Source organism: Streptomyces sp. NPDC037271 (assembly GCF_055603605.1).
On the sequence record NZ_JBVJVN010000002.1, the window covers coordinates 643135 to 700805 of the forward strand.

Consider the following 57671-nt stretch of genomic DNA (forward strand, 5'->3'; position numbering starts at 1 on the left):
TCGCGGTCCGCTACGTCGACCCTGCGGATCACGCCGTCGGTGAGCTGGACGGCGTCGAGCTGGACCGTCACCTCATGCGGGTCGTGGGTGAGGCCGCCCGCGCCGGCGCCGGCGTCGAGGACGGCGTCCGGGGTGTCCTGCCAGGGGTCGCGGAGGACGGAGGTGGCGGGGCCGGGCTCGGTCGTGGGGAAGGCACGGGTCGGGGCGGCCGGGGCGGCCTGGAAGGACTGAGTGGCCGGAGTCGCCGGAGTCGCCGGAGTGGCCGGAGTCACCGGAGTCGCCGGAGTGGTCGGAGTGGTCGGAGTGGCCGAGGGGAGGATGTCCGTCTTGTCGGCGTCCGGGCCGGTTCCGTTCTGGCCGGTTCCGGTCGCGGCGGTCCCGGCCGGATTCGTACCCGGCGGATTCTTACCGGCCGGGTTCGTCCCGCCCCAGGTTATCCGTCCCGGGATCACCGGTTCGCGGCCTCGGTCCCGGCCCGGGCGTTCTCCGCCCACCGGGGTTCCGCCCACCGGGGTTCCGCCCACCGGGTTGCCGTCTATTCGCTGCCGGACTATTCGGGGACCGGGAATCCCCGTCCCGGCGGCGCCGGCGTTCGTCAAGGGGTCGAGAAGCCGGGTCTCGGTGGCGTCCGGCGACGGCTGGGCTGCGGCGTCACGCGCGCTGTCCGGTCCGGCGGCGCCCGAGCTCCCGAACCACCCTGCATCGGAACCGACGGACCCCGCGGACCCGGCGGACCCTGCGGACCCGGCGGACCCGGCGGACCCCGCGGAGTCACCAGAGTCGCCGGACGGCGTGGGCCGAGGGGGCCGGGCGGACCGGGAGGACGACGCTCCGGTCGTCGGGGGCTGCCCGGTCACCGGGAAGTCCCTGGTCGCCGGAAACACCTCGGTGACGTCAGCATCCTGTTTCGCCTCTGGGAGATCACGCATTCCGGACACGGCCTCGGACCCCTCCGGTTGGGCGTTTTTTTGCCATTTCTTCACGCGCACGCACTCCCCCCACGGGACACTTCCGGGTGCGCGTACGACTCCGAGCACCTGTCGGCCGAACCGACCCCCACCAGGTCCGGGCGCCCCCTGTACCACACCGTGCTCAGGCGAAGAATGTAGCGCACGCGGAGGATACGTGGTTGCCGCGTGTCAGTTGTGAACGGACATCAAGGCGGCGTCGGCTGCCGGAATCCATCCTCCCCCCGGTCTGCGAAGCCAGCCGTTTTCGGCCGCAACCTGGGACGCCGCCCGGCGCAGCACGTCGAACGCGGGGTGCACCAGCCCCTTTCGCCAGACCAGCGAGACCGGCGACAGCGGTACGGGGTCGACGAGCGGGCGCACCACGGTCGACCCGATGGCCGGAAAGCCCACCACGGCGAGGATCGGGGTGCGCGCCTTGTCCATGATCCGCTGGAACTCCTCCTCCCCGACGGCCAGCGGAGCGGGTGCCGCCACCTCGATGCCGCGCCCCTCGAACAGGCGGTGCGCCAGGTCCGTCCACTCCGGCGTCCGCGGATTGCCGGCCCCGGCGTACACGGTCTCGCCCTCCAGCGCGGCGAGCGGCACCTCCGTCAGCCGGGCCAGCCGGTGGTCTGCGGGCAGCAGCACCGCCATGGGCTCGTAGCGGACCGGCTGGTGACCGAGGCCCGCCCGCAGCGCCGGGGCGAGGCCGGCGAACCGGCCGAACGACGCGTCGACGCGGCCCGCGAGCAGTTCGGCGGCGGCGCCCGTCAGCCCGCTCTCGTAACGCGCCATCAGCTCCTGCTCGGGCGCCAGCTCGCGGGCCCGTTCCAGGACCAGGCGGCCGGTGACGAGTCCCGGGGAGTTGAGATCGACCAGCAGCGGGCGGGCCTGCCCGAAGGCGGCCAGGAGGTCGTCCTGCGCCTGGAGGGCGCGGCGGGCGTACGGCAGCAGCCGCTCGCCGTCGGCCGTCAGGGTCACCTGCCGGGTGGTCCGGACGAACAGCTCGGCGCCCAGCTCCCGTTCCAGGCGCCGCACGTCCCTGCTGAGCGCCTGCTGGGCGACGTACAGGCGGGCGGCGGCGCGGGTGAAGTGCAGCTCGTCGGCGACGGTGACGAAGGCGCGCAGGAGGCGGGGGTCGAGGTGGGCGGGTGTGGGCATCCGGCGAATTTACAACGGGGGTGCGTGAATGAGTACGGAGAAGGTGTTGGACCCCTCGATCGCCCCCGGGCGACGGTGAGGGCATGCCGCAACCGGCCTACGAACGCCCGTCCCCGCAGTCCACCTTCCTCGCCGTCACCGCCGACACCCTCGTCACCGCCGACTTCCGCCCGCGCACCCGGCGTCGGCCGCCCGGCCCGTACCGGCGGCTCCTCGCCATACCCGGCGCCCGGGCGTTCACGGTCGGGAACCTCATGGCGCGGCTGCCCATGGGCATGTTCAGCGTGAGCGCGGTCGTGATGATCGCGGACACCCGTGGTTCGTACGCCCTCGCAGGTGCCGTCACCGCGACGGGGCTGGCGGCCACGGCGCTGGTCGCCCCGTGGACCGCCCGGCTCGTGGACCGGCACGGCCAGGCCCGGGTGGCCGTGCCCGCCACCCTGGTCGCCGCGCTGGGCTCGCTCGCCCTGCTGCTGTGCGTGCGGTACGACGCGCCCGCCTGGACGCTGTTCGCCGCGTACGCCGCCACCGCGACGACGCCCAACACCGGCGGCATGGCCCGCGCCCGCTGGGCCTACCTGCTGAAGGACGGCGAGGGCGGCAGGGGCGACGGTGACGGTGACGGTGACGGGAGCGACGCCGACGCCCTGCACACGGCGAACTCCTTCGAACAGGCCGCGGACGAGCTGTGCTTCATGCTCGGCCCGGTTCTCGCGGCCTTCCTGTGCACGGCGTTGTTCCCGGAAGCGGGCACGCTCGTCGGGGTGGTGCTGCTGGTGAGCGGCATGCTGCTCTTCACCGCCCAGCGTTCGACCGAGCCGCCGGCCCGGCCGCGCCCGACGGCGAAGGCGCCCTTCCGCGTCCCGGGCGTCCCGCCGCTGCTGGTCGTGTGCCTGGCGATGGGCGGGGTGTTCGGGGCCATGGAGGTCGTCACGATCGCGTTCGCGGACGCACAGGGACATCGTGCGGCGGTCGGTGTGGTCCTCGCGCTGCAGGCGGCCGGCTCCTGCGCGGCGGGTCTGCTGTACGGCGCGATGAAGCCGGCCGGGCCGGCCGAGCACCGCCTGCCGTGGTGTGTCGCGGCGATGACGGCACTGCTGACGCTGCCGCTGCTCGCGGCGTCCCTCACCGGCTCCCTGCCGCTGCTGGCGCTGACGCTGCTCGCCGCCGGGATGGCGACGGCCCCGACGATGGTCACCACCATGACGCTGGTCCAGCACCGCACACCGGAGGGCCGCCTGAACGAGGGCATGACCCTCGCGGTGACCGGTCTGCTCGGCGGCATCGCCTGCGGCAGTGCGGCGGGCGGCTGGACGGTGGAGCACGCCTCCCCCACGGCCGCCTACGGCGTACCGGTCACGGCGGCCGCGGTGGCCCTGCTGCTCGCCCTGGCCCTGGCCCCGGCCCGGGGCTCGGCGGGACGGCCGCGGACATGACGAAGGCCCCGCCGCTCAGCGCGGCGGGGCCTTCGCCCACATGGGAACTGTGGAGATGGCGGGAATCGAACCCGCGTCCAACGGTGCGGAACCAGGGCTTCTCCGTGTGCAGTCCGCTTCGATTTTCTCAGCCCCGGAGATCACGCGGACAAGTCTCCGACGGGCTCAGTCACTGTTTGGTTTCCCTCTTCACCCCGTGACCGGGATCAAGGTTTAGTCCCCTAGCTGATGCCAGGATCCGGGTCGGGAACAGCCCCGGGCTGACACTCCCTTTAGTAGGAGGCTCGCTCTGCTACCTGAGATCAGGCAGCGAGGGCGAAGGCCTGCTGGGAGGAATCGCGCTTGGTGTTGGCGATTATTTTTTTCGGCCTGTGGTTTACGAGATCATGGCCGCTTCCTCGACACGCTTCCCCTGCTTCGACATCCGCTGTCGAAACCGATCATCCCCATGTTGATTTTTCAATCGTCGCACCCGCCTGGGGTGCGTTCACCATCGTACGTGACCAACGCACGCCGGTGCCAGCCTATTCCCCGGGGGCAGGTCCGGAGGCGGGCCCGGAGGTCAGGGCCCGGACGTGGGGCCCCGGGGGGTCAGGCCCGCTGCTTGCGCCGGATCGCCGAGATCGTCCGCTCCGCCTCACGCCGGTCCTGCTTCTCCCTGAGCGTCTGGCGCTTGTCGTACTCCTTCTTGCCGCGCGCCAGCGCGATCTCGACCTTGGCCCGGCCGTCCTTGAAGTACAGCGCCAGGGGCACGATCGTGTGACCGGTCTCCTGTGACTTCGACTCGAGCTTGTCGATCTCCACGCGGTGCAGCAGGAGCTTCCGCTTGCGGCGGGCGCTGTGGTTGGTCCAGGTGCCCTGGCTGTACTCCGGCACGTGCACGTTGTGCAGCCACGCCTCGTGCCCGTCCAGCTGCACGAAGCCGTCGGCCAGCGATGCCCGCCCCTGGCGCAGCGACTTCACCTCGGTGCCGGACAGGACCAGGCCGGCCTCGTACGTGTCGAGGATCTGGTAGTCGTGCCGCGCCTTCTTGTTCTGCGCGATCAGCTTGCGCCCTTTTTCCTTAGCCATAGTGCAGCCCATTTTGGCACTACGGAGGGGGTCCGCGGGAAGCCGATTAACGGAGGGTGATCCTGCCACCCGGTCCTACCGCCCCACGCCGCTCAGCACGGTCCGCGCCCGGTCCAGGGCGGCCGGGTCCGCCGGGTCGATCTCCAGGTCGGGCGTGATGCCGGTGCCGTCGACGCCGCGGCCCGAGGGGGTGCGGTAGTGCCCGACGGTCAGCTCGGCCACCGAGCCGCCGGGCAGCCGGCTCGGCATCTGCACCGAGCCCTTGCCGAAGGTGCGGGAGCCCAGGACGACCGCCCGTCCGCGGTCCTGGAGGGCTCCGGTGAGGAGTTCGGCCGCGCTCATCGTGCCGCCGTCGACGAGCGCGACCAGGGGTCTGGTGGTGTCGCCGCCGGGTTCGGCGTGCAGGGCCCGCTGGTCGCCGTCCACGTCGTACGTGGCGACCAGGCCGCCGTCCAAGAAGGCGGAGGCGGCGGTGACGGCCTCGGCGACCAGGCCGCCGGAGTTGCCGCGCAGGTCGAGGACGACGCCGGTACCGGACGGCAGCCGCCGCACGGCGCCGCGCACCTGTTCGCCGGCGCCCTTGGTGAACGAGACGACCTTGACGACGGTGACGCCGTCGGCGAGCGTGCGCACGGTCACGGAGTCCGTGGACAGCCGCGCCCGGCGGACGGTCTCGGTCCACGCGCGCGTGCCGCGTTCCAGGCCGAGCCGGACGGTGCTGCCGGCGGGCTCGTCCTCGGCGTCGCCGCGCAGTATGGAGACGACCTCGGTGACGGGGCGCCCGTCGACCCGCTCCCCGTCGACGCTGCGCAGCCGGTCGCCCTCGCGGATCCCGGCGTCGGCGGCGGGCGAGCCGGAGCGCACCCGGGTCACCTCGATGCGTCCGTCGCGCTCGCGGCGCGCGGAGAGCCCGACGCCGGTGTACCGGCCGTCGAGGGCGTCCTCCAACTCCTCGTACTCGCCCGGGGAGTAGACGGCTCCCCAACGGTCCCCGCTGCGGCTGACGGCGCGTTCGGCGGCCTCCACGGGGGACTTGCCGTCGGCCATGGCGTCGGCCGCCGCCCGCGCGACGTCCTCGTGCCGGCCGTGCTGGCCGACGGGGACGGCCGGAGGGGCCGTGCCCGGCGCGGACTCCCGGTCGGCCCCGGGGAACGAGCCGGTGGCCGCGCCGGCGACGAGCACGCTCGCGAACACCAAGGTCAGGGCGGCCCCGTGGCGTGTGCGACGGGGCTGACAGAACCGGTCACGACCTGACATGCCGGTGAGTCTAGGACAACGCGTAAGGGCCGCACGGTCACTCGCCCGTGCGGCCCTCTTGGCATGTGTCACACCTTCAGATACTTGCGCAACGCGAAGAACGCGGCCAACGCGGGCATCAGCAGGCTCGTGGCCAGGATGAGCGGCAGCTTCGTCAGCAGGGCGTCCCAGCCGATGAAGTCGATCAGCGCCAGCTTGTCGGCCAGGGCGAGTCCGTGGTCGATGATGAAGTACCGCGCGGTCACCAGGAAGCCGCAGGCGACCACGCCGCCGATGAGGCCGGCGACCGCCGCCTCCATGATGAACGGCGCCTGGATGTAGAAGCCCGACGCGCCGACCAGCCGCATGATGCCGGTCTCACGCCGCCGGCTGAACGCCGAGACGCGCACCGTGTTGACGATCAGCATCAGCGCGACGACCAGCATGAGCGCCATCACCGCGCGCGCCGCCCAGTTCATGCCGTTGAGGAGTTCGAAGAGGTTGTCCAGGGTCGCACGCTGGTCCGCCACGGACTGCACGCCGTCCCGCCCGTCGAAGGCGGTCGCGATGACCTGGTACTTCTCCGGGTCCTTCAGCTTGATCCGGTACGACTCCTGCATCTGGTCCGGCGTGAGGGAGCTGGCCAGCGGCGAGTCGCCGAACTCGTCCTTGTAGTGCTTGTACGCCTCGTCCTGCGACTCGTACGTCACCTTGTCCACGACCGACAGCTCTTCGAGGTCGGCGAGGATCTGCTTCTTCTGGTCCTCGGTCACCGCGCCCTTGGCACAGGCGGGGTCGGACTTCGCGTCGCTCTTGTTGCAGAGGTAGACCGTGACGTTGACCTTGTCGTACCAGTAGCCCTTCATGGTGTTGACCTGGTCGCTCATCAGCAGCGAACCGCCGAACAGGGCCAGGGACAGCGCGACGGAGACGATGACGGCGAAGGTCATCGTCAGATTGCGGCGAAGACCGACACCGATCTCCGAGAGCACGAACTGGGCGCGCATGGCGTCTCGTTAAGCCTTTCCGTTCCTCGTCAGTGCTGGTAGCCGTAGACGCCGCGCGCCTGGTCGCGGACGAGACGGCCCTTCTCCAGCTCGATGACGCGCTTGCGCATCTGGTCCACGATGTTCTGGTCGTGGGTCGCCATGATCACGGTGGTGCCCGTCCGGTTGATGCGGTCGAGCAGCTTCATGATGCCGACGGAGGTCTGCGGGTCGAGGTTGCCGGTGGGCTCGTCGGCGATCAGCAGCTTGGGCCGGTTGACGAAGGCACGCGCGATGGCGACGCGCTGCTGCTCACCGCCGGACAGCTCGCCCGGCCTGCGGTCCTCCTTGCCGCCGAGCCCGACGAGGTCGAGCACCTGCGGCACGGACTTGCGGATCTCACCGCGGGACTTGCCGATGACCTCCTGCGCGAAGGCGACGTTCTCGCCGACCGTCTTGTTCGGCAGCAGGCGGAAGTCCTGGAACACCGTCCCCAGCTGGCGCCGCATCTGCGGCACCTTCCAGTTGGACAGGCGTGCGAGGTCCTTGCCCAGAACGTGCACCTGTCCGTGGCTGCACCGCTCCTCGCGGAGGACCAGCCGCAGGAAGGTGGACTTTCCGGAGCCGGAGGACCCCACGAGGAAGACGAACTCGCCCTTCTCGACCTCCAGGGAGACATCCCTGAGGGCTGGGTGGTTCTGTTTGGGGTAGACCTTGGAGACGTTGTCGAATCGGATCACGGATGCACCACGGGTCGCCGGGGGTAGATGTGCGTGACCATACGCGAAGCGGGGAGCGGACCGCAGTCACCGGTCGGGGTTGCGCATCAGTTGCGCGTTTTGTCCTCGCCCGGTCCGGCGGCCGGGCCCGTGTCCCGGTCCTGCCCGGGGGAGGGCGCGCGGTGCCCCACGGAACCTGGCACAGTGGAAGGGGGAACGTTCGCGCCGGTGCGGGCGTTGTCCTGACGGAGCCGGTGGCAAGGAGGGCGAGCGCATGACGTACGACCGGTTGGTGTGCGCGAACTGCGCGGCGCCCGTGAGTGAGGGCAGGTGCCCGGTGTGCCGGGCGAACCGCGAGCGGCTGCAGCAGGGGAACTTCTTCGCGGGGCTGAACCCGATGACGCTGGTCGCGCTGCTGGCGGTGCTGATCGCGGCGGTGGCCCTGCTGGCCCACCAGACCGTCTGACACCCGCACGGGGCCCGCAGGGGCTCCCGGACACGGGCTCAGACGCAGACGCAGACGGCGGAAGGGGCCCGGAGCATGGCGTGCTCCGGGCCCCTTCGCACGCGTAAGCGGTGCGTACGCGGGCGGCTACCGTCAGGCGGCAGCGCCGCCGCGGCCGTTCATCAGACGCGGCAGGAAGCGGAAGCCGATGCCGCCGGCGATCATCGTGGCGGCGCCGACCAGCAGGAACGTGGTCTGCGCGGCGCCGGTCTCGGCGAGCTCCTCACCACTGCCCTGGGCGGTGGTGTCGGAGACCTGGGCCGCCTCACCGGTGTCGGTCAGGGCCGAGGAACCCTGGTTCTGGGTGACGCTGTTGTTGCTGCCACCACCGGCGGGAGTGGTACCGGTGTCGCTGTCGTCGTCACCGTCGGTGCCGGGCCGGTCGGTGTCACCGCCGCCGGTACCCGGCTGGTCGGTGTCGCCACCGCCAGTGCCCGGCTGGTCGGTGTCACCGCCGCCGGTACCCGGCTGGTCGGTGTCGCCACCGCCAGTGCCGGGCTGGTCGGTGTCGCCACCGCCGGTACCCGGCTGGTCGGTGTCGCCACCGCCAGTGCCGGGCTGGTCGGTGTCGCCACCGCCGGTACCCGGCTGGTCGGTGTCACCGCCGCCAGTGCCGGGCTGGTCGGTGTCGCCACCGCCGGTACCCGGCTGGTCGGTGTCACCATCGCCGCCGGTGTCGCCGTCACCCGGCTCCGGGCACAGGCCGATCTCACAGATCGGGTCGTCGCTGGTGTCGGCCTGCGCGACGCCCGTCACCATCAGCGACGCACCCGCGGCGACCACGGCGCCGGCTGCAATGCGTGCGACGCGGATCCGCGTCTTCTTCATCATGTGTGTGCTACCCCCAGTAGCTGATCGTCAGAGAGGCCGCGCTCGGGGCCGTGATCGACGGAGGTAGCTGTGCGCTGATGCCCCCCGGTTCACATGCGCCCCAGGAATACGCATGCCGCGCCTCACCCTTACGAATGTTCAAAGCGGCGTCAAGGCCATTGCGTACGCGATGTCCAGGTAAGGGATGTATGCCGGACACAATGGGTGTGAGTGTGATGTAAAACCCAGACATCACCGGCGGATTCGGCTAAGACAAAAGGCAACCGCCGCCGGGAGGGCGGCAGTTGCCTTGTCGACAAAACGCTGTTTCGGCTTCGCGTTACTTTTCCTGCTGCTTGCGCCAGCGAATGCCGGCCTCCAGGAAACCGTCGATCTCGCCGTTGAACACGGACTCGGGGTTGCCCACTTCGTGCTCCGTGCGCAGGTCCTTGACCATCTGGTACGGGTGCAGCACGTACGAACGCATCTGGTTGCCCCAGGAGTTGCCGCCGTCCCCCTTGAGGGCGTCCATCTTGGCCTGCTCCTCCTGGCGGCGCCGCTCCAGGAGCTTGGCCTGGAGGACGTTCATGGCGGTGGCCTTGTTCTGGATCTGCGAGCGCTCGTTCTGGCAGGAGACCACGATGCCGGTGGGGAGGTGGGTGAGCCGCACCGCGGAGTCGGTGGTGTTGACGCCCTGGCCGCCGGGCCCGGACGAGCGGTACACGTCCACCCGCAGCTCGGACTCGTCGATCTCGATGTGGTCGGTCTGCTCGACCACGGGGAGGATCTCGACGCCCGCGAAGGAGGTCTGGCGGCGCCCCTGGTTGTCGAACGGCGAGATGCGCACCAGGCGGTGCGTGCCCTGCTCGACGGAGAGCGTGCCGTAGGCGTACGGCGCCTGCACGGCGAAGGTCGTCGACTTGATGCCGGCCTCCTCCGCGTACGACGTCTCGTAGACCTCGGTCTTGTAGCCGCGCTGCTCGGCCCAGCGCAGGTACATGCGCTGGAGCTTCTCGGCGAAGTCGGCGGCGTCCACGCCACCGGCCTCGGCGCGGATGTTGACGAGCGCCTCACGGGCGTCGTACTCGCCCGAGAGCAGCGTGCGGACCTCCATCTCGTCCAGCGCCTTCTTCACGGCCGTGAGCTCGGACTCGGCCTCGGCGCGGGTGTCCGGGTCGTCCTCCTCCTCGGCCATCTCGAAGAGCACGGCGAGATCGTCGATCCGGCCGCGCAGGGCCTCGGCCTTCCGCACCTCGGCCTGGAGGTGCGAGAGCTTGCTGGTGATCTTCTGCGCCGCCTCCGGGTCGTCCCACAGGGAGGGCGCGGCCGCCTGCTCCTCGAGCACGGCGATGTCTGCCCTCAGCCTGTCGAGGTCCAGGACGGCCTCGATCGACTCCATGGTCGAGGAGAGGGACTTCAGCTCTTCGGATACATCGACGACTGCCACGCATCCAGCGTAACGGCTCCGCCCACCGGCCTTCGCCGGGTCGGTACGGGTCGGTACGCGTCGGCAGTGGAGCGGCGTGCCCTGCGTCACGCCGGACGGCGCCGTGCGCGCGGGGAAGCCGGTGCCGTATTGACGGGGAAGCCGGTGCCGGATTCACGGGGAAGCCGGTGCCGGGTTCACGGGGAAGCCGGTGCCGGGTTCAGGGCGAGGCGGGTGCCGAGTTCCGCGTGTCCTGGGGTCCCGCGCCGCCGTCGTCACCGCTCGTGGCCAGCCACGTACCGACGCCGATCGCCGCCACCAGGGCGACCGCGCCCGCCCCGACGGCCAGCCGGCGGCGCCGCGCGGTGGCGCGGTTGCGGGCCGAGCCGGGGCGCGGGGCACCGGACGCGCGCGGGGCGCGGGCGGTGCCGCGGGCACCGCCGGCCAGCTCGTCGGGGGCCGGTACGCGCATGGAGGTGTGCGTGTCCCGGTTGGAGTCGGCCGGCTTCGGCCCCGGCACCAGCGGCACCGCTCCCCGGCGCCGTACCGGCCCCCCGGCGGGCGCGGGGGACGCCTCGGGCTCCTCGGGCGCGTCCTCCTCCTGCTCCGTGCCGGGCTCGTCCACGTCCAGCGGGCCCATGCCGGCCAGCATCGGCAGCAGCTCCCGCAGCCGGGCGCCCAGCTCGGAGGCGCGCAGCCGGGAGGCCGGCGCCTTGGCGAGGCACTGCACGAGCAACTGCCACAGTTCGTCCGGGATGCCGGGGAGGGGGACGACCGTCTCGGTCACATGGCGGCGCAGTACCGCGCCTGGGTGGCCGCCGCCGAACGGTGTGAAGCCGGCGAGCAGCTCGTACAGCACCGTGGCCAGCGCGTAGATGTCCACCGCCGCGCGCGGCGGCAGGCCCTCGACGATCTCGGGGGCCAGGTAGTCCGGCGTGCCGATGATCTTCGTGGCGCGGGTGCGCCGCGGGGTGTCGATGAGCTTGGCCACCCCGAAGTCCGTCAGCAGGGCCGGGTGCGAGCCGCCGGGGCCGAGTGGGCCCCGCATGTCGAGCAGCACGTTCTCGGGCTTGACGTCGCGGTGCACGACCCCGGCGGCGTGCGCGGCGGCCAGGCCGTCGGCGACGTCGGCGACGATGGCCACCGCGGCCTCGGGCGCCAGGCGCCGCTCCCGGTCGAGGCGGGTGCGCAGATCCGTCCCGCGGATCAGGTCCATGACCAGAGCGAGGTCGTTGCCGTCGACCACCAGGTCGCGCACGGAGACGACGTGCGGATGCTCCAGGCCGAGCAGGGCGGTGCGCTCCTGCACGAAGCGCGAGACGAGTTCCTGGTCCGACGCCAGGTCCTCGCGCAGCAGCTTGATCGCGACGGGCCCCTCGGGACCGTCGCCCAGCCACACCGTGCCGGCACTGCCCCGCCCGAGGATCTGGTGGGCGGTGTACCGGCTGCCGATCTTCCGTGCCAAGACTGCTCCTACCGACGCGTGTTGCGCTTTAAAGTACGCGTCCGGGGAGCCGACCTTCACAGGGGAGGCCGAAATCACCCGCTGGGTGTCGACAAATCTCCGGACTCGCCGTCGGGGGCCGTCCCGGAACCGGGCGGAGCGCGGTGCGCCGGCGGCTCAGTTGCCGGTCGAGGACCCGCCGCCCGAGCCGCTGTCGCCGCCCAGTTCCCCGATCCAGTCGGTCGCGGTGGTGAACCAGTCGCTGAGCTGCTCCCAGTAGCCCTTGCCCGTGCCGATCCAGTCCTGCAGCGGGCTCAGCTCCCAGATCAGCCAGCCGGCCACGAACAGGATGACGATCGTGACCAGGCATCCCTTGAGGCAGCCGAGCCCGGGGATGCGCATGGGGTTGGCGCTGCGCTGCCGCGGCGGCCGGGGCTCACGCCGGGGCGGCTGAGGCTCGGGCGCGGGCGGCGGGGCGTAGCGCTGCGGCTGGGGCCTGGGCGGCTGCTGGGGCTGCTGGGGCTGCGGAGTGGCGTACCGCTGGGGCTGTTGTTGCTGCTGCTGGTAGCCGTAGCCGGGCTGCTGGGGCGGCGGGCCCTGCGGGGCCTGGCGGGGCGGCTGCTGCGGGCGGGAGACCTGCCGCTGGGGGCGGCGGCGCAGCGGGTCCTCGTTCGGGTCGAGGTACTGGACCTGCGTCTGCTCGTTGCGGTCGCGGGCGGCGCGCAGCTGGTTCTGCCACGGGTGCGGGTCCTCGGGCCCACCGGGCTGCCCCTGTCCCGGTCCGCCCGGCTGCCCCGGCGGCACCGGGGGCATGACGGCGGTCGGGTCGGCCGCGCCGCGGTTCGGGAGTACGGCGGTGGGGTCGGCGGCGCCCGCCGGGTTGCCGGTCTGCGGCAGGACGCTGGTGGCGCCGTTCGGGTCGTGGGCGCCGGGCGGGTTCTGCGGCAGGACCTGCGTCGGGTCGGCGGCGCCGGGGGCGCCCGGGACCTGCGCGGGCGCCGGGTCGGGCGCGAGCAGCGCGCCCACGTTCTCGGCGGCGCCGATCTGCGCGCTGTTCGCGTGCACGCCGATGCCCTCGGCGACGACGCGCAGGCCGCGGGCGAGGTTCTCCGCGCTGGGGCGCTCGTCGGGGTTCTTGCGCAGGCAGCGCTCGATGACCGTCCACAGCGGGTCGGGGACGGTCGAGGGGCGGCGCGGTTCGGCGCTCAGGTGCTGGTGCAGTACCTCCAGGGCGGAGCCCCCGCCGAACGGGGGCCGGCCGGTGACCAGCTCGTACAGCAGGATGCCGGCGCCGTAGACGTCGACGGCGGAGGTCTGCGGGCGGCCCTCGGCGGACTCCGGCGCCACGTACGCGGGCGTGCCGACGAACTCGTGGGTGCGGGTGAGGCCGGGCGAGTCGGCGAGGCGGGCGATGCCGAAGTCGGTGAGCATCGGGTGCATCTCGCCGCCGTCCTGCTTCAGCAGCACGTTGGCCGGCTTCAGGTCGCGGTGGACGACGCCGTCCGCGTGGCTGGCGCCGAGGGCGTCGGCGATCTGCGCGGTGAGCAGGGCGGCGGCAACCGGGGTGAGCGGCCCGTTCTCGCGCAGGTAGCGGTGCAGGTCCGGACCGTCGACGAGGTCCATGACGAGCGCCAGCAGCTCACCCTCGACGACCAGGTCGCGGACCCGGACGATGTTGGGGTGGGTCAGCCGCAGCAGGACGGAGCGCTCCCGCAGGAAGCGCATCACGATGTCGGGGTCGCTCGCGAGCTCCTCCTTGAGGACCTTGATCGCGACGGTCTCGCCGGGCTGCCCGGCCACGGCCGCCTCGGCGCCCGCGGTCTCCCGCTGGCGGGCGCGCCAGACGGTGCCCGTGGCACCGCGACCGAGGGGCTCCTCGAGGAGGTACTTGCTGCCTACCGGCCGCACGTCATGCGCTCCCTGTTGCTCGCTGACTTTTCCGCCCCACTGTAGTGCCGCACCGCGGGCACCGGGCTGTCGTCGTCCTGTGGTTCCCATTGGTCCGCCGGTGCGCCTTACGTTCCGCTTCCTGTTCCTGCGCACGTTCCGCTTCCGGCGGGTTCGGGGGGAAGACGCGCGACCCGGTCCGTTGGTTGCCGGGCCCGGACGTGACCGATCTCAAGCGGACGCCGTTCGATCACCGTCGTGACACCTGTCAGGCATTTTTGCGGGCAGAGCCGACCAATCAAGATCATTTGACGGCGGGCGACGGGCGCGTTGTCGGTGGCAGGTGCGAGGATGCGTGCAGTACTGGCCGACGTGCTCGTGTGGCGGTGGGGGAAGTCCGCGGTGGGGGACCGCGGTGAACAACTTCTGTCCCCGGCGCGCGGGTGCCCGCGCGAAGGGACCGCTGACGGCGATGCAGATCCGGCTGACCGTCGTAGACCCGCTGGGCCCGCATGCTTCGGTGGGGGGCCGCGCCGCGAGCTGCGACGTGCTGGTCACCGCGCCGGCCGGCACGGCCCTGGCCGCGGTCGCCTCCGCGCTGGCCGCGGCGCTCCCCGGCGGTGAGGCTCCGGGCTCCGGCCAGGTGGTGCTCCACGCCGGCGCGCAGCGGCTCGACGCCCAGCGCAGCACCCTGGGCGAGCCCCCGCTGACCGACGGCGCCGTGCTCTTCCTGGGCGCCCCGGGCGAGCCCGACCCGCACGCCGAACCGGCCGACGTCCCGGCCCAGCTCCACGTCGTCGCCGGCCCCGACGCGGGCGGCGTCCACCTGCTGCACGGCGGCCAGGTCCGGCTCGGCCGCTCCGCCGACGCCGACGTCGCGCTCGACGACCCGGACGTCTCCAGGACGCACTGCGCCGTGACCGTCGCCTCCGACGGCCGCGTCTCGGTCGCCGACCTCGGCTCCACCAACGGCACCACCCTGGACGGCGCCCGCGTGGGCAGCCGTCCGGTCCGCTTCGCGCCGGGGTCGCTGCTGCGGATCGGCGAGTCGGCCCTGCGGCTCGTGCCGGTCCCCCGAGGGGCGGTGGCCCGGGTGGCGACGACACCGGACGGGGAGGGGCACGTACGGCTGTCCGGTGCGGTGGCGCCCCCGTCGCCGGGCGCCGGGAAGGCCGTCGCCGGGGACGAGGTGGCGCACGCGCGCGTGGCCGACGGCGCGGAGGACCGCGCCGGCACGGGCGGTGCCCCGGGCCGTCCCGCACGCGCGAGCGGTCTTACGGACGGCACCGGCCGCCCGGCACGGGGAGCGGACGGTGCCCGGCAGACGGAGCGGACGGAACGGACGGCCGGGGAGGCGGACGGCTCCCCGCGCGGGTCCGGCACCGGGACCGGCGGAGCCGGGCCCGCGGACCCGAACCGCCCGGCCGGGCTCACACACCACGCCCACGGCACCGGCGCGACCCGGCCCGGCCCGCACCAGGTCCCCGGACAGGGCAGCGCACCGCGCATCGAGAGCCACGGCACGGGCCCCACGGCGGGCGTCCCCCGGCCGGCCCCGGCCGGAGACGCGACGCACGGCGGCGCTTCCGGCGCGACCACCTACGGCGCGGGGACGTACGGAGCGGGCACACCGGACACCGGCGCGTATGCGGCGGACTCCCACGGACGGGACGCCCACGGACGTGGCGCCTTCGAAGCGGCCCCCTTCGGTGCCTTCGGTGAGGCCTCCGGTCCTCCCGGCGCCCCCGGCCCGGACGGCGGCACCAGGCGCAAGGGCACGCCCCTGCGCGGCACCGACGTACCCCCGGGCGTGCGCAGGCGCGGCGGCCTCGGCGCGTGGGCGCGACGGCTGGCCGGAGGCCGCGGCGGCCCGCAGGACACCGCCGGGTCCGGTACGTACGCGTACGACGAGGAGCCCGCCGGTCCGGCACCGACGGCCCCGGCCGGCACCTCCCGCGCGCCGGAGACCTGGCCGGACCCCGCCTCGTTGCTGCTGACGGCGCTCGGACCGGGGCCGCGGCTGTGGGAGCGCGGCCCGGGCCACCCGGAGGCGCTCACCGTGCGGCTCGGTACGGCCGACCGGGTGGCGCCCGGCGGCGACGTCCCGCTGCCCGCGGTCCCGGTGACCGCCGGACTGCGCGAGGTCGGGGCGCTCGGGCTGGCCGGGCCGCGCGCGCGGCTCGCCGGGCTGGCCCGCTCGGTGCTCGCCCAGCTCGCCGCCCTGCACTCCGCGGACGTCCTGGAGATCGTCCTGATCAGCGCGGACCGCTCCCGGCCGCTCGCCGAGCGGGTCGCCGAGTGGTCGTGGCTGGGCTGGCTGCCGCAGCTGCGCCCGGGACACGGCCAGGACTGCCGCCTGCTGCTCGCCTACGACCGCGAGCAGGCCACGGCCCGCGCGGGCGAACTCCTGCGCCGCCTGGAGGACCACCTGACGGACACCCGGACCGGAGCACGGCGGCCGGCCCCCGCCGGCACGATCCCGGCCCAGCCGACGGCTCCCGCGCAGGACGCGCGGCAGGACGTACGACAGGACGCACGGCAGGACCCACGACAGGCGGCCGCGGCCACGGCAGGTACCCGGCAGCCCTCCTGGGCGCGGGCCGACGACGGGACCGACCCGGCCGGCGGCTTCGCCGGGCCGTACACCGTGGTCGTCGTGGACGGGGACCCCGGCGGTTCCGACGTGCGCGAGGCGGTGGCGCGGCTGGCCCTGGAGGGCCCGCGGGCCGGCATCCACGTCCTGTGCCTCGCCGAGACGGCCGCCGCCTCCCCGACGTCCCCGGTGACGGAGACGTACGAGGCCGCCTGCGCGGTGACGTCGGTGTTCCGGGAGTGCGGTGCCGTGGCGCTGCTCAGCGGCGACGTGGCGACGGCCCTGCGCCTGCTGCGCGTCGCGCGCACCGGCGCCTCCCGGGGCGCTCCGGACGCCTCCGCCGGCCCGGTCGGACACGGCACCCTCGGCACGGTCGACGCCGTCTCCCTCGCCTGGGCCGAGCGGTTCGCGCGCGCCCTGGCCCCGCTGCGCACCGACGGCGCGGTCGGTGACCGGCACGCACGCGTGTCCGCGCCGCTGCCCCAGGCGGCCCGGCTCCTCGACGAGCTGGGCCTCGCCCGGGCCACCCCGGCCTCCCTGATGGCCCGGTGGGCCGACGCCGCCGACGACACGGAGGTCCCCGGCGGACGCGCTCAGGCCGTGCTGGGCGCCGGACCTCGCGGTCCGGTCACGGCCGACCTCGCCGCCGAGGGACCGCACCTGCTGATCGAGGGGCCGCCCGGCAGCGGCCGCACCGAGCTGCTGCGGGCGCTCGTCGCCTCGCTCGCCTCCGCCGAACGCCCCGACCGCCTCGGCATCGTCCTGATGGACGGCCGGGACAGCGTGGGCTCGGGCGGCGGCGGGCACGGGGAGGGGCTGCGCGTCTGTACGGACGTACCGCACGTCACCACCCACCTCACCGCCAACGACCCCGTTCGCATGCGGGAGTTCGCGCAGTCCCTGAGCGCCGAGCTGAAGCGGCGCGCCGAGCTGCTCGGGCGGGCGGACTTCACCGAGTGGCACACCGGGCGCGAGGTGTCGGGCCGGATGGTCGCCCAGCGCACGGCTGCGGGCGCGCCCGGCCCCGCGGCGATATCCGATGCCGGGGACGTCGAGTCACCTCCCAGCTCCACGCTGCGGCTGCGACCGGGCGCGGCCCGGCGCCGGGCGGGGGCGGCGCCGCCGCTCCCCCGCCTCATCGTGGTCGTGGACGACCTCGACGCCCTGGTCACTCCCCCGCTCGGCTCCCCCGGACGGCCCGCGGCGGGGTCGGTGATGCGGGCGCTGGAAGCGGTCGCGCGGGAAGGTGAGCGGCTGGGCGTGCACCTGGTGGCCGCCACCGCGCCCGGCGGCCGTACGGCCCAGACGGAACCCGCGCTCCGCGCCACCCTGCGCGTCACCCTCGACGCTCCGTCGCCCGGCCCGGACGAACCGATGCCGGGGCGTGGCCGGCTGGCCGGCCCGGACGGACGGGCCGTGCTGTTCCAGGGCGGCCGGGTCACGGGCCGCATCCCGCGCACGGCGACCCTGCGCCCCACGGTGGTCCCCCTGGAGTGGCACCGCATGGGCGACCCGCCCGCCCAGCGGCCCGTGCGCGAGCTGGGGAACGGGCCGACGGACCTGGCGTTGCTGGCCAGCGCGTTGGAGCGGGCGGCGCGGCAGGTCGCTGCGGCGGAGGTGCCGTCCCTGCTGTGACCGAGGCGTCCCACGATCTCGACGACGCCGCCCACGAGGCCCGGGCGCAGCGAGCCCTCGGGCACGCTCTGCCAGGCGGCGCGGGCAGGCCCGACGAGACCGCGGACGACCGCCGGCGTGCCGCGGGGCGCTCCACAGCCTCGGCGGCCGGCCCTCCGGGTGACGTCCGTGCTCCGCGGCCACGGCACGACCGCCGGACGGACTCCGCCCGACGAGTCACGACGCGGTCACGATCCCCCGCTCGACAGCGGAGGCGCTCTTGCCGCCCTCACCCCCCTGGCGTACACCAGAGCCCACGGGACAGCGCCGGACGTTCGACGAGGAACGAAGAACGGGGCAGTGATGCGCACGAGCAGCACCATGCGGAAACGCAGGGCCGTCAAGAAGGTCACGAGCAGGGCCACGGGCGGGGCCACGAGCAAGGCCGTCAAGAGGTCCACCCGGGCCGCCGCCACCCTCGCCGCGGGAGCCCTCGCGCTCTCGCTCACCGCGTGCGGCGGCGACGACGACAACGGCAGCGGCGACAAGGACGGTCAGGGCGACGGCGGCAAGCAGCCGGCCGCCACCGTCACCCTTCCCCGGCTGGACGGCGAGAGCCTGGAGGTCGCCGCCGTCTGGACCGGCGCCGAGCAGGAGAACTTCAAGAAGGTCCTCGCCGAGTTCGAGAAGCGCACCGGCGCCAAGGTGACCTTCGTGCCCGCCCAGGACCCGATCATCAACTTCCTCGGTTCGAAGATCGCGGGCGGCGCCCCGCCGGACGTGGCGATGCTCCCGCAGCCCGGCGCCATCAAGCAGGCCGTGGAGAAGAGCTGGGCCAAGCCGCTGGGCACCGAGGCCACCAAGGAGCTGGCGGAGAACTACTCGCAGGGCTGGCAGGACATCGGCAAGGTCGCCGGCAAGCAGTTCGGCGTCTACTACAAGGCCGCGAACAAGTCCCTGATCTGGTACAACGCGCAGGTCTTCGAGAACGCGGGCGCGGCCGAGCCCAAGACGTGGGACGAGCTGCTCACCGCCGCGCAGACGGTCTACGACTCCGGTGTCGCACCGTTCTCCGTCGGCGGCGCGGACGGCTGGACCCTCACCGACTGGTTCGAGAACGTCTACCTCTCGCAGGCGGGCCCGGAGAAGTACGACCAGCTGGCCAGGCACGAGATCAAGTGGACCGACCCGTCCGTGAAGGAGGCGCTGACCACTCTCGCCGAGATCTGGGGCAAGAAGGACTACGTGGCGGGCGGCGCGTCCGGCGCGTTGCAGACGGAGTTCCCGGCCTCGGTGACGCAGACCTTCACCGGCGGCGACCAGCCCAAGGCGGGCATGGTCTACGAGGGCGACTTCGTGCAGGTCAACATCGGCGAGACGGAGGCGGAGGTCGGCACGGACGCGAAGGTGTTCCCGTTCCCGGCGGTCGGCGACACCGCGCCGGTGGTCTCCGGCGGTGACGCGGCCGTGATCCTGGAGGACTCGAAGGCGTCGCAGGCGCTGGCCACCTGGCTGGCCTCCCCGGACGCGGCGGCGATCCACGCGAAGCTCGGCGGCTACCTCTCGCCGAACAAGAACCTGGACGCGTCGGCGTACCCGAACGACGTGCAGAGGAAGATCGCCGAGGCCCTGGTCGCGGCCGGTGACGACTTCCGCTTCGACATGTCGGACCAGGCCCCGCAGGCCTTCGGCGGCACGCCCGGCAAGGGCGAGTGGAAGGCGTTGCAGGACTTCCTGAAGAACCCGAAGGACATCGCGGGCACGCAGCAGCGGCTGGAGGCGGACGCGGCCGCCGCCTACGGAGGCTGACGCGATGGCGTCGGCCACGGCGGCAGGAGCCTCACGGGGCCCTGCCGCCCCCAAGTCACCCAAGTCGCGCAAGAGCGTGACCGGCACCCGCAGGACCGTGGCGGCCCTGTTCCTGCTGCCCGCCCTGGTGCTGCTCGGCGCGCTCGTGGTCTACCCGATCGGGTACTCGCTGATCCGCAGCTTCTACGACCAGTCCGGCGACTCCTTCGCCGGATTCGACAACTACCAGGCGCTGTTCACCGACGACGGCATCCGCACCGCCCTGAAGAACAACGTCATCTGGGTGGTGTTCGCCCCGACGGTCGCCACCGCGCTCGGCCTGATCTTCGCGGTGCTGACCGAACGGGTGCGCTGGGGAACGGCGTTCAAGCTGGTCGTCTTCATGCCGATGGCCATCTCGATGCTGGCCGCCGGGATCATCTTCCGGCTGGTGTACGACCAGGACCCGGACAAGGGCGTCGCGAACGCGGTGTGGGTCGGGGTGCACGACACGTTCGCCGAGTCGTCCGCGTTCCCGAAGGCGCACCCGGGCCGCGAGTCGCCGCTGGAGCCGGCCGGCGGCGGCGCGTTCATCACCAGGCAGCCGGTGAGCGCGGGCGAGCCGGTCGTCCTCCCCCTCGTCGGCGTCGCCCCGGACCTGATGCCGGACGGCGCGGAGAAGGCCGTACCCGCCGAGCCCGAGGACGGCAGGATCACCGGCACCACCTGGCAGGACTTCACCCGCGGCAAGGGCGTCGGGAAACTCAACGGCGTCGACGCCGCCGAACTGGGCTACGCCGGGATGAAGATCGAGGCGGTGAAGGACGGCAAGGTCGTCGCGGAGACGACAGCGGCCGGCGACGGCACGTTCACGCTGCCCGCGGCGGCCGACGGGGCGCAGCTCCGGCTCCCCGCCGACAACTTCAAGGAGCCGTACAACGGCCTGGACTGGCTCGGCCCGTCCCTGGTCACCCCGGCCATCATCGGGTCGTACGTGTGGATGTGGGCGGGCTTCGCGATGGTGCTGATCGCGGCCGGGCTGGCGGGAGTGCCCCGGGAACTCCTCGAAGCGGCCCGGGTCGACGGCGCGAACGAGTGGCAGGTCTTCAGACGGGTCACGGTCCCGCTGCTGGCGCCGGTCCTCGCGGTCGTCGTCGTCACCCTGATGATCAACGTGCTGAAGGTCTTCGACCTGGTCTTCATCATCGCGCCCGGTTCCTCCCAGGACGACGCGAACGTGCTCGCCCTGGAGCTGTACCGCAAGGGCTTCGCCTCGGACCAGCCCGGCATCGCCAGTGCCATCGCGGTGTTCCTGCTGCTCCTGGTCATCCCGGTGATGTGGTTCAACGTACGGCGGCTCAGGCGGGAGGTCAGGCGATGACACCGCGTCCGCCGTATGACGGCTGGGGGTCCGGGGGTCGCCCCCCGGGTGGGTGCAGTGACGTACGGCGGCTCAGGCGGGAGGTGCGGCGATGACCACGGACGCGGGCTCCCTCACGAAGACGGCGCCGGCACCGCCCGGGACGGCCCGGAAGACGAAACGGTCGCTGGGCTCACGGCTCGCCGAGGGCGTCAGCGGCGGGCTGGTCCGGGTGTTCCTGATCGTCGTGGGCCTGTTCTGGCTGGTCCCCACGATCGGCCTGCTGCTGTCGTCGCTGCGCACACCCCGGGACATGGCGGCGAGCGGCTGGTGGGAGGTCTTCACCGAGCCGTCCCAGCTCACCTTCCAGAGCTACGAGGAGCTGCTGAGGAACGGCGACATCACCTCCTCCCTCCTCAACACCGTGATGATCACGGTCCCGGCGACGGTCCTGGTCGTGGTCATCGGGTCGCTGGCGGGCTACGCCTTCGCGTGGATGGAGTTCCCGGGCCGTGACTGGTGGTTCCTGGCCGTGGTCGGGCTGCTCGTCGTACCCGTCCAGGTCGCGCTGATCCCGATCGCCGAACTCTTCGGCAAGATCGGCCTGTTCGGGTCCGTCGTCGGCGTGATCCTGTTCCACGTCGGCTTCGGTCTGCCCTTCGCGGTGTTCCTGCTGCGGAACTTCTTCGCGGAGATCCCGAGAGAGCTGCTGGAGGCGGCACGGCTGGACGGCGCGGGTGAACTGCGGCTGTTCGTCCGGGTCGTGATGCCGCTGGGCGGGCCCGCGATCGCGAGCCTCGGCATCTTCCAGTTCCTGTGGGTGTGGAACGACATGCTGGTCGCGCTGATCTTCTCGGACTCCGGGAGCCAGCCGATCACGGTCGCCCTGCAGACGCAGGTACGGCAGTTCGGCAACAACATCGACGTACTGGCGCCGGGAGCGTTCATCTCCATGGTGATCCCGCTGGCCGTGTTCTTCGCGTTCCAGCGGCAGTTCGTCTCCGGCGTGATGGCGGGCGCCGTCAAGTAACCGACAGGGCGGCACTCTTGAGGGGCGGACCGGACACCGGTCCGCCCCTTCACGCGTACCGGGCTTCTCCCCGCGCGCGGGTCCCCCGAATGCCGCAGGGAACGTAACCAAGTCACTCCACCGGCCGTTCCCGGGCCGAACGCCCGCGCCGACTCCGCCGGCCCCGCCGACCCATGGATGCCCCGTGCCCAGGTTCAGTGTCATCGTCCCCGCGTACCGGGTCCAGGCGTATCTGCACGCGTGCCTGGAGTCGGTGCTGTCCCAGTCGTATCCGGACCTCGAACTGATCGTCGTCGACGACTGCTCCCCCGACGCCTGCGGCGCGATCGCCGACGAGTTCGCGGCCCGCGACCCGCGCGTACGCGCCGTGCACCTGCCCGAGAACCAGGGCCTGGGAGCCGCCCGCAACGCCGGGATGGAGCGGGCGAACGGCGACTACCTGGTCTTCCTCGACGGCGACGACACCCTCACCCCCGACGCGCTCAGGGCCGTCGCCGACCGGGTGAAGGAGACCGGCGAGCCGGACGTCCTGGTCTACGACTACGCGCGTACGCACTGGTCGGGCGAGACGGTCCGCAACCAGGCCGCCGCGCACCTCACCGAAGAGGGCCCGGCACCGTTCCGGCTCACCGACCGGCCGGGGCTGCTGAAGCTGCTGATGGTGGCCTGGAACAAGACGGTGCGGCGGGAGTTCGCCGAGCGCGCGGGCTTCACCTTCCCGCCCGGCTACTACGAGGACACCCCGTGGACGTACCCGGTCCTGATGACGGCCCGGTCCATCGCCACCCTGGACCGGGTCTGCGTCCACTACCGGCAGCGCCGGCGGGGCAGCATCCTGGGCACACCGAGCGCACGGCACCTCGACGTCTTCGCGCAGTACGACCGCGTCTTCGCGTTCCTGGAGTCGGCCCCGGAACTGGAGCACTGGCGGCCGGTGCTGTTCCGCCGCATGGCCGACCACCTGACGACGGTGTTCACCCGCCCCGACCGCATCCCCCGCTCCCTGCGCGGCGAGTTCCTGCGCCGGGCCCGCGTCCACTGCCGCCGCTACCGGGTCCCCGGCGCCCCCGCCCCGCTGCCGGTGCGCCTGCGCCACGCCCTGCTCCGGCTCGGCCTGCGCCGCACCTACGAGACCCTGCGGCTGGCGTCGGCCCTGCGCCACCGGACGGTGAAGGGCACCGCCAAGCTGCTGCGCACCGCGCGGGCCGTCGCCCTCCGCCTGCACTACCGCGTCCAGCGCCGCCTCCCCCTGCGCGCCGACCGTGCCGTCTTCGCCGGCGACGGGGACCGGGGGCACGGCTGCAACCCGGGCGCGCTGGAGGAAGCGTTCCGCAGCTTCGCGCCGCACGTACGCACGGCGTGGGCCGCCGACCCCGCGCACCACCACACGATCCCGCCCGGCACGCGCCGCCTGGCCCCCGGCACGGCCGCCTACTGGACGGCGCTGGCCCGCTCCCGCTACCTGGTGCACCACACCGGTTTCGACGCCGGCCTGGTCAAACGCCGGGGCCAGATCCTGATCCAGACGCAGGCCGGAACGCCCCTCAAGCACATGGGCCTGGACCTCCAGGAACGCCCGGCCGCCGCGGCCGGCACCGACTTCGCCCGGCTGCTGCGCGACGTCGACTCCTGGGACTACGTCGTCTCCGCCAACCGCCACTCCACCCTGACCTGGGAACGCGTCCACCCCGGCGGCTACACCACGCTGGAGTGCGGCCAGCCCCGCACCGACGTCCTCCAGCGGGCGACGGCCGCGGACGTGGCGCGGCTGCGCGAGAGCCTCGGCATCCCCGAGGGCACCGTCGCGATCCTGTACGCGCCCACCCACCGCGACTACCGGCGAACCCAGCGCGTCGCCCTGGACCTGGAGCGCGTCGTCACCCGTCTCGGCCCCCGCTTCATGGTGCTGGCCCGCGCCCACCCCCGGCACGGCGGTCCGCTCGCCGCGTCCGGGGGCCGCGTCCTCGACGTCAGCGGCCATCCGCGGGTGGAATCGCTCTGCCTGGCCTCGGACGCCCTCGTCACCGACTACTCGGCGCTGATGTTCGACTACGCGGGCCTGGACCGGCCGATCGTGATCCACGCCGACGAGCCGGAGGCGTACGAGGCGGCCCGCGGCACCTACTTCGACCTGCGCTCCTTCCCGCCGGGCGCGATCGCGCGGGACGAGGACGAGCTGATCGACGTCTTCGCCGAAGGCCACTGGTGCGGCTGCCGGTCCGACCGGCTCAGGGCCGCCTTCCGCGAGCGGTTCTGCCCGTACGACGACGGCCGCGCCGCGGAGCGCGTCGTACGCCGGGTGGTGCTCGGGGAGACGGACCTGCCGCCCGTCGTGCCGCTCGCCGAACGCCGGCCGGCGCCCTCCTCCCCCACTCTCGGCCTCGCCCGGGCGGGAGGAGCCCCGTCCGCGGCGCTCACCCGCACCCCGCTGGCGACCGTGCCGAAACCCGCCGGGCTCCGCACCGTCACCGACAGCCTCTGACCGCCGTTTGTCCTCTGGGAGTCCGCATGCCCCGCACCTCGTCGCGGCCCACTCCGACCCGGCCGCCCACCTGGCGGCCGACGGGACGGCCGGGCCGCCGGACGGGCAGCTCCCGTCGGACGGGCGGCTCCCGTCGGACGGGCGGCTCCCGCGCGACCAGGAGAACGAGAGAAAGAGCAGCATGCCCCGCTTCAGCATCATCGTCCCGTCCCATGGGGTCGCGGGGCGGCTGTCCCAGGCGCTGGACTCGGTCCTCGCCCAGTCCTTCGGCGACTTCGAGCTGATCCCCGTCCACGACGCCCCGGACCGCGCCGAGGCGGACGTCGTGGCGGAGCGCGCCGAGCGGGACTCCCGGGTGGCGCCCGTGCACTCGCCGCCGTCGGCCGGGCTGGCCGGGGCGCGCAACACCGGGATGCGGGCGGCGACCGGCGCGTACCTGCTGTTCCTCGACGGCGACGACGTCCTCACGCCGGGCGCGCTGGCGGCGCTGGACGCGCGGCTGGCGGACACCGGCGGCGTCGACGTGCTGTACGTCGAACACGAGCGGGTGCCCTGGTGGGAGGGCGAGGCGACCAATCCGGCCGCCCCGCTGCTGGCCAAGGCCCCGGACGGGGTGTTCGCCCCGGGCCGCGCCCCGCACCTCACCGGCGTGCGGCTGCCCGCGTGGAGCGCGGTGTACCGCCGTACCTTCCTCACCGAGCGGCGACTGGCCTTCCCCGACGGGCACTTCACGGACATCGGCTTCGGCGCCCTCGTCGCGGCGCGCGCCGAGCGGGTGGCGGTGCTGCGCTCCGTGGTCGTACGGCATCTGGTGCGGCGGCAGGGCAGCCGGCTGAACCTGCCCGGCGAGCACCACGCCGACCTCCTCGACCAGGCCGAACTGGCGCTCGCGCACGCCACCGAACGGGGGCTGTCGGCCGAGCGGCGCGGTCCGCTGTTCGAGGAGCTCTTCGCCGCGATCCTGAAGACCGCCACGCACCCCCGGCGTCTGACGCGCCGGGGACGCCGCGCCTTCTTCCGCCGGGCGAGCCACCTCTACCGGCGCCACCGCCCCGCCGGTTTCCGGCCCCCGGGCGGCCGGCTCGGCGTTCAGCACCGGCTGCTGGCGTCCGGGTCGTACGCCGGGTTCCGTGCCCTGCGCGCCGCGAACCGGGCGGCGGCCGGCGTCCTGCGTCACCTGCCGCGCCCGCACGGACTGCGCACCCGCCTGCGCTACCGCCGCCGGCTGCGCCGCCCGCTCGATCCCCACCTCGTCGTGTACTGCGCCTACTGGGGCCGCGGCTACGCCTGCAACCCGGCGGCGATCCACGCCAAGGCCCGCGAACTCGCCCCGCACCTGCGGTCGGTGTTCCTGGTCGAGCCGGACCAGGCGCACACGGTCCCCGAGGACGTCGACCACGCCGTCATCGGCAGCCCGCGCTACTGGGACGTGCTCGCCCGCGCCACGTACCTGGTCAACAACGCCAACTTCGCCGACGACGTCGTCAAGCGGCCCGGCAGCGTGCACCTGCAGACGCAGCACGGCTCCCCGCTGAAGACGATGGGCGTCGACCAGTCGACGTACCCCGTGGTGGCCGCGGCCAGCGGCAGCTTCGCCAGACTGCTGGCCCGCGTGGACCGCTGGGACTACAACCTGTCCTCCAACCGCCACTCCACCCAGACGTGGGAGCGCGCCTTCCCCGGCTCCTACGAGCACCTGGAGTACGGCTATCCGCGCAACGACGTCTACTGCACGGCGACCGCCGACGACGTCGCCCGCGTCCGGCGCGAGCTGGGCGTCCCCGAGGGGGCGACGGCCGTGCTGTACGCGCCCACGCACCGGGACTACGAGGCCGGTTTCGGCACTGGCGGCCTGGACCTGGAGGCGTTCTGCGAGGCGGCCGGCGAGGACGTGGTGGTGCTGCTGCGCGCCCACTACTTCTACGACCGGGGCGGTGCGCGGAGCACCGGCCGGGTCATCGACGTCACCGCGCACCGCTCCTCCGAGGACGTGTGCCTGGCCGCCGACGCGCTGGTCACCGACTACTCGTCGATCATGTTCGACTACGCCAACCTGGACCGGCCGATCGTCGTGTACGCCGAGGACTGGGACGTCTACCGGGAGACCCGCGGCGTCTACTTCGACCTGATGGCGGCGCCGCCCGGCCCGGTGGTGCGCACGCCCGAGGAACTGGCCCGCGTCTTTTGCGACGGCTCGTACGCGGGGCCGGAGCCGGCGGCGCTGCGGGCGGCGTTCCGGGAGCGGTTCTGCGAGTTCGACGACGGCCGGGCCGCCGAGCGCGTCGTGCGCCGGGTGCTGCTCGGCGAGCCGCCCGAGGCGCTGCCGCCCGTGATCCCGCTCGCGGAGCGCGTCCCCGCCCCAGCCGCCGCCACCTTCGCAAGGAGCTGATTCCGCAGTGCCCCGCTTCAGCGTCATCATCCCCTGCTTCAAGGTGCAGGGCTTCCTGCGCGAGTGCCTCGACTCGGTCCTGGACCAGTCCTACCGGGACATCGAGGTCGTCGCCGTCGACGACTGCTCGCCGGACGGCTCGGGCGCGATCCTCGACGAGTACGCCGCCCGCGACGAGCGGGTGCGCGTGCTGCACCTGGAGGAGAACGCCGGCCTCGGCCGGGCCCGCAACGCCGGGATGCCGCACGCCACCGGCGACTACCTCTTCTTCCTCGACAGCGACGACACGCTCACCCCGGGCGCCCTGCGCGCGATGGCCGACCGCCTCGCGGAGACGGCCGACCCGGACGTCCTGGTCTTCGACTACGCGCGCACCTACTGGTGGGGAGGCACCCGGCGCAACGTGCTGGCCGGGGTGCTGGCGGAGGCCGGCGACGGCACCTTCACCGCGGCCGAGCACCCCGGGATCCTCGATCTGCTGATGGTGGTGTGGAACAAGGTCTACCGGCGCGACTTCGTGGAGCGGGAGGGCTTCACCTTCCCGCCGGGCTACTACGAGGACACGCCCTGGACCTTCCCGGTCATGTTCAGCGCCGGGCGGATCGCCACGCTGGACCGCATCTGCCTGAACTACCGGCAGCGCCGCCAGGGCAACATCCTGTCCACCACCAGCCGCAAGCACTTCGACGTCCACGCGCAGTACGAGCGGGTCTTCGCGTTCCTCGACGCCCGCCCGCAGCTGGCCCGGTGGCGGCCGTTCCTGCACGCCAAGATGGGCGAGCACTGCCTGGACATCCTGTCCAAGCCGGACCGGCTGCCCCCGGGCGACAAGGCCGAGTTCTTCCGCCGCACCGCCGAGATGTTCCGCGCGTACCGGCCGGAGGGCGCCGAGGTCCCGGCCGAACTGCGCGTCCTGGACGGCGGGGCCCTCGGGTACGCGGCCTACCGGCTGCGGCGGCAGTCCGGGAGGGCGGGCCGGGAACTGGCGCGGCGGGCGCGGCAGGCGCAGGAAGCGGCCGGCGGGGGTCTGGGGCGGGTGCGCGGCGCGGTGAACATCCGCCGTCCGCTGGACCCCGGCCTCGTCGTCTACTCGGCCTTCTCCCACCGGGGGGTGCTCGGCGACCCCGCGGCGATCCACCGCAAGGCGCGCGAGATCGCCCCGCACCTGCGCGGGGTGTGGGTGGTGCGCGACGAGGAGTGCGCGGCGGACCGGGCCGTGCTGCCGCCGGACACCGAACACGTGGTCCTCGGCAGCGCGGCCTACCGCCGGGTCACCGAGCGGGCCACGTACTTCGTCAACAACGTCAACTGGCCCGGTGCCGTGGCCAAGCGGCCGGGCAGCGTCCACATCCACACCCACCAGGGCACCCCGCTCAAGTACATGGGCGCCGACCTGCTGGGCAGGCCCGGCGCCCGGCACGGCCTGGACGTGCCGCAGATGCTGCGCCGGGCCGACCGCTGGGACTACAGCCTGGTCGCGAGCCGGTACGCGGAGCGGGTGTGGGAGCGGGCGTACCCGTGCCACTTCACGTCGGTGCGCACCGGCAGTCCGCGCAACGACGTGCTGGTGGGCGCCGCCCCGGAGGACGGCCGCGCGGTCCGCGAGCGGCTCGGCGTCCCCGACGGCCACACCGTCGTGCTGTACGCGCCGACCCGCCGTGAGTACCGGCGCGGCGGGCACGTCGACCGGATCGACCCGGCCCGTCTCGCCGCCGACCTCGGGGACGGCCACACCCTGGTGGTCCGGCTCCATCCGTCCCTCGCCACCGGGCCGGCGCGCGGCATGGGCCTCTCGGAGCTGCACCGGCGGGGCGTGCTGGTCGACGCGACCGACGAACCGCACGTCGAGGACCTGATGCTCGCCTCCGACCTGCTGATCACCGACTACTCCGCCCTGATGTTCGACTACGCCCTCCTGGACCGGCCGATCGTGATCCACGCCGACGACTGGGGCGCCTACGCGGCGAGCCGCGGCGCCTACTTCGACATCACCGCCGAGGCGCCGGGTCACGTGTCCCGCTCCTACCGGGAACTGGCGTGGCTGCTGGACTCCGGTGCGTGGCGGGACGAGGAGGCGGCACGGCTGCGGTCCGCGTTCCGGGCGCGGTTCTGCGAGTACGACGACGGGCGGGCCGCCGAGCGGGTGGTCCGGACGCTGATGCTGGGCGAGGCGATGCCCGCCCCGGAGTCCCGGGGCATCCCCGGCGCCCGTGCCGTGCCGGGCGGCCGCGATGTGCTGACCTCCCCGTGAGGCCGCGTACCTGGGTGCTCGTCCTGGCCGCGGTGTTCGCCCTGCTCCAGCTCGCGAACGTCACCGGCCGGGCCACGCCCGACTCCAAGAACTACCTGTCGTACGCGCTGAGCCTCGGCGGCGGGAGCGAGCGCGAGGTGGCGGCGGCCACCATCGACTACGCGTGCGCGAGCGAGGCGTCGACGGCCCGCCGCGACCAGAGCGTGCACGTGGTCCGTTTCCACCGCCCCGACCCCACCGGACCGGTCATGGCCGAGTGCCGGGAGCGGGAGTGGCGTGCGGTGGAGCCGCGGCTGGCGGCCGGGACGGCGGGCGGGCACACCACGCCGTTCATGCCGGAGCGCTTCATGCGGATCTTCGAGGTGCGGCCCGGTTACCCGGTGTTCCTGGTGCCGTTCGTCACGGCCTTCGGGGTGACGTGGGGCCTGTGGGCGGCGGGCGTCGTCATCGCGTGCGCGGGCGGCGTCCTCGTCTTCCTGGTGCTGCGCACGCTGTCCGTGCCGGTGCCGCTCGCGCTGACCGGGCAGGCGCTGTACTACGTGCTGCCGTGCGGGACGACGGCCCTGCGCCCGATGGCCGAGGGGCTGCTGATGGCACTGACCCTGGCGGCGGTGTGGGGCTGTGCGCTGGTGCTGCGGGCGGGGCGCGCGCGGGCCGGGCTCGCCCTGGTCGCCGGTTCGCTGCTCGCCCTGTTCACGGTCAAGCACTCGCAGGCGCTGTTCCTCGGGCTGTGCCTGGCGGTGGCGGGCGCGCTGACCGCCCTGCGGCGGCACCGGCGGGGCCGGCCGCCGGGCCGGGAGGTGCTGTCGCTCACGGCGATCGGCCTGGCCGGCGTCGTCGTCACGCTGGCCCTGGCGCGGCTGCTGCACTACCCCTCCGAGACCGACAGCCTGCAGGACCTGCTCACCGACCACTTCGCCCGGCCCGACCGGGAGCGGCCGTGGGCGGAGTTCTGGCAGCTGCAGGGCAACTTCTGGGTGGAGTGGCTGCGCCGGCAGGCGCGGGAGCCGCTGTTCGTCGCGGCCCTGGCCGCCGGGGCGTGGGGTGCGCTGCGGCGCGGGGGCGCGGCCGGCGGCTTCCTGGCCGCGGCCGCGTTCACCGGGATCCTCACCCAGGCGGGGCATCCGGACATCAACATCTGGGGTGAGCGGCTGATCGTGCTGGCGTGGCTGCTGCCGGTGGTGGGGGTGCCGCTGCTGCTGGAGCCGGTGGTGCGGGGCCGGGTGGCGCTGCCCGCGCAGGGGCATGCCGACCGGGCTCACGCGCCCAGGTGATCCGCGCTCCGGGTGTCACTCGGTTCCGGGCTCCGGGTGTCACTCGGTTCCGCGCTCCGGGTGTCACTCGGTTCCGCGCTCCGGGTGTCACTCGGTTCCGGGCTCCGGGCGTCACTCGATGAGGTGAACCGGGGTCATTTCACCGACTCCAACGGGAACATACGGCAAATGCCCCGAATGTCCCACCTTTCACCCCTTCCGTGAGTGCCGGCGTCGTCGTCCGGCGGCCCGTGCGCGGCGCGACGGCGCTGCGCGGCGGCCGCGCCTGGCGCCCCACCCCGTACCAGGCCGCCGGCTTCCTGTTCTTCCTGCTGATGTCACTGGCGTACTGGGCGGTGCCGCTGTGCTGCGACGCCGGCCAGCACGCGGCCGTCGTGGAGCGCCTGAAGGCCGACCTCCTGGACCCCCGCCACCCGATGGCCGACCTGCCGGGCGCGGGAAGCGCCTACTACTCGCCGTACGCGGTGGCGCAGGGCCTGTTCGCCCGGCTGACCGGGCTGGGCGGCTGGGAGGTGGTGCGGCTCGCCGGGCCGGTGAACCTGCTGGTGCTGCTGACCGGCCTGGGCCGCTTCGTACGGGTGCTGACCCCGCGGCCGTGGGCGCCGGTGCTGGCGCTGGGCGCGATGACGCTGCTGTGGGGCACCGAGCGGGCCTGGTGGAGCGGCTATCTCGGGCTGATGTCGATGACGGGCAACCTCGGCTACCCGTCGGCGTGCGCGATCGGGCTGACGTTCTGGGCCTGGGCGCTGACCGGGGCGCGGGCACGGGACGCGCGCCGGGTGCGGTACGTGGGGCCGGGCGGACTGCGCGGCCTGCCCGGGTACGCGGCGCTCGGCCTCCTCTACGGCCTGGTCCTCCTCGTCCACCCGATCACGGCGGTGGCGGCCGCGCTCGGCGCGGTGGCGCTGGTGACCGGATGGCAGCGGGAGTGGCGCGGGGCGGTCGCCGGGCGGTGGGCGCTGACGGGCGGCGCGGCGGCGTCGGCGGCGGCGTGGCCGTACTTCGACGTGTTCGCGCTGGCCGGCGACGACAGCGTGGACGGGATGCACCGGATCCTGTACCTGCACCTGCCCGGGGAGTTCTGGCTGGCGCTGCTCGGGCTGCCGGCGCTGTGGCTGCGCGGGCGCCGGTCGCCGCTGGATCCGCTGGTACTGATGTTCGCGCTGGACTGCGCGGTGGTGGCGTACGGCTGGTTCAGCGGCCACTACACCTACGGCCGCATCCTCGGGCTCACGCTTGTGCCGCTCCAGTTCGCCCTGGCGGTGGAGCTGGCGGCGCCCCGGCCGTGGGGGCGGTGGCGCGCGGCGCTGGGCTGGACCGCGGCCGCGGGGGCGCTGCTGGGGTTCCTCACGGTCCACGCCGGGGCGGTCGTGCCGCGCGCGCTGGATCCGGTCGGCTTCGAGCAGCCGCCGCACTGGCCGACGTACGAGTGGGCGGCCCGGCACATCGGCCCCGGCGAGGTCGTGATCACCGACGGCTACTACGCCGGGCACGCCATCGCCGGGTACGGGCCGAACCTCGCGGCGCCCGCCTGGCCGGATCCGTCGCTGGACGAGGCGGAACGCCGGCGGCGGGCGGCCGACGTCGAGGCCTACCTCGCGCCCGGCTCGACCCGCGCCGGGCGCGCCGCCGTCGTCCGCCGCCACCACGTCCGCTGGCTGCTGCTGACCCGCTGGCAGCCGGTGCCCGAGGAGGCGGTGGTGGTGGCGTGGAGCGAACGGACGGGAGAGGTGCTGGCGCGGGTCGGGGGCCGGGGCTGACTACTCGATGACGAGGTCGACCGGGATGTTGCCGCGGGTGGCGTTGGAGTAGGGGCAGACCTGGTGGGCCTGCTCGACCAGCTTGCGGCCGGTCTCCTCGTCCACGCCCTCGGGCAGCTCGACCCGGAGGGTGACGGCGAGCGCGAAGCCCTCGCCCTGCTTGCCGATGCCGACCTCGGCGGTCACCGCGGCGTCGCTGACGTCGACCTTCGCCTGCCGGCCGACGAGGCCGAGGGCGCTGCCGAAACAGGCGGCGTACCCGGCGGCGAACAGCTGCTCGGGGTTGGTGCCCTGCCCGTTGCCGCCCAGCTCCACGGGGGCAGCGAGCGCGAGGTCGAGCTTGCCGTCGGAGCTGACGGCGCGGCCGTCGCGGCCGTGGGTGGCGGTGGCGGCGGCGGTGTAGAGCGCGTCCATGGGAAACCGTCCCTCTTGAGAGTTGCGGAGTTGCGGAGTCGGGAAGAGGTTCCGACGACGACAAGTAGAGCACACGATTCAGTTGCGCACAATTCAATGACGGGCAAAGACCGTCGGTTACGCTGAAGTCATGACCACGCCCGCCACGGACTGGCTCCGCCTCGACCAGCAGATCTGCTTCTCCCTCAACGCTGCCTCGCGCGCCTTCAACGGCGTCTACCGCGTGGTCCTCAGGGAACTGGGCCTCACCTACCCGCAGTACCTGGTGATGCTGGTGCTGTGGGAGCACGGGGAGCTGCCGGTGAAGAAGCTCGGCGAGCACCTGCGGCTCGACTCCGGCACCCTCTCGCCCCTGCTCAAGCGGCTGGAGACGGCCGGTCTGGTCCGGCGGGAGCGCAGCGCGCGGGACGAGCGGTCGGTGGAGGTGCGGCCGACCGCGGAGGGCGTGGCGCTGCGCGAGCGGGCCCTCGAGGTACCGCGCCGGATCGCCGCGGCGACCGGCCTGGACCTCGCGGAGATCCAGGAACTGCGCTCGCGTCTCGACCGGCTCACGACCTCCCTGGACGCGTACGTCCTGGAGCCCCCCTCCGCCCCGTCCTGACGGGTACGGTGCCCACCGGGCGCCGGATGCCGGATCATGGCTACCGACGACCACTGACGAGGGGACGGCCGCACATGACCTGGCTGATCACCGGCGGCGCCGGTTACATCGGGGCGCACGTCGTACGGGCGATGACCGAGGCGGGCGAGAAGGCGGTCGTGTACGACGACCTGTCCACCGGCATCGCCGAGCGCGTGCCCGACGGCGTCCCCCTGGTGGTGGGCTCGGTCCTCGACGGCGAACGGGTCGCGCGCGCCCTCACCGGCCACTCCGTCACCGGCGTCGTACACCTCGCGGCGAAGAAGCAGGTCGGCGAGTCGGTGGACCTGCCGCTGCACTACTACCGGGAGAACGTCGAGGGCCTGCGCGTCCTGCTGGAGGCGGTCACCGCGGCCGGCGTGCCGTCCTTCGTCCTCTCCTCCTCCGCGGCCGTGTACGGCATGCCCGACGTCGACCTGGTGACCGAGGACACGCCGTGCCTGCCCATGTCGCCGTACGGCGAGACCAAGCTGGCCGGTGAGTGGCTGGTCCGTGCCACCGGCCGGGCGACGGGCCTGTCCACGGCGGCGCTGCGCTACTTCAACGTGGCGGGCGCGGCGAGCCCGGAACTCGCCGACACCGGCGTCTACAACCTCGTCCCGATGGTCTTCGAGAAGCTGACGGAGGGCGCCGCCCCGCGCGTCTTCGGCGACGACTACGCGACGCCGGACGGCACCTGCGTCCGCGACTACATCCACGTGGTCGACGTGGCCGAGGCCCACGTCGCCGCGGCCCGCGCCCTGACGGCCTCCCCCGGGCGCGCCCTCACCCTCAACATCGGCCGGGGCGAGGGCGTCTCCGTCCGCGAGATGATCGACCGCATCAGCGCCGTCACCGGCCACGACCACCCGGCGACGGTCACTCCCCGCCGCCCCGGCGACCCGGCCCGCGTGGTCGCCTCGGCCGACCGGGCCGCCGCGGAACTGGGCTGGAAGGCCAAGTACGACGTCGACGACATGATCGCGTCCGCGTGGGCGGGCTGGGTCCGGCTGCATCCGGGGGCGGCGCGGGACTGAGCACGGTCAGGCCGTGTGCGGCACCCGGCCTCGGGCCCACGACCGAGGCCGGGTGCCGTACGTCGGCCTCGGCGCTCGGGCCCACGACCGGGTGCCACTCGCGGAGGGCGCGTACGCGTACCTCCACGCCGGGCGTGCGCCGCCAGTACGGGTCCTCGTCGGGGAGCCGTACCACCGGCGGCGCGCGCTCACAACGCCTTGAGCCCCTCCGCCGTGGCCCGCGCCAGCGCCCCCAGGTAGCCCTTCGGCGGCTTCGGGCCGCGGACGACCACCGAGCGCCAGTACAGCGGGCCCGAGATCAGGTCCAGGGCCAGGTCGGTGTCGAGGCCGGCGGCGATCTCCCCGCGCTGTTCGGCCGCCGCCAGGATCCTGCTGGCGACGCCGTCCTGCCCCTCCCGCAACGTCTTCCGCAGGGCTTCCGCGATGTCGGGATTGCGGGCCGCCTCCGCCTGGAGGTCGGGGATGACCTGCGAGGCCACCGGGTGGCGCAGGGCGCGGGACGTCACCTCGTACAGCAGCCTCAGGTCGCCCTCCAGGGACCCGGTGTCGGGCGCGGGCAGGCCCTGCACGGCGAGTGCGGAGACGATGTCGAGCACCAGGTGCAGCTTAGAGCGCCAGCGCCGGTAGACGGCCGTCTTGCCGACGCCCGCACGGCGCGCGATCCCCTCGATGGACATCCGCGCGTAGCCGACCGCCACGAGTTCCTCGAAGACCGCCGCCCGGATGGCCTCCGTCACGTCCTCGCGGAGCACGGCCGCCCCGGCGGGGGCCCGGCGGCGCGGGCGCGGCTGCGGCTCGTCGGCGTTGGTCGTCATGCGAGCCAAGCATAGGGGCGTGACGACGGAACGGTTGCGTTCCGACGTCGTCACGCCCTACGCTCACGTGACGACGATACGGTCCCGTCCCGACGTAAGTGAACACGCGAGGTCACCCAGGTGAACAGCACACGAGTCACCCGGGTGAACGACGGGCGCTTACCCCTCCCCCCTCCCCCCGAGCTGAAAGCAGCGGATGTGAGTCAGGCCCTCCACACACCGCCCCCGACAGCGGCCCCGGCCGCCCCCGCCGCCGACCACGACCTCGCGGCCCTCGCCGCCCGCCACGGCCTCTCGGTCAGCGGCGCCCGCCCCTCCCTGCCCGCGTACGTCCGCCAGCTGTGGGCGCGCCGGCACTTCATCACCGCCTTCGCCACCGCCAAGCTCACCGCCCAGTACAGCCAGGCCAAACTGGGCCAGGTCTGGCAGGTGATGACGCCCCTGCTCAACGCGGCGGTGTACTACTTCATCTTCGGCATGCTGATGAACACCAGCCGGGGCGTGGAGGACTTCGTCCCGTTCCTGGTCACCGGCGTGTTCGTGTGGACGTTCACGCAGAGCTCGATCATGGCGGGCACCAAGGCCATCTCCGGCAACCTCGGCCTCGTGCGCGCCCTGCACTTCCCGCGCGCCGCGCTGCCGGTCTCCTTCTGCCTCCAGCAGCTCCAGCAGCTGCTGTTCTCGATGGCCGCGCTGCTCGTGATCCTGCTCGCCTTCGGCGTGCCACCCGCCGCCTCCTGGGTGCTGGCGGTCCCGGCCCTGGTCCTGCAGTTCACGTTCAACACCGGCGTGTCGCTGCTCATGGCCCGGGTCGGCTCCAAGATCCCCGACGCCGCCCAGCTGATGCCGTTCCTGCTGCGCACCTGGATGTACGCCTCCGGCGTCATGTTCAGCATCGACCACATGACCGGCCCCGACAGCGGCCTGCCGTCCTGGGTCGGCACCGCGCTCCAGCTCAACCCCGCCGTCGTCTACATCGACCTGATGCGCTTCGCCCTGATCGACACCTTCGACGGGAGCCACCTGCCGCCCCACGTGTGGGCGCTCGCGGTGGGCTGGGCGCTGGCCGCCGGGATCGGCGGCTTCATCTACTTCTGGAAGGCCGAGGAGACGTACGGTCGTGGCTGACAACACCCACAGCAACCAGGCGGACGAACGCGTCCCCACCGTCGTCGCCGACGGCGTCGACATCGTCTACCGGGTCAACGGCACCGGCGCCGGCCGCGGCTCCGCGACCGCCGCCCTCCACCGCATCCTGCGCCGCGGGAAGGCCGAGAAGGCGGCGGGCGTACGCCGGGTGCACGCCGTGAAGAACGTGTCCTTCGTGGCGTACCGGGGCGAGGCCATCGGCCTGATCGGCACCAACGGCTCCGGCAAGTCGACCCTCCTCAAGGCGGTCGCCGGCCTCCTCCCGGTGGAGAACGGCCGCATCTACACCGACGGCCAGCCCTCCCTCCTCGGCGTCAACGCGGCCCTGATGAACGACCTCACCGGCGAGCGCAACGTGCACCTCGGCGGCCTGGCGATGGGCATGTCCCGGTCGCAGATCAAGGAGCGCTACCAGGAGATCGTCGACTTCTCCGGGATCAACGACAAGGGCGACTTCATCACCCTGCCGATGCGCACGTACTCCTCCGGCATGGCGGCCCGGCTGCGCTTCTCCATCGCCGCCGCCAAGGACCACGACGTCCTCCTCGTCGACGAGGCGCTGGCCACCGGCGACCGCTCCTTCCAGAAGCGCTCCGAGGAACGCATCCGGGAGCTGCGCAAGCACGCCGGCACGGTGTTCCTGGTCAGCCACAGCAACAAGTCCATCCGCGACACCTGCGACCGGGTGCTGTGGCTGGAGCGCGGCGAGCTGCGCATGGACGGACCCACGGAGGAGGTCCTGAGGGAGTACGAGAAGTTCACCAACACCCCGGACAAGGGGGCGAAGCCCAGGCCCGCCCCCTCACCCGGGGCGAAGACGGCCGCTTGAACACGGCGGCCCCGGCCGCCGTCCCCCGTCCGGGGACACCCCTCCGTCGGCCGCCGCCCCCGTCCGGACACCCCTCCGTCGGCCGCCGTCCCCCGTCCGGACACCCCTCCGTCGGCCGCCGCCCCCGTCCGGACACCCCGCGCCGGACTCCTTCGCCCGGACGACGTACTCACGGTTAACCCTTTTGCCCGTTTGATGCCATTATGGCCGGACGGACCGAACAGGAGCACCGGGAGCGACGACGGCGAAGGAGTCCCCGCGATGTCCGAGACCCTGTCCGAGACCTTGCCCGAGCCCCCCGAGCTCAGCGTCATCGTCCACGGCCCCAACGTCCAGGACCACCTGCCCGCGCTCCTCGACTCCCTGGCCGCCCGCCCCCTCCCCGGCGTGGAGGTGATCGTCGCCGCCGTCGGGGACTGGGCCCGGGAGACCGCCGAGCGGCACACCCCCGCGTTCACCGTGCTGCCCCTGCCGGACGGGGCCCGCGACTCGGCGGCCCGCTCGGCCGGGGCGGCGCGGGCGTCGGGCCGGTGGCTGCACTTCGTCCACGCCAAGGACGGGCTGCCCGCCGGCGCTCCGCGCACGGTCGCCGAGCACGCCGCGGGCCTGGCCGACACCGTGGACGTCCTGCTCTTCGACCACGTCCGCAGCACCTGGCGCGCCTGCGGCCTGCCCTCCCCCGACGGCCCCCGCCTCGCCCGCGCGGGCCGTGCCGTCCTCGCCCCCGACGACCACGCGGCGCTGCTCGGACTGACCCCGCTGCTCGGCAACCGGGCCGTGCGCGCCGGCTTCTGGCGGGCCCACGAACGCCTCCTCACCACTGACGACGAGCCGTTCGCCGCGTACGCCGCCCTGCTGCTCGCCGACCGCGTCGCCTGCCTGCCCCACCCGGCGTACGAGGACCGCCGGCTGCGCCCCGAAAGCCTCCCGCCGCTCACCCCGGAGCGGCGGTACGCCCTGGTCGAGCGCTACGAGGCGCTCCTCGGCCTGGCCGCCGGCCGCCCGGCCGCCCACGCCGTCCTGTACGAGCTGATGGTCGGCGACTGCCTCCGCGCCTTCGCCCGCTCCGGGATGCCGGACGACGTCGCGCGGGAGTTCTTCCGCCGCGCCTCCCTGGCCGCCCGGCGCCACCGCCCCGACGGCCACCGGCACCCGGCCGGCCTCGAGGGCGTACGCCGGTCGCTGCTGGAGCGGAACGCCTGCACCGAGTACCGCGCCCTGCGGACCGCCAACCGGACGCGCCGCAGGGCGCGGTCGGCGGTGCGCGCCGGCAGGCACCGGGCCGGGACGCTGCTGCGCACCCTCCAGTACCGCCGGGCCCTTGCCGGGCCGGTCGATCCCCACCTCGCCGTCTTCTCGGCGTACTGGGCCCGCGGCGTGGCCTGCAACCCCGCCGCGATCGCCGCCAGGCTCGCCGAACTCGCGCCGAGCGTCCACCCGGTGTGGGTGGTCACCGCGGCGGGCGCGGCCCTGCTGCCGCCCGGCACCGACCACGTCGTCCCCGGCACCCGCCGCTACTGGGAGGTGCTGGCCCGCGCCAAGTACCTCGTCAACAACGTCAACTTCCCGGACTCGGTCGTCAAACGCCCCGGCACCGTCCACCTCCAGACCCACCACGGCACCCCGCTCAAGCGCATGGGGCTGGACCAGATGCCGTACCCCGCGGCAGCCCGGGGCCTCGACTTCCAGGCGTTGCTGGAGCGGGTGGACCGGTGGGACTTCAGCGTCAGCGCCAACAGCCACTCCACGCACATGTGGCAGCGGGCGTACCCGTCCCGCCACGTCTCCCTCGACCACGGCTATCCGCGCAACGACGTCTTCTACACGGCCGGCGCCGCCGACGTCCGCGCGGTCCGCGAGCGCCTCGGCATCGCGCCCGGCCACCGCGCGGTCCTGTACGCGCCGACCCACCGCGACTACGAGGCCGGCTGGACCCCGCGCCTGGACCTCGCCGCCCTCGCCGACGCCCTCGGCGAGGAAACGATTCTCCTGGTGCGCGCCCACTACTTCTACGAGGGCACGGCCGCCCCGCACGCCTCCCCGCCGGCCGGGCTGCGCCGCACCGGCCGGATCATCGACGTCTCCTCCTACGATCCGGTCGAGGAGCTGTGCCTGGCCGCCGACGCGCTGGTCACCGACTACTCGTCGATCATGTTCGACTATGCCAACCTCGACCGCCCGATCGTGATCCACGCCGACGACTGGGAGACGTACCGCACCACCCGCGGCGTCTACTTCGACCTGATGGCCGAGGCGCCGGGCCCGGTCGCCCGCGACCAGGCGGAGCTGACGGAGATCCTCACCACGGACGCCTGGCGCGACGAACGCGCGGCGAAGGCGCGGGCCGCCTTCCGGCGCCGGTTCTGCGAGTACGACGACGGCCGCGCCGCCGAACGCGTCGTACGCCGGGTCTTCCTCGGCGAGGACGAACGGACGCTGCCCCCCGTACTGCCGGTCGAGGAGCGCACTCCCGCGCCGAGCCCCCAGGAGGCGACCGCGTCATGAGCACGTCCACGGACTCCCCGGCGGACGCCCCCGACGTCACCGTCACGGTCATCGTCCACAACGACGCCGGACGCCTCCCCCGTGCGGTCGCCTCCGTCCTGCGCCAGACCCACGCGAACCTCGAGATCGTCATCAGCGACGACCACTCGACGGACGCGACCGAGGACGTGGCCCGCCGGCTCGCGGCCCGCGACCCCCGCGTCGTGTACCTCCGCCTGCCCGAGAACAGCGGCGGCTGCAGCGCCCCGCGCAACCGCGCCCTGGAGATCGCGCGGGCGCCGTACCTGATGTTCCTGGACAGCGACGACGAACTGCCCGAGCGCGCCGTGGAGGTCCTGCTCGCCGCCCACCGCGCACGCGACCTCGACTTCGCGATGGGCGCGGTGCACCGGATACGCGTGGACGGCGGACGCCGCACCACCTGGATGCCGCACCTGGTCGCCGAACACCGCACGCTCGACGGCATCGAGGCCGACCCGCGGCTGTTCTTCGAGCACCTGGCGACCAGCAAGATGTACGCCCGCGCCTTCCTCGACCGGCACGGCCTGCGCTTCCCCGAGGGCATCCACTACGAGGACCAGCTCTTCTCGGCGCAGGCGTACTGCCTGGCCAAGACGTTCACCGTCGTCCCGGAGCCCGTCTACCGCTGGTACGTCGCCCCGTACGCCGCCTCCGACGCGGCCTCCATCTCCAACCAGCGGTACAAGCTGACCAACGTCCGCGACCGCGTCCACGTCCAGCGCCTCATCGACGCGTTCCTGGCCGAGAGCGGGCACGAGTCGCTGCGCGAGGACAAGGACTTCAAGTTCCTCAAGCACGACTTCCGGATGTACGCGGGCGACCTGCCGTACCGGGACGACACGTGGCTCGCGTCCTTCGCGGACCTCGTGAACCCGTACCTCGACACGCTGGCCCCGGGCGCCTTCGCCCGCCTCCCCCGCCCCGAACGGGTCGTGCTCCAGCTGGTCCGCGACCGCCGGCTGCCCGACGTACGGGAGGCGGCCCGCGGCCTCGGGCACGACGTGGCGCCCCGCCGGACCACGACGGACCCCGCGGACGGCCGCACGTACTGGGGCGAGGAGCTCCCGCACTCCGCACAGGCCCGCCGCGAACTGGACCTGACGGACCTGGACCTGGACATCCGCCCGTTCTCCAGCGCCGGGCTCCGCCACGAGATCACGGGGATCGCGCGGGGTCCCGGCGCCTGTGTCGACCTGACCGTCCGCACCTACGACCCGGCCCTGCGCCTCCCGGTCGGCCCCCGGCGCGCCACCCTCCACCTCTCCCCCGGCCGTCGTCGCCTGACCGTCCCCTTCCGCCTCTCCCCCGTCCGCCCCGGCACCTTCGAGGGCCACGTGCGCCTGGACCTGGCCTCGGCCCCCCTGCCCTTCCACGGCTTCGAGGGCGTCCGCCACCCCGTGCTCCGCCTCCACCACCAGGGCCAGACCCACACGGGCATCGTCCTGGCCCCGCTGTCCTTCCCGGCGCTGACCGCCCGCGTCCCCTACCGCGCCGGCGCGACCCCGCACCGGGTCACCGTGGAACCGGAGGGCCACAACCCGGGGCGCCTCCAGCTCCGCTGGCAGCCGGTGGGCGCCACGGCGACGCTGATCCGCCCCGCCGTGCACCGCCTGGCCACGCCCCGGGTGAAGCGAGCGGCCCGCCTGGCGGCCGGCCTCCTCCACTGACGCCGCCGGCGCGTCCCGCGGGCAGCGGTGGCGGTGGCGGTGGCGCCGGTACCCGTTCCCCCCGCCACCCCCGTTCACCCCACCACCGCGTACAGCACCTCCCCGCCCGGTCCCCGAGCCACCTCCCGCAAGCCCTCGGCCCCCCGGAGCGCCGCACCCCGGTCCACCACCCACCGCACCCCGTACTCCCGCACGATCCCCCGCCGCACACTCCCCGCCGCTCCCTGCGCGAAGTACGTCCGCGACGCCGCGACCCGCGCCCCCTCGTCGGGCAGGAAGAAGTCGGGGTATCCGGGAGCCACGGTGTACGCCCCGTACGCCGGGATCTGCCGCGAGGGGAACTCCCGCGCCATGACCACGTCCCCGTACCCCACCCACGGCGTGATCCAGTGGTACCCCGCCCACGGCTCCCGGTACTTCGCCTCGACCGCCCCCGGCAGCACCCCCCGCCCGACCACGTACCCGAGCACCCCCGCCTGCCCCCACGCCCCCGCCACCAGCGCCGCGCCCAGCACGCACGCCCACCCGGCCCGCACCACCCGGCGCCCGGACTCCGCCGCCTCCAGCGCCACCGCGAGCTGGGCCGGAATCAGCGCGGCCGGCAGCACCCGCCCCCACGACCAGTGCCCGCTCAGCCCACCCGCCACGAACACCACCGCCCCCAGCACGAAGAACAGCACCAGCGCGTCCCGCCCCTCCCGCCGCCAGCGCACCCCCAGTGCCACCACCCCCACCAGCACCAGCCAGTACCGTCCGAGCAGGTCCCGGTAGAGCGAGCGGTGCACCGCGTCCATCCCGTCCCCGGCACCGAGCAGCGCGAAGAAGTCGTAGTACGGCCAGGCCCACAGCACCACCGTCCCCAGCACCAGCCCCGCCCCGAACCGCCCCCACCCGCGCCGCCCGGGCCGCGCCGCGATCACGACGGCGAGCACGCCCAGCGAGGCGACGACCCCGGAGAACTGGTGGACGAGCAGGATCACCGCCCACAGCACTCCGCACCCGAGCCAGGTCGCCCATCCGGTCGGCCGCGCCAGCCACGCCCACAGGTGAAACGCGAGACCGAGCGCGAGCACGCTGGGATAGGCCACCGTCAGCGCCAGCGAGTGGAGCCCGAGGAAGCCGCTCCAGCCGAACTCCGCCGTGCCCCACAGCAGCACCAGGCACAGCAACGCGAGCGGGGGCGCCGCCGGACGCGCACTCAGCACCCGTACGTACCGCCACACGCCCGTCACCAGCAGCCCGAGCGCCACCAGTGCCCCGATCCGCAGCACGACGAAGACGGAGAGCCCGGTCACCCTGGCCACGCAGCCGAGCAGCACCGTCCACGGCGAGTAGTAGGGGCTGGGCGTGTCCGCGTCGACCAGCGGATTGCCGGGGTCGAGCAGGCTGTGCCGCAGACGTTCGACGGTGGCCGCGTGGATGCCCAGGTCACCGGCCCAGGGCAGCCGGACGACCACCAGGAACAGCAGCAGGAAGAGGAGAGGGAGGAGCAGGAGGGGGACGAGCGCGGCGACGCGTGCCGTCCGGAGGCGCCCGGTCACGCGGCCACCTTATACGGCACATTCGGGCAACTCGGACATGAAGGCGCCCCGGGCCCGCACAGGCCCGGGGCGCCTCATCCGGCTACGCCGCTACGGCGTCACGCCGTCAGCCGTCACGCATGCGTGCGCAGCAGCGTCCGCATAGTCCGCATCGCCACCGACAGGTTGGCCAGGTCGAAGGCGTCCGAACCGCGGATCTCCTCCAGCGTGGTGCGGGCCCGGCCGAGGATCGCCGCGTTCTTCTGCTCCCACGCCTTGAACCGCTGCTCGGGCGTCGACGTGCCGTTGCCCGCCGCCAGGACGTCGGCGGTGAGCGACGCGTGCGCCGCGTACAGGTCCTCGCGGATCGCCGCACGGGCCATGGACTGCCAGCGGTCGGTGCGGGGCAGGTCGCTGATCCGGTCCATCAGCTGGGTGACGCTGAGCCGGTCGGCGAGGTCGTAGTACACCTCGGCGACGTCCAGCGGCTCCTTGCCCATGCGGTCGGCCACCGACACGATGTCCAGCGTCGGGAAGGCCGACGAGAACCCGGCCACCCGCGTGGCCGGCTCGTCCGGGACACCGGCGGCGGTCAGCTCGTCGTAGATGTGCTGGTACCACTCCGCGTCCGCGCCGCGCAGCAGCTTGGGCAGCTGCGACCAGACCTGCTCGACGCGCTCGGCGAAGAAGTCGACGGTCTCGGCGAGCTCCAGCGGCTGCGGCCGGTTGTTGAGCAGCCAGCGCGTACCGCGCTCGACCAGGCGCCGCGAGTGCAGCCGGATGCGGGTCTGCACGGCGGCCTCGACCTTGGTGTCCAGGGCCTCCACCGCGTCCCACACCGGTGCGGCACGGAAGATCGCCCGGGCCGCGGTCTGCGCCCGCACGATCTCCTCCAGCGACGCGCCGGTCTCCTCGCGCATCCGGTGCAGATACGTCGTACCGCCCGTGTTGACCGTGTCGTTGACCAGGACGGTCGTCGTGATCTCGCGGCGCAGCGGGTGGCCGTCGATCCGGTCCAGGAACTGCTCGCGCAGCGCCGTCGGGAAGTAGGCGTGCAGCAGGCCCTTGAGGTACGGGTCGTCGGGCAGCGAGGTGTGCAGCAGCTCCTCGGCGACCGTGATCTTCGTGTACGCCAGCAGCACGGCGGTCTCCGGGCCGGTCAGGCCCTGCCCGGTGCCGAGGCGCTCGCGGATCTGGCGGTCGGTGGGCAGGAACTCCAGGGCCCGGTTGAGGTGCCCCTCCCGGACCAGGTGGCGCATGAAGCGCTGCTGGGCGTGGAGCATGTCCTTGGACTGGGCCAGCGCGTTGGCGATCGCGGTGTTCTGCGCGTAGTTGTTGCGCAGGACGAGCGCGCCGACCTCGTCGGTCATCTCGGCGAGCAGCTTGTTGCGCTGCTTGACGGTCATGTCGCCGTCCTTGACGAGACCGTTGAGCAGGATCTTGATGTTCACCTCGTGGTCGGAGGTGTCCACGCCCGCGCTGTTGTCGATGGCGTCGGTGTTGACCCGGCCGCCGTGCGTGGCGATCTCGATCCGGCCGAGCTGGGTCAGGCCCAGGTTGCCGCCCTCGCCGACGACCCGGGCCCGCAGGTCCTTGCCGTCGACGCGGATGGCGTCGTTGGCCTTGTCGCCGACGTCGCCGTTGGACTCGGTGGACGCCTTGACGTACGTACCGATGCCGCCGTTCCACAGCAGGTCCACCGGGGAGGTGAGGATGGCCTTCATCAGCTCGGCCGGGGTCATCTTGGTGACGCCGGGCTCGATGCCGAGGGCCTCGCGCATGTGGGCGTTGACGGGGATCGACTTGGCCGAGCGCGGGAAGACGCCGCCGCCGGCCGAGAGCAGCGCGGTGTCGTAGTCCGCCCAGGACGAGCGCGGCAGCTCGAACAGGCGGCGGCGCTCGGCGTACGAGGTGGCCGCGTCCGGGTTGGGGTCGACGACGATGTGCCGGTGGTCGAAGGCGGCGACCAGGCGGATGTGCTCGCTGAGCAGCATGCCGTTGCCGAACACGTCACCGGACATGTCGCCGATGCCGACGACGGTGAAGTCCTGGGTCTGGGTGTCCACGCCCAGCTCCCGGAAGTGCCGTTTGACGGACTCCCAGGCGCCGCGGGCGGTGATGCCCATGCCCTTGTGGTCGTAGCCCGCCGAGCCGCCGGAGGCGAAGGCGTCGCCGAGCCAGAAGTTGTAGGACTCGGCGACCTCGTTGGCGATGTCCGAGAACTTCGCGGTGCCCTTGTCGGCGGCGACGACGAGGTAGGTGTCGTCCTCGTCGTGGCGGACGACGTCCGCGGGGTGCACGACCTCGCCGGCCACCATGTTGTCGGTGATGTCGAGCAGCGCCGAGATGAAGGTGCGGTAGCTGGCGATGCCCTCGGCCATCCAGGCGTCGCGGTCGGTGTTCGGGTCGGGCAGCTGCTTGGCGACGAAGCCGCCCTTGGCGCCGACCGGCACGATGACGGTGTTCTTCACCATCTGCGCCTTGACCAGGCCGAGGATCTCGGTACGGAAGTCCTCCCGCCGGTCCGACCAGCGCAGACCGCCGCGGGCGACCTTGCCGAAGCGCAGGTGCACGCCCTCGACGCGCGGCGAGTACACCCAGATCTCGAACGCCGGGCGCGGCGCGGGCAGGTCGGGGATGGCCTGCGGGTCGAACTTCATGGAGACGTAGTCGTGCGGCTCGCCGTCGCTCGTCTTCTGGAAGAAGTTGGTCCGCAGCGTCGCCTTGATGACGGTGAGGAAGGACCGCAGGATCCGGTCCTCGTCGAGGCTCGCGACCTGGTCGAGGGCCGCGTCGACCTCTTCGAGCAGGGCGTCGACGATCTCGCGCCCGGCGCGCTGCCGCTCCGGCGCCATCCGCGCCTCGAAGAGGGAGACGAGCAGCCGCGTGGTGTGGACGTTGTTGCGGAGGGTGTCCTCCATGTAGTCCTGGCTGAACGTCGAGCCGGCCTGCCGCAGGTACTTGGCGTACGCGCGCAGCACCATCGCCTGCCGCCAGGTCAGCCCGGCGCTGAGGACGAGGGCGTTGAAGCCGTCGTTCTCCGCCTGGCCGGTCCAGGTGGCGGCGAAGGCGTCCTGCACGCGCTCGCGCGCGTCGTCGCCGAGGTAGTCGGCGCCGCCCGCCACCGACTTGGGCATGCGCAGCCCGAAGTCGTAGATCCAGGCGGTCGTGCGGTCCGAGCAGCGCAGCTCGTACGGCCGCTCGTCGGTGACCTCGACGCCGAGCCGGCTGAGCACCGGGAGGACGGCCGACAGGGAGACCTGGCCGCCCTTCTGGTAGATCTTGAAACGCCGCTCCTCGGGCGCGGCACCGACCGGCTCGTACAGGCTCAGCGCGAACGTCCGGTCCTCGTCGAGCCGCTCCAGGTGACCGAGGTCGGCGACCGCGGAGCGCGGGCCGTGGTCGGCCTTGTAGCCCTCGGGGAAGGCACTTCCGTACTGGCGCAGCAGCTCGGCGGACCGCTCCTCGCCGACCTCGGCGGTCAGCGCCTCGGCGAACCCGTCGGCCCAGGAGCGGGCGGCCTCGACGAGGCGGGCCTCGATGCGCTCCTTGTCGGCGTCGGACAGCTGCGGCAGCTCGGTGCCCTGCGGGACGCGGACCACGAAGTGCAGCCGGGACAGGATCGACTCGGTGTTCCAGGCGGTGAAGTCGACGCTGGTGCCGCCGAGCTCCTCCTTGAGGATGTCGATGATCCGCAGCCGGACCCCGGTGGTGTAGCGGTCGCGGGGAAGGTAGACGAGGGCCGAGTAGTAGCGCCCGTACTCGTCCTGGCGCAGGTAGAGGCGCAGGCGGCGCCGCTCCTGGAGATAGAGAACGGAGGTGACGATGGCCTGCAGCTCGTCCGGCGGGGTCTGGAACAGCTCGTCGCGCGGGTACGTCTCCAGGATCTGCAGCAGGTCCCGCCCGTCGTGGCTGTGCGGCGAGAAACCGGCCCGCTCCAGCACTTCCTCCACCTTGCGCCGGATCACCGGGACCCGGCGGACGGACTCCGTGTAGGCGGCGGAGGAGAACAGGCCGAGGAAGCGGCGCTCGCCGACCACGTTGCCCTGCTCGTCGAACTTCTTGACGCCGATGTAGTCCAGGTACGACGGCCGGTGCACGGTGGCCCGGCTGTTGGCCTTGGTCAGCACCAGCAGCCGGTGCTCGCGGGCCTTGGCCCTGGCGTCGGCGGGCAGCCGCTCGAAGGACGGGCTGACCGGGTGGCTCTCGTCGGCCGCGTGGTGCGGGTCGGAGCGCAGGATGCCGAGGCCGGTGCCGGCGACGGCGGCGAGGGAGTCGTCACCGCGCAGCTGGTACTCGCGGTAGCCGAGGAACGTGAAGTGGTCGTCGGCCAGCCAGCGCAGCAGCTCACGGGCCTCCTCCAGCTCCCGCGGGGGAAGGTCGCCGGGGGCGGGCTCCGTCGGCAGCTGCTCCGCGATGCGGACGGCCGCGTCGCGCATCTTGCCCCAGTCCTCGACGGTCTCGCGGACGTCGTTCAGGACGCGGAGCAGGTCGGCGGTGATCTGCTTGAGGTCGCCGCGGTCGGTCTCGCGGTCGAACTCCACGTGGATCCAGGACTCGACGTGCGCGTCGTGCGGCAGGTCGTCGGTGGGCGGACCGGCGAGCACCTCGACCAGCTTGCCGGTGACGTCGCGCCGCACCACGATCTGCGGGTGGACGACGACGTGGATGCCGCGGCCCTGCCGGGTCAGTTCGTTGGTCACGGAGTCGACGAGGAAGGGCATGTCGTCGGTGACCACCTCGACGACGGAGTGGCTGCACGTCCAGCCGTTCTCCTCGACCGTCGGGGTGTGCACCCGCACGTTCGCCGTGCCCTGCGGGCGGTTCTCGGCCAGCCGGTAGTGCGAGAAGGCGGCTCCGAAGACGTCGACCGGGTCGCGGTCGGCCAGGTCCTCCGGGGCGGTATGCCGGTAGTAGCGCTGGAGGAACGCGAACACCGATGCGTGGTCCGGGGTGCCCGGGGTGCTCCCGTCCGTCGTCCCGGTCGGTAGGTGCCCCCCGACCGGGCTGTTCTCAGCTACCCGCGCAGCCCTTTCGAGCAGCTCGGCCTTGGCTTCGTCCAGCTTGGTCTGCATTGTCCTCTGACTCCTGTCGCGCGCCGTTGCGTGACGTAGAAGGAAGTACGGTCTCCTGCCTTCCGGCATGACGTCGAGACGCGGGGTGTCCGGTCTGTTCCGACGCTATGCCGCAAGGCGCGAAGAGCGGGGGCATATCAGCCAATGTCGCCGCGTCCGCCGGGTGTGACGTCGCTCTCGTCGCCACCGCCCGGGGGATGCGCGGCGCCGTACCGGGGGCCTTCGATGCCCCGTCCCGCCCGCGAAGACCAGCGACCGCCGCCCGGACACGGATGTCGTCCGTGCGCACCGGGCGCGGGGCGGGGGCACCAGTGCCCCCGCGAGCTATCGCGCTGATCACGCCACAAGGCTATCGCTCCTCGCGGGGCCCCCGTCACGAGCCGCATGTGTACAAAACCAGGGCCGAGACTTTGACGTTTTGCACAGAACCACTCCCCCGGCAGCGGCCGGTCGCTCCTCCCCCGGTGCGGTGCCTGAACGGCCTGGTGGGTACCCGCGGGCCGGCGTGGAGCCGGCACGGGGGTCCGGCGGGCGGGGCGGGCGGGGCGGGGCGGGGCGGGGCGGGGCGGGCGGCGACACCCCACCACGCCGGACTGCCCGCCCAAACGGGCGGCGCAGGACCACCATCGCTCCCACACCGCCACAGAGGCACCACACGCGCCCTCTCCGACGCGGAGGCACCGTCGCTCACACTCCGACGCAGAGGCACCACACGCGCCCACTCCGGCGCAGGGCCACCATCACTCCCACACGGCCGCAGAGCCGCCACGTGAGCCCACTCCGCCGCACAGCCACCACACGAGCCCACGGCGCCTGCACAGCCGGCGGCAGCCTTACGCCGCCAGCCGCTCGGCCTCCGCCACCGCCTCCCCCAAGGTGTCCACCACGGGCACTCCGACCCCCTCAAGGCTGGCGCGGCTGTGCGACCCCCCGGTGTACAGCACCGCCTCCGCTCCCACGTGCCGCGCGGCCACCGCGTCATCCGCGGCGTCCCCGATCACCACGGTGCGGGCGGGCTCCACCCCGGCCTGCGCCAGCTCCGCGAGATGCCGGACCATGTGCTCGGCCTTGCTGCCCCCGGAGGGCCCGGTCCGCCCGTCGACCCGTATGAAGTGCGCCTCGATCCCGAACCCCTTGACCAGCGGCACCAGCTCGTCATGGCCGTACATGCTGAGGATCGACTGGCTGCGCCCCGCCGACCGCCAGCCCGCGAGCAGCTCCGCCACGCCCTCGGCGAGCCCGCACCGCACCCGGTGCTCGGTGTAGTGGCGGTGGAAGGTCGCGTCCATGACCTCCCACTCGGCGTCGGTGGGCAGCCGCCCCATCAGCCGCTCGTAGAACTTGGGCACCGGCACGCAGTACAGCGCCCGGTACTGCTCCAGTGTGATCGACGCCAGCCCCAGCTCGGCGAAGGCGGCGTTCGTCGCCCCGATGATCGCGTCATTGTCGTGGAACAGCGTCCCGTTCCAGTCCCAGACGATGTGCGCGCCTGTCTGCATCCCCATGCCCAAGAACGTACCCGCCGCCACTGACAGCCAAGACGGGGACCGCGACGGCGGTACGTCAGTGACCGGCCCCCACCAGGCTCGGGATCTCCTGCGTCGCGTACCACAGCAGCTCGTGGTCCTCCGCCCCGTCCACGACGAACCGGGCGTCGTCGTCCCCGCCGTCCGCCGCGGCGAGGGCCTCGGCCGCCGCGGTCACGTCCGCCTCCGCGTCGGCGGAGTCGACGTGCACGGAGGCCACCTCGGCCAGCCGCAGGGGCTCGGCGAGCAGCACCTCGCCCAGCGCCGCCGGGTCCTCGCGCCCGCGGTCCGGGGCGGCCGAGGCCGCGCCGTCGGCCACGTCGGCGGCGACCACGACCCGGCGCCGCTCCGCGTCCGCGTCGGCCGCCAGCCGTCGCAGCGAGGCCAGCGCGGCCCGGTTCAGGGCGGCGTACTCCAGCTCCTCGACATCGTCCGAGCGGTACCACTCACGCAGCGCCGGGGTGACGGCGTAGGCGACGAGCGGACCGGACCCCAGCTTTCCCGTCCTGTGCGCCTCGGCGAGGCCGGCGAGGGTCAGGGGGACGTAGACGCGCATGAGACTTCCGCTTTCGTGTCGGGAGGTGTCGGGAGCTCCACCGAAGACCTCGGGTGGCCTGGGGTGATGTGGGGCGATGTGGGGTGCCGGGTCGGCCTGGACGAGCCTTCAGGATACGTGCGGGTGTCCCCTTTCGGGTCCCCGCCCGGGGCGTCCGACGCGTCCACCCCGGGTCCGGAACTCACCCGGTGCAGCCGCTCCGTCCCGGGCTCGCCGACCGCCCTGGTCACTCTGATAGGTGAACCTCCCGACCCCCTCGGCCCGGCCGCCCTCCTCCTTGCCGTCCTCCCGCACCAACCCGTACAAGATCCCCGATCACGAAGTTACTGCCCGGTATCACCCGGGCCGCCGAACGGGGAGCCCCCATGCGCAAGGTCATGACCCGGACCCAGCTCCGCCCGAGCAGCACACCCCTGCACACCCCGGACGGCTCGCTCGTCCCCACCCCTGCCCGCACGCCCGGCGACGCTCCCACGTCCCGCCCGCCGGCCGCAGCACCACCGGCCACCCCGGCCGGCACCCCACCCCGCACACCCGCAGGCGTCCCACCCCGCACAGCCGGCGACACCCAGCCCCGCGCAGCCGGCGGCATGCCGCCCCGCAGGCCCGGTGGAAGCGTCGTGCGGGCCGCGGCGCCCGGTGGCCGGCCGCCCGGCTCGCCGGGCAGGGCCTCTCGGGCCCGTACGAGGCCGACGGACACCCGTCCGCCCACGAGCGGCCCTGGCAGGCCCGCCAGGACGGCTTCCCGCACGGCGACGGATGCCTCCCTGACCGGCTCCGCCGTACCCGCCGCACCCGCCGCACCCGCCGCACCCGCCGTGCACAGGACCGCGCCGGCTCCCACAACGCCTCCCGTCCCCGCCCGGCCCCCTCGCCTGCCCGTCCCGCAGCTCCGCCCCACCGACCGTTTCGCCGAGCTCCTCCTCAACGTCCTGAGCGGCCGGCGCCCCGTCCACTCGATGCTCCGGCACACCGCCGGGCGTGCCTACGACGAACTGGCCCACCTCGCCGAACGCGGCCCCCTGCGCACCCGCGGCACCCTGCCCGTCGTCCGCGACATCGGCTACTTCGAGCCCCGGCCGGGCGCCCTGGAGGTCTTCGCCCGCATCGGCGCGGGTGACCAGCTGCGCGCCATGGCCTTCCGGCTGGAGCGGGGCGGGGACCTGCGCTGGCGTTGCACGGCGGTGGAGCTGGGCGGCCCCCGCCGCCCGCAGACGGACGACGACTGATCCCCGCGCCGGCCGACACCGCCGAAGACCGGTGCCGGCCGGCGGGCAGGCCGAAGGGCCGGGCACCCGCGGGTGCCCGGCCCTTCCCACCGCTACGGCGCCCACCGGCACCGCACCGTCACTCCTGTGCTGTCACTCCAGGGCCGTCACTTCTTGCGGCGTCGTCCGCCCTTGGCCTGCTTGCGGCGCTCCGCGCGCGTGAGCCCGTCGGACTGGACCTGCGCGGGCTCGCCGTCGGTGGTGAACTCGCCCTCGACGACACCGCCCTCGCCGTCCACGGTCGGCGCGGAGAAGTGCAGGTCCCTGCGCTGCGGGGCGTCGAGCCCCTTGGCGCGGATCTCCGGACGGGTACCCGCCTGGGCCGGAACCGTGTCCTGCGGGCCCTTCTCCAGCGACGGCGCCTTGTCCTCGACCGGGACCTCCTCGACCTGCTGCTCGACCTGGACCTCCAGGTTGAACAGGTAGCCGACGGACTCCTCCTTGATGCCGTCCATCATGGCCTGGAACATGTCGAAGCCCTCGCGCTGGTACTCGACCAGCGGGTCCTTCTGCGCCATCGCGCGCAGGCCGATGCCCTCCTGGAGGTAGTCCATCTCGTAGAGGTGCTCGCGCCACTTGCGGTCCAGGACCGAGAGCACGACCCGGCGCTCCAGCTCACGCATGATCTCCGAGCCGAGCTGCGCCTCACGCGCCTCGTACTGCTCCCGGACGTCGTCCTTGATGGACTCCGCGATGAAGTCGGCGGTCAGCCCGGCCCGGTCGCCGGCCGCCTCCTCCAGCTCCTCGACGGTGACCTTCACCGGGTAGAGCTGCTTGAAGGCGCCCCACAGGCGGTCGAGGTCCCAGTCCTCCGGGAAGCCCTCGGCGGTCTCGGCCTGCACGTACGCGTCGATCGTGTCGTTCGTGAAGTGCTGGATCTGCTCCTGCAGGTCCTCGCCCTCCAGCACGCGGCGCCGCTCGCCGTAGATGACCTCGCGCTGCCGGTTGAGGACCTCGTCGTACTTCAGGACGTTCTTACGGGTCTCGAAGTTCTGCGTCTCGACCTGCGACTGGGCGGACGCGATCGCGCGCGTGACCATCTTGTTCTCGATCGGCACGTCGTCCGGGACGTTCGCCATCGACATCACGCGCTCGACCATCTGGGCCTTGAACAGCCGCATCAGGTCGTCGCCCAGGGAGAGGTAGAAACGGGACTCGCCGGGGTCGCCCTGACGGCCGCTGCGGCCGCGCAGCTGGTTGTCGATACGCCGCGACTCGTGCCGCTCGGTGCCCAGCACGTAGAGACCGCCGAGGTTCTTGACCTCCTCGAACTCCGCCTTGACCGCCTGCTCGGCCCGCTCCAGTGCGGCGGGCAGGGCCGCGGCCCACTCCTCGATGTGCTCCTCGGGGTCGAGGCCGCGCTGGCGCAGCTCCGCCTCGGCGAGGTCCTCGGGGTTGCCGCCGAGCTTGATGTCCGTACCACGGCCGGCCATGTTCGTGGCCACCGTCACGGCGCCCTTGCGGCCCGCCTGGGCAACGATCGTCGCCTCACGGTCGTGCTGCTTGGCGTTCAGCACCTCGTGCTGGACACCGCGCTTGCTGAGCTGCTGCGAGAGGTACTCGGACTTCTCGACCGACGTGGTGCCGACGAGGATCGGCTGGCCCTTGCGGTGCTTCTCCTCGATGTCGTCGACGACCGCCTCGAACTTCGCGACCTCGGTGCGGTAGATCAGGTCCGACTGGTCCTTGCGGACCATCGGCCGGTTGGTCGGGATGGGCACCACACCGAGCTTGTAGATCTGGTGGAACTCGGCGGCCTCGGTCATCGCCGTACCCGTCATGCCGGACAGGCCGGGCTGCTCCTTGCCGTTGTGGTCGTGGCGCTTGTAGAGGCGGAAGAAGTTCTGGAGGGTGATCGTGGCGAGCGTCTGGTTCTCGTCCTTGATGTCCACCCCTTCCTTCGCCTCGATCGCCTGGTGCATGCCCTCGTTGTAGCGGCGGCCGGCGAGGATACGGCCGGTGTGCTCGTCGACGATCATGACTTCGCCGTCGAGGACGACGTAGTCCTTGTCCTTCTTGAAGAGTTCCTTGGCCTTGATGGCGTTGTTCAGGTAGCCGACCAGGGGGGTGTTCACCGACTCGTAGAGGTTGTCGATGCCCAGCCAGTCCTCGACCTTGGCGACACCGGACTCGTGGATGGCGACGGTGCGCTTCTTCTCGTCGACCTCGTAGTCGCCGGTCTCCTCGATGCCCTTGAGGGTGTTGCCGGCCTCGCCCTTCTTCAGGCGCGTGACCAGCTTGGCGAAGTCGCCGTACCACTTGGTGGCCTGGTCGGCCGGACCGGAGATGATCAGCGGCGTACGGGCCTCGTCGACGAGGATGGAGTCGACCTCGTCGACGATGGCGAAGTTGTGGCCGCGCTGGACGAGTTCGTCCTTGGACCATGCCATGTTGTCGCGCAGGTAGTCGAAGCCGAACTCGTTGTTCGTGCCGTAGGTGATGTCGCAGCCGTACATCTCGCGGCGCTGGGCCGGCGTCTGGTTGGCGAGGATGCAGCCGACGGTCAGACCGAGGAACTTGTGGACGCGGCCCATCAGCTCGGAGTCGCGCTCGGCCAGGTAGTCGTTGACCGTGACGATGTGCACGCCCTCGCCGGACAGGGCGTTGAGGTAGGCGGGCAGCGTGCCGACGAGGGTCTTGCCCTCACCGGTCTTCATCTCGGCCACGTAGCCCATGTGCAGGGCCGCGCCACCCATCATCTGCACGTCGTAGTGCCGCTGCCCGAGGACGCGCTTGGCAGCCTCCCGGACGGTGGCGAAGGCTTCGGGAAGCAGGTCGTCCAGGCTCTCACCATCGGCGTAGCGCTGCTTGTACTCATCGGTGAGGGCCCGCAGCTCGGCGTCGGAGAGGTCGACGAAGTCCTCTTCGATGGAGTTGACCTGGTCCGCGATGCGGTGCAGCTTGCGCAGGATCTTGCCTTCGCCTGCACGCATGATCTTCGAGAGGACGGACACGGGGGTTGGTCTCCTTGCCGGTCGGGCCTGGGACGGTCGTTTTCCTGTGACGGACTGAGCAACGGCCATCGTATGCGAGGACCCCGTCGCCCCGGGAGGCTGCCGTAACGGGGACCGCGTACTCCTTCATCCAGCTTCCGGTCTGCTGTCATCGGGTTCAACGTCCGGGCACCGCGGATGGTGCCGCGCCCGCCGACGAATTGCGCGAACAGTGACCGCCTGTTCACACACGGCTGAAAGATGGCGTCCGTCGCGGACCACCGCGCAGAATCGGTCGATGGAACCCCTCACGCTCACCACCGACCGCCTCGTCCTGCGCACGGTCGGCCCCCGGGACACCGATTCCGTGTACGCCGCGTGCCAGGATCCGGACATCCAGCGCTGGACCACGATCCCGTCGCCCTACCTTCCCGAGCACGCGCGCGGCTTCACGGAGCAGATGGTCCCCGACGGCTGGGCGAACGCGTCGATGTTCACCTTCGGCCTCTTCCTTCCCACGGGGGACCTCGCGGGGATGCTCGGCGTCACGATGATCTCCCTGGGCGTCGGCGAGATCGGTTTCTGGGGCGCCAAGGAGCACCGCGGGCACGGCTACGTCACCGAGGCCGCCGTCACCGTCGCCCGCTGGGCCTTCACCGACCGGGCGATCGACCGCCTGGAGTGGCGCGCCGAGGTCGGCAACACGGCCTCCCGCGCGGTGGCCCAACGGGCGGGCTTCACCATGGAGGGCACATTGCGCTCCGCGATCAACAACAAGGGCGTGCGCCGCGACTGCTGGATCGGCTCCCTCCTCCCCTCGGACCTCGCCCTCCCGTCGACGGCTCCGTACCTGCCGGCGCCCTAGCCGGCCGCGGGCAGCCGCGCACACCACCGAAGCCGCAGCAGGGCGGCGAAGGCCCCCTGGCCCCTTGGCCCCCATGCCCTCACGCCCCCATGCCCCCATGCCCCCAGTCGATGCGTCCCCCCTTCCCGCGCCCGCACCCCACCCCCGCATTCCCAACCCCGTTGTCAGACCCACCCCTTATCGTGCGGACGTATGACGACCCTCCCGCACCCCGTCACGGAACTGTCCGCAGACGAGGCCCGCCGCCTCGCCCTCCGCGCACAGGGCTTCCTCGGCGCGCCCGACCGCCGCGCGGGCGTCCGGGGCGTCCTCCGTCACCTGGGCGCGGTGCAGCTCGACACCATCTCGGTCCTCGCCCGCTCCCACGAACTCATCCCGTACGCCCGCCTGGGCGCCGTGGGCCGCAGGACGGTCGAGAACGCCTACTGGCACCCTGTTTCCATCGACGCGCCTCCGGCACGACCGCACGCCTTCGAGTACTGGTCCCACGCCGCCTGCATCCTCCCCATCGAGGAATGGCCCCACTTCGCCTTCCGCCGCCGCGCCTACCGCAACCGCCCGCACTGGCACCACCACCTCCCCGACGGCACCTACGACCAGGTCGTCAAGCAGCTCCGCTCCGAGGGCCCCCTCACCGCGACGGACCTGGGCGGCGCGAAGAAGACCAGCGAGTGGTGGGACTGGTCGGGCACGAAGGTCGCCGTCGAGCGCGCCCTCATGTACGGCGAGGTGGTGTGCGTCGAGCGCCGCGGCTGGAAACGGGTGTACGACCTGGCCGAGCGCGCGATCCCGGCCGAGCTGCTCCACGACGAGCTGGACGACGCCGAATGCCTGCGCCGCCTGGTCCGCCTGGCCGGTCAGTCCCTGGGCGTCGGCACGCGCGCGGACATCGCGGACTACCACCGCCTCAAGGGCGAGCAGGTCGACGCCGTGATCGCCGACTCCGGCCTGGTTCCGGTCACGGTGGAGGGCTGGGGAAGGCCGGCCTGGGCGGACCCCGCGGCCCTGGAGACGCCTCCGCGCGGCCGTCACCGCACGACGCTCCTCTCCCCCTTCGACTCCCTGGTCTGGGAGCGTGCGCGTACGGAACGGATCTTCGGCTTCACCCACCGCCTGGAGGCCTACGTGCCCAAGCAGAAGCGGGTGCACGGTTACTTCGCGATGCCGGTCCTGGCCGGCGGCCGGCTCGTCGGCCGCGTGGACCCGGCGCGGGAGGGGCGCACGCTGGTCGCCAAGCAGGTCACGCTGGACGGCCCCAAAGCGGCCCCGGCGGTGGCCCAGGCACTGGTCGAGGCGGCCGGCTGGGTGGACTGCACGGACGTACGCGTGGAACGCGTCGACGCGCCGGACCTGCGCGAGCCCCTCACGCGGGAGCTGGCCCGCCTGCTCGCCTGACCCTCGGCGGCGACGACCGCCGACCGTAGGCCGTGGGCGTCGGTGTCGGCGGTCGGCGGTCGGCGTCGATGTCGGTGTCGGTGTCGGGCGTCGGCCGTCACCGGATCTCGAGGATCTTCTCCCGCATCGCGTACACCACGGCCTCCATCCTGGAGTGCAGCTGCAGTTTCTCCAGGATGTTGCGCACGTGGTTCTTCACCGTGTTCTCGGAAATGAACAGTTCCTTGGCGATGTCGCGGTTGTTCATTCCCGTGGCGACGAGCTTGAGGACCTCCAGCTCGCGATCCGTGAGCCGTGGTGCGGGCACCAGCCGGCGTTCGTCGGTCCGCTGGATCATCGACTTGAACTCGGTGAGCAGTTTCGACGCCATGGACGGACTGATCTGGGACTGCCCGTCGGCCACCGCGCGAATGGCGGTGGCGACCTCGTCCGTCGAGATCTCCTTGAGGAGATAGCCCGTCGCCCCCGCCTTGATCGCGTCGTAGAGGTCGGCCTCCTCGTCGCTGATCGTCAACATGATGATCTTCGCGCTGGGGGCCACCTCCTTGATGGAGGTGCAGGCCTCGATCCCGCCCCGCTTGGGCATCCGCACATCCATGAGGATGATGTCCGGCAGCAGGTCGGCGGCCTTCTCCACGGCCTCCGCGCCGTCACCGGCCTCCCCGACGACCTGGATGTCCTCCTCGGCCGCGAGCACGATCTCCAGACCGCGGCGGAACAGGGCGTGGTCGTCCACGACCAGGACCCTGATCGGCTCCTTGCGCGCAGAGCCCGCGTCCGGGCCCATGCCGGCAGCGCCGTCGTCGACCCCCTGGTCGACGCCCTCGCCCCGCATCGGTCCGAAACTGTCCGCCATCGTTCCTCCCCCTGAAGGCTGTGGCCTGTGGTCCTGAGCCATCGCCAACCCAGAGCAACGACCCACCGGTTGGGCCGTTGCCGCCATGATTCCATGCCCGGCCGACACCGGGGTGACGAGCGGGCCACGAAGGGGTCGCACACCCTCGCGCACCGTCGCACAGCGGTGCCCCTGGGGGCGCACACGCGCTCCAGGGGCACCGCTTCCGCTGTCACCCGGCGTCGTCAGCCACCGAGCTCAGCCACCGAGCGCATCGCCCGCCTCGGGAGAGTGCGCCTGGGTGACCATCGTGTCCGTGGTGAGGTGGATCACGCCGTAGTCGTAGGCGTGCCGCCGGTACACGACGCTGGGCTCCTTGGTCTCGGAGTCGACGAACAGGTAGAAGTCGTGCCCGACCAGCTCCATCTCGTAGAGCGCCTGGTCGAGGCTCATCGGTGCGGCCACGTGGG

Annotated in this window: 39 protein-coding genes and 1 other RNA gene (2 of these 40 only partly in view); 20 read left to right on the plus strand and 20 right to left on the minus strand. The window is 73.0% G+C overall.

The window, feature by feature from the left end; genetic code table 11:
• Together ACZ7G3_RS07565 and ACZ7G3_RS07570 are read right to left on the minus strand one after the other, a co-directional pair.
• A protein-coding gene (locus ACZ7G3_RS07565) for a hypothetical protein (protein WP_470923908.1) crosses the window boundary here: on the minus strand, window positions 1-272 show its beginning. It extends 700 nt beyond the left edge of the window; the window shows 272 of its 972 coding nt (coding positions 1-272); it begins with the start codon at window positions 270-272; the stop codon falls past the left edge of the window.
• An 867-nt stretch (window positions 273-1139) separates the two neighbouring features.
• The gene (locus ACZ7G3_RS07570; RefSeq protein ID WP_470923910.1) at window positions 1140-2111 is read right to left on the minus strand and encodes a LysR family transcriptional regulator; all 972 of its coding nucleotides are present in this window, start codon (window positions 2109-2111) and stop codon (window positions 1140-1142) included.
• Window positions 2112-2194: 83 nt separating this feature from the next.
• On the opposite strand from ACZ7G3_RS07570, the gene ACZ7G3_RS07575 reads away from it, so the two are divergent.
• Window positions 2195-3547, plus strand: coding sequence for an MFS transporter (locus tag ACZ7G3_RS07575; RefSeq protein ID WP_470923911.1), 1353 nt, complete (start codon window positions 2195-2197; stop codon window positions 3545-3547).
• Between the two features lie 47 nt (window positions 3548-3594).
• Here ACZ7G3_RS07575 and ssrA read toward each other — a convergent pair.
• From ssrA to ftsE, 5 genes are all read right to left on the minus strand, one after another.
• Window positions 3595-3995: a transfer-messenger RNA gene (gene ssrA / locus ACZ7G3_RS07580) on the minus strand.
• Window positions 3996-4138: 143 nt separating this feature from the next.
• Window positions 4139-4618 carry an SsrA-binding protein SmpB gene (gene smpB, locus ACZ7G3_RS07585; RefSeq protein WP_052841735.1) on the minus strand — a complete coding sequence of 160 codons (480 nt, stop codon included), beginning with the start codon at window positions 4616-4618 and terminating at the stop codon, window positions 4139-4141.
• A 75-nt stretch (window positions 4619-4693) separates the two neighbouring features.
• A complete protein-coding gene (locus ACZ7G3_RS07590) occupies window positions 4694-5875 on the minus strand; it encodes a S41 family peptidase (RefSeq protein ID WP_470923913.1) in 1182 nt (393 codons plus the stop codon).
• A 68-nt stretch (window positions 5876-5943) separates the two neighbouring features.
• Entirely contained in the window at window positions 5944-6861 is a 918-nt protein-coding gene (ftsX, locus tag ACZ7G3_RS07595; RefSeq protein WP_398135468.1) for a permease-like cell division protein FtsX, read from the minus strand.
• Between the two features lie 29 nt (window positions 6862-6890).
• Entirely contained in the window at window positions 6891-7580 is a 690-nt protein-coding gene (gene ftsE, locus ACZ7G3_RS07600; protein WP_053131878.1) for a cell division ATP-binding protein FtsE, read from the minus strand.
• Window positions 7581-7833: 253 nt separating this feature from the next.
• On the opposite strand from ftsE, the gene ACZ7G3_RS07605 reads away from it, so the two are divergent.
• On the plus strand, window positions 7834-8025 hold the full coding sequence (locus ACZ7G3_RS07605) for a hypothetical protein (protein ID WP_426602332.1): 192 nt from the start codon (window positions 7834-7836) through the stop codon (window positions 8023-8025).
• A gap of 132 nt (window positions 8026-8157) precedes the next feature.
• Here the strand turns inward: ACZ7G3_RS07605 and ACZ7G3_RS07610 are convergent, their stop codons facing one another.
• The 4 genes from ACZ7G3_RS07610 to ACZ7G3_RS07625 form a co-directional block, all read right to left on the minus strand.
• The gene (locus ACZ7G3_RS07610) at window positions 8158-8895 is read right to left on the minus strand and encodes an LPXTG cell wall anchor domain-containing protein (protein WP_470923916.1); all 738 of its coding nucleotides are present in this window, start codon (window positions 8893-8895) and stop codon (window positions 8158-8160) included.
• Window positions 8896-9214: 319 nt separating this feature from the next.
• The gene (gene prfB, locus ACZ7G3_RS07615) at window positions 9215-10321 is read right to left on the minus strand and encodes a peptide chain release factor 2 (RefSeq protein WP_426601969.1); all 1107 of its coding nucleotides are present in this window, start codon (window positions 10319-10321) and stop codon (window positions 9215-9217) included.
• A gap of 199 nt (window positions 10322-10520) precedes the next feature.
• A complete protein-coding gene (locus tag ACZ7G3_RS07620; protein ID WP_426601968.1) occupies window positions 10521-11765 on the minus strand; it encodes a serine/threonine-protein kinase in 1245 nt (414 codons plus the stop codon).
• Between the two features lie 156 nt (window positions 11766-11921).
• A complete protein-coding gene (locus ACZ7G3_RS07625) occupies window positions 11922-13652 on the minus strand; it encodes a serine/threonine-protein kinase (RefSeq protein WP_470923918.1) in 1731 nt (576 codons plus the stop codon).
• A 451-nt stretch (window positions 13653-14103) separates the two neighbouring features.
• Between ACZ7G3_RS07625 and ACZ7G3_RS07630 the strand changes: the two genes are divergently transcribed.
• The 9 genes from ACZ7G3_RS07630 (at window position 14104) to ACZ7G3_RS07670 (ending at window position 32172) form a co-directional block, all read left to right on the plus strand.
• Window positions 14104-17859, plus strand: a complete 3756-nt coding sequence (locus ACZ7G3_RS07630; protein WP_470923998.1) for an FHA domain-containing protein — start codon at window positions 14104-14106, stop codon at window positions 17857-17859.
• A 342-nt stretch (window positions 17860-18201) separates the two neighbouring features.
• The gene (locus ACZ7G3_RS07635; protein ID WP_470923920.1) at window positions 18202-19647 is read left to right on the plus strand and encodes an ABC transporter substrate-binding protein; all 1446 of its coding nucleotides are present in this window, start codon (window positions 18202-18204) and stop codon (window positions 19645-19647) included.
• A 4-nt stretch (window positions 19648-19651) separates the two neighbouring features.
• Complete coding sequence (locus ACZ7G3_RS07640; RefSeq protein WP_426601964.1) at window positions 19652-21007, plus strand: carbohydrate ABC transporter permease; 1356 nt, start codon at window positions 19652-19654, stop codon at window positions 21005-21007.
• A 91-nt stretch (window positions 21008-21098) separates the two neighbouring features.
• Complete coding sequence (locus tag ACZ7G3_RS07645; RefSeq protein ID WP_470923923.1) at window positions 21099-22016, plus strand: carbohydrate ABC transporter permease; 918 nt, start codon at window positions 21099-21101, stop codon at window positions 22014-22016.
• Window positions 22017-22200: 184 nt separating this feature from the next.
• On the plus strand, window positions 22201-24498 hold the full coding sequence (locus ACZ7G3_RS07650) for a bifunctional glycosyltransferase/CDP-glycerol:glycerophosphate glycerophosphotransferase (protein WP_470923925.1): 2298 nt from the start codon (window positions 22201-22203) through the stop codon (window positions 24496-24498).
• 181 nt (window positions 24499-24679) lie between these two features.
• Window positions 24680-26887, plus strand: a complete 2208-nt coding sequence (locus ACZ7G3_RS07655) for a bifunctional glycosyltransferase/CDP-glycerol:glycerophosphate glycerophosphotransferase (protein WP_470924000.1) — start codon at window positions 24680-24682, stop codon at window positions 26885-26887.
• Window positions 26888-26894: 7 nt separating this feature from the next.
• The gene (locus ACZ7G3_RS07660) at window positions 26895-29138 is read left to right on the plus strand and encodes a bifunctional glycosyltransferase/CDP-glycerol:glycerophosphate glycerophosphotransferase (protein WP_470923927.1); all 2244 of its coding nucleotides are present in this window, start codon (window positions 26895-26897) and stop codon (window positions 29136-29138) included.
• Complete coding sequence (locus tag ACZ7G3_RS07665; RefSeq protein WP_470923929.1) at window positions 29135-30412, plus strand: hypothetical protein; 1278 nt, start codon at window positions 29135-29137, stop codon at window positions 30410-30412. The genes ACZ7G3_RS07660 and ACZ7G3_RS07665 overlap by 4 nt, the downstream gene beginning before the upstream one ends.
• Window positions 30413-30612: 200 nt before the next feature.
• Window positions 30613-32172 (plus strand): hypothetical protein, encoded by a 1560-nt coding sequence (locus tag ACZ7G3_RS07670; RefSeq protein ID WP_470923931.1) that lies wholly within the window; start codon window positions 30613-30615, stop codon window positions 32170-32172.
• Here the strand turns inward: ACZ7G3_RS07670 and ACZ7G3_RS07675 are convergent, their stop codons facing one another.
• A complete protein-coding gene (locus ACZ7G3_RS07675; RefSeq protein WP_426601957.1) occupies window positions 32173-32586 on the minus strand; it encodes an organic hydroperoxide resistance protein in 414 nt (137 codons plus the stop codon).
• A gap of 130 nt (window positions 32587-32716) precedes the next feature.
• Here ACZ7G3_RS07675 and ACZ7G3_RS07680 point away from each other — a divergent pair, with 130 nt between their 5' ends.
• Window positions 32717-33187 carry a MarR family winged helix-turn-helix transcriptional regulator gene (locus tag ACZ7G3_RS07680; protein WP_426601956.1) on the plus strand — a complete coding sequence of 157 codons (471 nt, stop codon included), beginning with the start codon at window positions 32717-32719 and terminating at the stop codon, window positions 33185-33187.
• A gap of 74 nt (window positions 33188-33261) precedes the next feature.
• Window positions 33262-34242 (plus strand): UDP-glucose 4-epimerase GalE, encoded by a 981-nt coding sequence (gene galE, locus ACZ7G3_RS07685; RefSeq protein ID WP_470923933.1) that lies wholly within the window; start codon window positions 33262-33264, stop codon window positions 34240-34242.
• Between the two features lie 188 nt (window positions 34243-34430).
• Here galE and ACZ7G3_RS07690 read toward each other — a convergent pair whose 3' ends face one another.
• Window positions 34431-35057, minus strand: a complete 627-nt coding sequence (locus tag ACZ7G3_RS07690; RefSeq protein ID WP_426601949.1) for a TetR/AcrR family transcriptional regulator — start codon at window positions 35055-35057, stop codon at window positions 34431-34433.
• Between the two features lie 198 nt (window positions 35058-35255).
• On the opposite strand from ACZ7G3_RS07690, the gene ACZ7G3_RS07695 reads away from it, so the two are divergent.
• The 4 genes from ACZ7G3_RS07695 (at window position 35256) to ACZ7G3_RS07710 (ending at window position 41228) form a co-directional block, all read left to right on the plus strand.
• Window positions 35256-36185: an ABC transporter permease gene (locus ACZ7G3_RS07695; RefSeq protein WP_426601948.1), complete on the plus strand. Its 930-nt coding sequence runs from the start codon at window positions 35256-35258 to the stop codon at window positions 36183-36185.
• Window positions 36178-37035 carry an ABC transporter ATP-binding protein gene (locus ACZ7G3_RS07700; RefSeq protein WP_470923936.1) on the plus strand — a complete coding sequence of 286 codons (858 nt, stop codon included), beginning with the start codon at window positions 36178-36180 and terminating at the stop codon, window positions 37033-37035. Before ACZ7G3_RS07695 ends, ACZ7G3_RS07700 begins: the two co-directional genes overlap by 8 nt.
• A 261-nt stretch (window positions 37036-37296) precedes the next feature.
• Window positions 37297-39540: a CDP-glycerol glycerophosphotransferase family protein gene (locus ACZ7G3_RS07705; protein WP_470923938.1), complete on the plus strand. Its 2244-nt coding sequence runs from the start codon at window positions 37297-37299 to the stop codon at window positions 39538-39540.
• Complete coding sequence (locus ACZ7G3_RS07710; RefSeq protein WP_470923939.1) at window positions 39537-41228, plus strand: glycosyltransferase family 2 protein; 1692 nt, start codon at window positions 39537-39539, stop codon at window positions 41226-41228. Before ACZ7G3_RS07705 ends, ACZ7G3_RS07710 begins: the two co-directional genes overlap by 4 nt.
• A 74-nt stretch (window positions 41229-41302) precedes the next feature.
• Here the strand turns inward: ACZ7G3_RS07710 and ACZ7G3_RS07715 are convergent, their stop codons facing one another.
• From ACZ7G3_RS07715 to ACZ7G3_RS07730, 4 genes are all read right to left on the minus strand, one after another.
• Window positions 41303-42769, minus strand: a complete 1467-nt coding sequence (locus tag ACZ7G3_RS07715) for a hypothetical protein (RefSeq protein ID WP_470923941.1) — start codon at window positions 42767-42769, stop codon at window positions 41303-41305.
• Window positions 42770-42882: 113 nt separating this feature from the next.
• Window positions 42883-47823, minus strand: coding sequence for an NAD-glutamate dehydrogenase (locus tag ACZ7G3_RS07720; protein ID WP_470923942.1), 4941 nt, complete (start codon window positions 47821-47823; stop codon window positions 42883-42885).
• An 833-nt stretch (window positions 47824-48656) separates the two neighbouring features.
• Complete coding sequence (locus ACZ7G3_RS07725) at window positions 48657-49328, minus strand: HAD family hydrolase (protein ID WP_426601942.1); 672 nt, start codon at window positions 49326-49328, stop codon at window positions 48657-48659.
• Window positions 49329-49386: 58 nt separating this feature from the next.
• A complete protein-coding gene (locus ACZ7G3_RS07730) occupies window positions 49387-49905 on the minus strand; it encodes a DUF6912 family protein (RefSeq protein WP_426601941.1) in 519 nt (172 codons plus the stop codon).
• A gap of 590 nt (window positions 49906-50495) precedes the next feature.
• Here ACZ7G3_RS07730 and ACZ7G3_RS07735 point away from each other — a divergent pair.
• Window positions 50496-51134: an Rv3235 family protein gene (locus tag ACZ7G3_RS07735; RefSeq protein WP_470924002.1), complete on the plus strand. Its 639-nt coding sequence runs from the start codon at window positions 50496-50498 to the stop codon at window positions 51132-51134.
• A 146-nt stretch (window positions 51135-51280) separates the two neighbouring features.
• Here the strand turns inward: ACZ7G3_RS07735 and secA are convergent, their stop codons facing one another.
• On the minus strand, window positions 51281-54127 hold the full coding sequence (secA, locus tag ACZ7G3_RS07740) for a preprotein translocase subunit SecA (RefSeq protein ID WP_470923944.1): 2847 nt from the start codon (window positions 54125-54127) through the stop codon (window positions 51281-51283).
• Window positions 54128-54404: 277 nt separating this feature from the next.
• Between secA and ACZ7G3_RS07745 the strand changes: the two genes are divergently transcribed.
• Window positions 54405-54971 carry a GNAT family N-acetyltransferase gene (locus ACZ7G3_RS07745; protein ID WP_426601938.1) on the plus strand — a complete coding sequence of 189 codons (567 nt, stop codon included), beginning with the start codon at window positions 54405-54407 and terminating at the stop codon, window positions 54969-54971.
• 192 nt (window positions 54972-55163) lie between these two features.
• Window positions 55164-56366 (plus strand): winged helix-turn-helix domain-containing protein, encoded by a 1203-nt coding sequence (locus tag ACZ7G3_RS07750; RefSeq protein WP_470923946.1) that lies wholly within the window; start codon window positions 55164-55166, stop codon window positions 56364-56366.
• Window positions 56367-56463: 97 nt separating this feature from the next.
• Here the strand turns inward: ACZ7G3_RS07750 and ACZ7G3_RS07755 are convergent, their stop codons facing one another.
• Together ACZ7G3_RS07755 and hpf are read right to left on the minus strand one after the other, a co-directional pair.
• On the minus strand, window positions 56464-57222 hold the full coding sequence (locus ACZ7G3_RS07755) for a response regulator (RefSeq protein ID WP_426516556.1): 759 nt from the start codon (window positions 57220-57222) through the stop codon (window positions 56464-56466).
• A 237-nt stretch (window positions 57223-57459) separates the two neighbouring features.
• Window positions 57460-57671, minus strand: partial view of a ribosome hibernation-promoting factor, HPF/YfiA family gene (gene hpf / locus ACZ7G3_RS07760; RefSeq protein WP_426601936.1) — the end only. Its footprint extends 481 nt past the window's final position; the window shows 212 of its 693 coding nt (coding positions 482-693); its start codon lies beyond the right edge, outside the window — the gene reads right to left on this strand; its stop codon occupies window positions 57460-57462.

Bases quoted from the DNA above. Each gene is read 5' to 3' on its own strand.
- ACZ7G3_RS07675 (WP_426601957.1), bottom strand. From the start codon at position 32,586: ATGGACGCGCTCTACACCGCCGCCGCCACCGCCACCCACGGCCGCGAC.
- ACZ7G3_RS07725 (WP_426601942.1), bottom strand. From the start codon at position 49,328: ATGGGGATGCAGACAGGCGCGCACATCGTCTGGGACTGGAACGGGACG.
- ACZ7G3_RS07735 (WP_470924002.1), top strand. From the start codon at position 50,496: ATGCCGCCCCGCAGGCCCGGTGGAAGCGTCGTGCGGGCCGCGGCGCCC.
- ACZ7G3_RS07730 (WP_426601941.1), bottom strand. From the start codon at position 49,905: ATGCGCGTCTACGTCCCCCTGACCCTCGCCGGCCTCGCCGAGGCGCAC.
- ACZ7G3_RS07690 (WP_426601949.1), bottom strand. From the start codon at position 35,057: ATGACGACCAACGCCGACGAGCCGCAGCCGCGCCCGCGCCGCCGGGCC.
- ACZ7G3_RS07720 (WP_470923942.1), bottom strand. From the start codon at position 47,823: ATGCAGACCAAGCTGGACGAAGCCAAGGCCGAGCTGCTCGAAAGGGCT.
- ACZ7G3_RS07610 (WP_470923916.1), bottom strand. From the start codon at position 8,895: ATGATGAAGAAGACGCGGATCCGCGTCGCACGCATTGCAGCCGGCGCC.
- ACZ7G3_RS07630 (WP_470923998.1), top strand. From the start codon at position 14,104: ATGCAGATCCGGCTGACCGTCGTAGACCCGCTGGGCCCGCATGCTTCG.
- ACZ7G3_RS07575 (WP_470923911.1), top strand. From the start codon at position 2,195: ATGCCGCAACCGGCCTACGAACGCCCGTCCCCGCAGTCCACCTTCCTC.
- ACZ7G3_RS07655 (WP_470924000.1), top strand. From the start codon at position 24,680: ATGCCCCGCTTCAGCATCATCGTCCCGTCCCATGGGGTCGCGGGGCGG.
- smpB (WP_052841735.1), bottom strand. From the start codon at position 4,618: ATGGCTAAGGAAAAAGGGCGCAAGCTGATCGCGCAGAACAAGAAGGCG.
- ACZ7G3_RS07755 (WP_426516556.1), bottom strand. From the start codon at position 57,222: ATGGCGGACAGTTTCGGACCGATGCGGGGCGAGGGCGTCGACCAGGGG.
- ACZ7G3_RS07705 (WP_470923938.1), top strand. From the start codon at position 37,297: ATGTCCGAGACCCTGTCCGAGACCTTGCCCGAGCCCCCCGAGCTCAGC.
- ACZ7G3_RS07635 (WP_470923920.1), top strand. From the start codon at position 18,202: ATGCGCACGAGCAGCACCATGCGGAAACGCAGGGCCGTCAAGAAGGTC.
- ACZ7G3_RS07680 (WP_426601956.1), top strand. From the start codon at position 32,717: ATGACCACGCCCGCCACGGACTGGCTCCGCCTCGACCAGCAGATCTGC.
- ACZ7G3_RS07750 (WP_470923946.1), top strand. From the start codon at position 55,164: ATGACGACCCTCCCGCACCCCGTCACGGAACTGTCCGCAGACGAGGCC.
- ACZ7G3_RS07590 (WP_470923913.1), bottom strand. From the start codon at position 5,875: ATGTCAGGTCGTGACCGGTTCTGTCAGCCCCGTCGCACACGCCACGGG.
- galE (WP_470923933.1), top strand. From the start codon at position 33,262: ATGACCTGGCTGATCACCGGCGGCGCCGGTTACATCGGGGCGCACGTC.
- ACZ7G3_RS07640 (WP_426601964.1), top strand. From the start codon at position 19,652: ATGGCGTCGGCCACGGCGGCAGGAGCCTCACGGGGCCCTGCCGCCCCC.
- ACZ7G3_RS07605 (WP_426602332.1), top strand. From the start codon at position 7,834: ATGACGTACGACCGGTTGGTGTGCGCGAACTGCGCGGCGCCCGTGAGT.
- ACZ7G3_RS07745 (WP_426601938.1), top strand. From the start codon at position 54,405: ATGGAACCCCTCACGCTCACCACCGACCGCCTCGTCCTGCGCACGGTC.
- ACZ7G3_RS07710 (WP_470923939.1), top strand. From the start codon at position 39,537: ATGAGCACGTCCACGGACTCCCCGGCGGACGCCCCCGACGTCACCGTC.
- ACZ7G3_RS07645 (WP_470923923.1), top strand. From the start codon at position 21,099: ATGACCACGGACGCGGGCTCCCTCACGAAGACGGCGCCGGCACCGCCC.
- ftsX (WP_398135468.1), bottom strand. From the start codon at position 6,861: ATGCGCGCCCAGTTCGTGCTCTCGGAGATCGGTGTCGGTCTTCGCCGC.
- ACZ7G3_RS07570 (WP_470923910.1), bottom strand. From the start codon at position 2,111: ATGCCCACACCCGCCCACCTCGACCCCCGCCTCCTGCGCGCCTTCGTC.